A 56,781-nucleotide genomic window follows, 5' to 3' on the forward strand; every position below is an offset into this window, starting at 1 on the left:
TCAATCTGGCGGTTGTGCTATCCACTGTCAGGATTGCAGCATCAGCCAGCTTTGCATCCCGTTCACTCTTAATGAACATGAGCTTGATCAGCTGGATAACATTATCGAGCGTAAAAAGCCCATCCAGAAGGGTCAGACCCTGTTCAAAGCGGGTGACGAGCTGAAGTCTCTGTACGCGATCCGTTCAGGCACGATCAAGAGCTACACCATCACCGAACAAGGTGATGAGCAGATTACTGGTTTCCATCTTGCGGGAGATCTGGTTGGTTTCGACGCCATTGGTACCGGGCATCACCCAAGTTTTGCGCAGGCGCTGGAAACGTCAATGGTCTGCGAGATTCCGTTTGAGACGCTTGACGATCTTTCCGGGAAAATGCCGAACCTGCGTCAACAGATGATGCGTTTGATGAGCGGCGAGATCAAAGGCGATCAGGACATGATCCTGCTGTTGTCCAAAAAGAATGCGGAAGAGCGCCTGGCGGCGTTTATCTATAACCTTTCTCGTCGTTTTGCACAGCGTGGTTTTTCTCCGCGAGAATTCCGTCTGACCATGACGCGTGGTGATATCGGTAACTATCTTGGTCTGACCGTTGAAACTATCAGCCGTCTGCTGGGTCGTTTCCAGAAAAGCGGTATGCTGGCGGTAAAAGGGAAATACATCACCATTGAGAACAGCGATGCGCTGGCGGTTCTCGCGGGGCACACACGTAACGTCGCCTGATGCCTTTCTGTTTTATGCATTAAAAAAGGGAAGCATTTCGCTTCCCTTTTTTTATTCAGCTGATCAGGCAATTAGCCGCGAATAAACTTCAGGATATCCGCATTAATCACATCCGCATGCGTGGTGTGCATACCGTGCGGGTAACCTGGATAAATGCGTAGCGTGCTGTTGCTCAGCAGTTGGTCCTGCAAAATAGCCGCGTTTTTGTACGGCACAACCTGGTCGTCATCGCCCTGAAGCACCAGCACCGGTACGGTGATCGCTTTCAGATCTTCCGTTTGATCGGTTTCTGAAAACGCTTTGATACCTTCATAATGCGCCTTGGCGCTACCGATCATCCCCTGACGCCACCAGTTCTGGATGGTCCCCTGAGACACTTGCGCGCCCTCACGGTTAAAACCGTAGAACGGGCCAGAAGCGACGTCGAGATAAAACTGCGCGCGGTTCGCTGCCAGTGCTTTACGGAAGCCATCAAAAACTTCAACAGGCGTACCGCCCGGATTCGTCGCGGTTTTCACCATTAACGGCGGAACCGCGCTGACCAGAACGGCTTTCGCTACACGTCCCTGAGGCTGACCAAACTTCGCCACATAACGCGCCACCTGACCACCACCGGTTGAGTGCCCAACATGCACAGCATTATGCAGATCAAGATGTTCAACGACAGCTGAAGCGTCAGCAGCGTAGTGGTCCATGTCGTGCCCTTCACTCACCTGGTCAGAACGGCCATGCCCACGACGGTCGATAGCGATAACCCGGAACCCTTCGGCGAGGAAAAACAGCATCTGGTTGTCCCAGTCATCAGCGCTTAACGGCCAACCATGATGGAAAACGATCGGTTGTGCCTCTTTCGGGCCCCAATCTTTGAAGAAAATATTGACGCCATCTTTAGTCGTTACAAATGCCATAAAATTAACCCCTTGTGTCGATTCATTGCAGTTAACGAAACGGGCTGCTCAGGAAATGAAGACGTTTCTGACCCAAGAATTGTGGTCAGAAGGAGTATAGATGATGGGAGAAATTTCTTGCGCCGCATCACACAATACAGCGCAGAAGAGGCTCACCAGACTTGTTGAGCGATATCAGTAATAAGTTTAACTTTGTTCCACTGTTGGGCTTCCGTCAGGCTATTACCTTCTTCCGTTGAAGCAAAACCACACTGCGGGCTGAGGCAAATTTGATTTTTCGCCACATACTGAGATGCTTCCTCCAGACGAGCTTTGATTCCTTCCGGGTTTTCCAACTCACCATTTTTGGTCGTCACCAGCCCCAGCACGACCTGCTGGTGTCCAGGACGAACAAAACGCAGCGGTGCGAAATCCCCGGAGCGGTCATTGTCATATTCCAGGTAAAAAGCATCAACATTAACGCTGCCAAAGAGGATTTCCGCAACGGGTTCATAGCCGCCTTCTGAAATCCAGGTCGAGCGGAAATTACCGCGACAAACATGCAGGCCAATTATCAGGTCAGACGGTTTATTCTCCAGCGCTTTATTAATCACGCGAGCATAAATACGCGCGAGTTCGTCCGGGTCTTCCCCTCGTTCGCGAATTTGCTGGCGTTGCGCGTCTGAACATAAATAGGCCCATACCGTATCATCAAGTTGTAAATAACGACAACCGGCAGCATAGAATGCCTCAATCGCATCACGCCAGGTGGTCGCCAAATCGTCGAAATAAGCCTCGAGGTCAGGATAGACAGTGGCATCAATATCCTTACGGCCACCACGGAAATGAAGCACGCTGGGGCTTGGAATCGTCATTTTTGGCGTTGCGCGGCCGCTGACGCTTTTCAGATAACGGAAATCATTGAGCATCGGATGCTCACCAAAACCCAATTTACCAATCACGCGAACCCCGTGCGCTTTGGTTTGCACGCCATTAAACTGAATGCCCTGCTGAGAGTCATAACGTTCGACGCCCTGAAGGCCATCGAAGAAGTCAAAGTGCCACCATGCGCGACGGAATTCCCCGTCGGTAACAATGTGCAGACCGCATGAGCATTGCTGTTCGACTACATGACGAATCGCCTCATCTTCCACCTGCCGTAACTGCTGTGCACTGATTTCACCCTGCGCAAATTGCTGGCGAGCGAGCTTAATGGTATCCGGACGTAAAAAACTACCCACGACATCGGCGCGGAAGGGAGCGTGTTGTTTGTGCATGTGATCTCCATGACGTCCAGTTAACCGTTGCTGAACGTGATTATTGATATTATAAATAAAGACTTCTGGATGGCTATACGTCCACCTTCACACAGACGGAGATGACTGACAAACGAGAAAAATTCAGCATACATGAGGAAAATTCATGTTTATGTTTCCGAAAACATGCCAAAAAAGTGGATCTTGATCACAGTCAGCAGTACCTTAACCCGCTGTATCTGCGCGTTACACGCAGAAATAGGTATTGGGCCGCCGGGCCGGAAAATAAAAAGTTGGTTGTGAATATGAGTTTTGTTGTGCAATGGACCCTCGGTTGCATCGCGGTCGCATGGGTAATGAGAGCGTTTCTGCACGCGTAAATGCGGAAATATCAGGGTCGCAGCGATGCGGCCTTTTTGTTTCTCCAGGATGAGCGCGTTTTTTCTCACTGCATTATTTCCCTTCGGATTTATCCTCCCGTCTTTATTAAATTTTCCTGATTTATTGATCTTGCGAAGGTTCTCCCCTGTTTCATTCACTCCATATGAGTTATCTTTTAAAGACGAACTGAGGTTACAGTTGTAAGGAGACCCTGTATGGCCAAGTATCAAAACATGCTGGTAGCCATCGATCCTAACCAGGACGATCAGCCCGCATTGCGGCGTGCCGTTTATCTACATCAACGGATTGGTGGCACCATTAAGGCATTTTTGCCTATCTATGATTTTTCGTATGAGATGACGACGCTGCTGTCCCCCGATGAGAGAACAGCGATGCGCCAGGGGGTCATTAGCCAACGTGCCGCATGGATCCGCGAGCAGGCGAAATACTATATTGAAGCAGGCGTGCCAATTGAAATCAAAGTCGTTTGGCACAACCGTCCCTTTGAAGCCATCATCCAGGAAGTCATTAGCGGCAATCACGATTTACTGCTGAAGATGGCGCACCAGCACGACAAACTCGAATCCGTTATTTTTACCCCAACCGACTGGCACCTGCTACGTAAATGCCCATGCCCCGTGTGGATGGTAAAAGACCAACCGTGGCCTGAAGGCGGTAAAGCGCTGGTGGCGGTCAATCTGGCCAGCGAAGAGCCCTACCACAACGCGCTCAACGACAGACTGGTTAAAGAGACGCTGGAGCTGGCGGAACTGGTTAACCATACCGAAGTACATTTGATTGGCGCCTACCCTGTTACGCCTATCAACATTGCCATTGAACTGCCCGATTTTGATCCGAGCGTATATAACGATGCGATTCGCGGTCAGCATCTGCTGGCAATGAAAGCGTTGCGTCAGAAATATGGTATCGATGAGAAGTTTACCCACGTCGAAAAAGGGCTGCCGGAGGAAGTCATCCCTGATCTTGCGGAGCATCTTGAAGCCGGTGTGGTCGTATTGGGTACGGTTGGTCGTACAGGACTTTCTGCGGCATTCCTTGGCAATACAGCGGAACAGGTTATCGATCACCTGCGCTGTGATTTGCTGGCGATAAAACCGAACGACTATGAAACACCTGTCGAACTGGATGACGACGAAGACGATTAATGGATAACGTTGTGGTCTGAAACAATAAACCCGCCATCTCGGCGGGTTTATTTTTTGCAGTTACGCTGCATTAATGAATACCGTAACGCCAGGCAAGGTCGATCTCTTCTTTCAGCTCGAGGGAAGAAAGCGCCATCAGGTCGGCAAATTCTAATTCCAGCTGTTTCAGTTTTTTGAGGTATTGCGCGGGCGTGAGCACAGCGGTATCACGACGAAGATATTCAATAGCCAACTGTGCGGGGGTCAATTCGGTATCCATAGAAGCCTCTGTTTTTGAAGGAACCTGTGAAGTATATCACATTGCAGTGTCTGTTTTTTGACCAAAAGCAATCCTGAGCAAAAAAAAACCGTCCCCCGTAAGGGATAATGCTGGTCAGTTAAGCGCAAAGTTCCGTTCACTTTACGTTTTGCGCTACATGTAACATCAGCATCAGTGAACGGGCAAAGGGGGTCAACCGCGACCCCCTTCGCAATCCCCGCGGCCCCGCGGGGAAATCGGTGCTTCGCACTACGCTTTCCTCCGAACTCCAGCCTGCGGCACGGCGAAACTCGACGTCCTGTCTCGGTTCGCCTCAGTCCGCCATCCATGGCGGACTGACCTTGTCTTCCATTCTCCGGCTCGCCGATTTCCAGCGGGGACTCGTCGGTTTCAGATACATTGGTTTTTGCTGTTAACTTAAAGGCCGCACCGCCGTTGGTGGCGTCAAAATCGCCGAAGCGTTCCCTTAAGGCCGGGGCAGCCCACATGAATGTGGGCTGAGGGCGCGGCTTTACAGGGATGTTACCTCGCGCCCGACCCGAAAGCCGTAAGGGATAAGCTGAGGGAACCGCGAAGCGGCGATTTTTCCGCCAAAGCCCGGGGGTGCAGGGGGCGGCGGCGATTGGCCGCCCCCTGCGTGCTCCCTGCGCCTGCACGATTTATATGGCATGGAGCCAGACAGGAGCGCAACGGGAAGATGCTCTGAAAAGTGAATCGACCCTTAACTGACCAGCATTACCCCCGTAAGGGACGGCTTACCAGAGATGATATTTACAGAGATTTCAGAATCGCATCGACGCTGGCTTTCGCATCACCAAACAGCATGTGCGTGTTCTCTTTAAAGAACAGCGGGTTCTGTACGCCTGCATAACCGGTGTTCATAGAGCGTTTGAAGACGATAACATTCTGCGCCTTCCAGACTTCCAGAACTGGCATGCCCGCGATTGGGCTCTTCGGATCGTCCTGCGCCGCCGGGTTAACGGTGTCGTTAGCGCCGATGACCAGCACGGTGTCAGTGTCACTGAAGTCGTCGTTGATTTCGTCCATTTCCAGCACGATGTCATACGGCACTTTGGCCTCCGCCAGCAGGACGTTCATGTGACCAGGTAAACGGCCGGCAACCGGGTGAATACCAAAACGAACCTTGATCCCGCGCGCACGCAGTTTTTCGGTAATTTCCGCCACCGGATATTGCGCCTGCGCCACCGCCATACCATAGCCAGGGGTGATGATAACTGAATGCGAATTCTTCAGCATGTCAGCCGTCTCTTCCGCGTTAATTTCACGGTATTCACCCATCTCTTCGTCGCCACTGGTAGAAGACCCGTCGGAGCCGAAACCGCCTGCAATCACGCTAAAGAACGATCGGTTCATCGCTTTACACATGATGTACGACAGAATCGCACCGGAAGAACCGACCAGCGCGCCGGTAACGATAAGCAGGTCGTTGCTGAGCATGAAGCCCGCCGCCGCTGCCGCCCAACCGGAATAGGAGTTCAGCATCGACACCACAACCGGCATATCCGCCCCGCCGATGGACGCCACCAGATGCCAGCCAAAAGCCAGCGCGATAGCGGTCATGATAACCAGCACCAGCCCCTGCAGGCCGACGCTATCCGTGCGAACGAAGACCACCAGCAGCAGGAAGGAAACCACCAGCGCCGCCAGATTCAGCTTATGGCGATTCGGTAACATCAACGGTTTAGACGAGATTTTGCCGCACAGTTTACCGTAAGCGACCACCGAACCGGTGAACGTTACCGCACCGATAAAGATCCCGAGGAACACCTCCGTCAGGTGAATGTTCACCAGAATCTGTTCCTGACCGGCATCGTGATGAAGGTAGCTGTTAAAGCCCACCAGTACCGCTGCCAGACCTACGAAGCTGTGCAGAATCGCCACCAGCTCTGGCATTTCGGTCATTTCGACTTTCTTCGCCAGACGGATACCAATCGCCCCGCCGATCGCCATCGCGATAATAATCCACACCACATTGTGTGTGTCCGGCCCGAAGATAGTGGCGATTAACGCAATCGCCATCCCCGTAATACCAAACGTGTTTCCCTGTTTGGATGTCTCGTGCTTTGAAAGCCCGGCAAGACTGCAAATAAACAGGATTGCGGCAACAATGTATGCAGCAGTAACTAATCCTCCAGACATGTGTTACCCCTTAGTTCTTCCGGAACATTTTCAGCATGCGCTGAGTGACGGTGAATCCACCAAAAATATTAATGCTGGCGATCAGCACCGCGATAAAGCTCAGGAAGCTTACCCAACCACCGTCGCCAATTTGCAGCAACGCGCCGACAACGATAATCCCCGAGATGGCGTTCGTCACCGACATCAGTGGCGTATGCAGCGCATGCGAGACGTTCCACACCACGTAGTAACCCACCACGCAGGAGAGCGCAAAGACGGTAAAGTGGCCGAGGAACTCTTTTGGCGCGACGTTGGCCAGCCAGCCAAACAGAATAATCGCAAGGGCAATCAGGGCGTATTTTCGCCACGGGGAGACAGGTTTTTCCGGCTCTTTTGGCGCTTCCACGGTTTTCGTGGCGGCCTGAGGCTGAGCAGACACCGTAATCGGCGGCGCAGGCCAGGTAACTTCACCTTCGCGTACCACCGTCACGCCACGCACGACAACGTCTTCGAAATCGATGGTAATGGAACCATCTTTCTCTTTGCACAGCAGTTTCAACAAGTTTAGCAGGTTAGTTCCGTAAAGCTGAGACGATTGCGTCGGCAGACGGCCTGGCAGATCGGTATAGCCAATGACTTTTACGCCGCCTGCAGTGGTCACCACTTGATTCGCGATCGTATATTCGCAGTTACCGCCATTTTGCGCCGCAAGGTCAACAATCACGCTACCCGGCGTCATGGAGTCAACCATTTCACGAGTGATGAGCTTGGGTGCCGGTTTGCCTGGAATCAATGCGGTGGTGACAATAATATCGACTTCTTTCGCCTGTGCGGCAAAGAGCGCCATTTCCGCTTTGATAAACGCTTCAGACATCACTTTGGCGTAGCCATCCCCGCTGCCCGCTTCTTCTTTGAAGTCGAGCTCAAGGAACTCTGCGCCCATACTCTGCACCTGTTCTTTCACTTCAGGACGAGTATCGAAGGCGCGCACAATCGCGCCAAGGCTGTTGGCTGCGCCAATTGCCGCCAGACCCGCGACGCCTGCACCAATCACCATCACTTTTGCCGGTGGTACTTTACCTGCAGCGGTGATTTGCCCGGTGAAGAAACGACCGAATTCGTGCGCAGCTTCGACAATCGCGCGATACCCGGCGATATTCGCCATCGAGCTCAGGGCATCCAGCGACTGCGCGCGCGAAATACGCGGCACGGAGTCCATCGCCATCACGTTAATACTGCGCGCGGCCAGTTTTTCCATTAATTCCGGATTCTGTGCCGGCCAGATAAAGCTAATCAGCGTCGTGCCAGGATTAAGCAGCGCAATTTCTTCTTCCAGCGGCGCGTTGACTTTCAGAATAACGTCGGCATGCCAGACGTTATCACCGTCGACAATTTCCGCGCCCGCCTGAGTAAACGCATCGTCCTCAAAACTCGCCAGTTTACCCGCGCCGCTTTCCACCGCCACGCTGAAGCCAAGTTTTAGCAGTTGTTCCACCGTTTTCGGTGTTGCCGCCACTCGCGTCTCCTGGGGCCACCTCTCTTTTGGTACACCAATACGCATAGTTTTCCCTTCCATCGGTTTTTAATGATGGTTTGCCGTCATACCAGGCCAGAACCACTGGCGCAATAAACATACAGTGGTTCACCAACCCAAAAATAAAACAGTAACAAACTTTCTATAACCTACTGAAAATACCCGTTGTGATCTACAACCTGAAAACACTATTTTTGATTTTATGCAGGAAAAATTACTTTGCATACGCAGGTCAGGGATATTTACCTGAAATTGATAGCCAGGCCTGATAATTCGCTTAAGCGAAGCGGCAAAACATGATTTTTCGCCATAATGATGAAGCGATTTAACAATATATTAACTTGAAAAAGTGATATCGATGACCCAATTTTCCGGTCAACAGCTTGTTTTTTCAACATATCGCAAAAAGTTATGCAAATCCGTTATCCGCTTTACGACTGATGTGAAAAATCACGCAGACAGTGAGTCGAATTAAATGCAATAATCATCGGGTTTTCAGTCAACAACAACACCAGTACCTGGTTTGCGCAAGGCGAAGGATTATTTTTATGAAGCTTAAGAACACTCTCCTCGTGTCCGCTCTGTTGTCTGCCGCGGCTGTGTCCGCTCACGCAGCGACAGAATTGACGCCGGAGCAAGCAGCCGCACTGAAACCTTACGACCGTGTCGTGGTTACCGGCCGCTTTAATGCCATTGGCGATGCCGTTCAGGCTGTTTCCCGTAAAGCAGATAAAGAAGGCGCAGCCTCTTTTTATGTGGTCGATACCTCAGACTACGGTAATGGGGGGAATTTGCGTGTGACGGCAGATCTCTATAAAGACGATGCCGCCAAAGCCGATGCCCCGAAAAATCGCATCATTAACGGTGTGATGGAACTACCAAAAGATCAGGCCGTCACCCTCGAACCGTACGATACCGTCACTATTCAGGGCTTCTATCGCAGCCAGCCGGAAGTGAACGACGCCATCACCAAAGCGGCGAAAGCCAAAGGGGCGTATTCCTTCTATATCGTGCGTCAGGTTGATGCCAACCAGGGCGGCAACCAGCGCATCACCGCATTCATCTATAAAGAAGATGCGAAGAAACGCGTTTTGCAAAGCCCGGATGCCATCCCGGCTGATTCTGAAGCCGGGCGTGAAAAACTGGCTAAAGGCGGTGAAGAAGCCAAAACGGTGGAAATTCCAGGCGTGGCAACCTCTGCTTCCGTGGGCGCAGGTACCGGCGTAGGCCGCTTCTTCGAAACCCAGTCATCAAAAGGTGGACGTTACACTGTCACGCTGCCGGATGGCACTAAAATTGAAGAGCTGAATAAAATCACGGCCGCGCAGATGATTCCGTTCGATAGCGTGAAGTTTACCGGCAACTACGGCAACATGTCTGAAGTCTCCTATCAGGTTGCCAAACGCGCAGCCAAAAAAGGCGCGAAGTACTACCATATTACGCGTCAGTGGCAGGAACGTGGTGGTAACGTCACCATCAGCGCCGACCTCTACAAATAAACCTGGTTGTGCAGAAAGGCGGCGCTTGCCGCCTTTTTTACGCTTTTACGTCTGAACTCATTGCATGCATTCCCCACACTCCGTAAAATCCCGCGCCTGGCGCAATCTTCCATGTTTATGCGATTTCGCCAAATAAATATTCTGCTTTGATGTCGTTTACAACAGGATCCTCATGGAAAAGAAACTCGGCCTTAGCGCCCTGACCGCCCTCGTTTTAAGCTCCATGCTCGGCGCGGGTGTTTTCAGCCTTCCACAGAATATGGCGGGCGTCGCCAGTCCGGTTGCGCTGCTTATTGGCTGGGCTATTACCGGCGTTGGGATCCTGTTTCTGGCGATTGCGATGTTAATCCTGACCCGTATTCGCCCTGACCTGGATGGCGGCATTTTTACCTACGCCCGCGAAGGCTTCGGTGAACTGATTGGTTTTTGCTCTGCATGGGGTTACTGGCTGTGTGCGGTCATCGCTAACGTCTCCTATCTGGTTATCGTCTTCTCTGCGCTGAGTTTCTTTACCGATACCCCTGAACTTCGCCTCTTTGGTGACGGCAATACCTGGCAATCGATCGTCGGTGCCTCGGTTCTGCTGTGGATCGTTCACTTTCTGGTATTGCGCGGCGTACAAACGGCGGCGGGCATTAATCTTGTCGCGATGCTGGCAAAACTGGTACCGCTCGGGCTATTTATCGTTCTCGCCGCTATAGCCTTCAAAATGGACACGTTCACCCTTGATTTTACCGGCGTGGAGCTGGGCGTACCGGTGTGGGAGCAGGTGAAAAATACCATGCTCATCACCCTGTGGGTGTTCATCGGTGTGGAAGGCGCAGTGGTGGTTTCTGCGCGCGCGCGTAACAAAAAGGATGTGGGTCGCGCCACGCTGCTGGCGGTCCTTTCCGCTCTCGGGGTTTATCTGCTGGTGACGCTGCTGTCGCTGGGCGTGGTTGCGCGCCCGGAACTGGCCGAGATGCGTAACCCATCGATGGCGGGGTTGATGGTAAAAATGATGGGCTCATGGGGCGAAATCGTCATTGCTGCCGGGCTGATTGTTTCCGTTTGCGGCGCTTATCTGAGCTGGACGATTATGGCGGCGGAGGTGCCGCTGCTGGCCGCGACGCACAAAGCTTTCCCGCGCGTGTTTGCCCGTCAGAACGCCAACAATGCGCCGTCGGCATCACTTTGGCTGACCAACATCAGCGTGCAGGTCAGCCTGGTGCTGATCTGGCTGACAGGCTCTGATTACAATACACTGCTGACCATCGCCTCCGAGATGATTCTGGTACCCTATTTCCTCGTTGGCGCGTTCCTGCTGAAAATTGCCACCCGACCGCTGCATAAAGCCGTGGGTATCGGCGCGTGCATTTATGGCTTATGGTTACTGTATGCTTCAGGGCCGATGCATCTGCTGTTATCCGTTGTGCTCTACGCGCCGGGGTTGCTGGTATTTATCTACGCACGCCGCACCCATGTCGATAATGTGCTGTTGAAACGTCGCGAACTGGCATTGATTGGCTTATTACTGATTGCCGCTATTCCGGCGACATGGTTATTGGTGGGGTAAACGACGTACCCCATCGTTAAACGATAAGGAGACGACGATGGGAGAGACGCTTTCGCGCCCCATTCTCATTACCGGCGCAGGCCGTCGCATCGGCCTGGCGCTGGCCCACCACTTGCTCAATCAGCAGCAACCGGTGATTGTCAGCTACCGAACCCACCTTCCTGCCATTGATGTGCTGGAGAAAGCCGGCGCGCAGTGTATCCAGGCTGATTTTTCGACCGATGGCGGTATTATCGCTTTTGCCGAAGAGGTCAAAAAAAGCTGTCGCGGCCTGCGCGCGGTGATTCACAACGCCAGCGCATGGGTACCCGAAAGCCCTCGCCAGCCACTAAGCGACGTGATGCACGCCATGATGCAGGTACACGTTAATGCCCCTTATCTGCTGAACCATGCGCTGGAAAGCCTGCTGCGTGGTCATGGACACGCTGCCAGCGATATTATTCACTTTACCGATTACGTGGTGGAACGCGGCAGCGATAAGCATATCGCTTACGCTGCCAGCAAAGCGGCGCTCGACAATATGACCCGTTCGTTTGCCAAAAAACTGGCGCCGGAAGTCAAAGTGAATGCCATCGCGCCGTCGCTGATCCTGTTTAATGACACCGACGACGCAGCGTATCGCCAGCAGGCACTGAATAAATCTCTGATGAAAATCGCCCCTGGCGAGAAAGAGATTATCGATCTGGTCGATTACCTGCTCACCAGTTGCTACGTGACCGGGCGCACCTTTGCCGTCGACGGCGGTCGACCGCTTGCTTAATGGAAGCGGCTCCAGACCAAAATTAACAGCCAGGCGCTCAGGCTCCAGCACACCACCGCCCCGGCCAGCGCCAGGGGCAGTCGCATAAAACCGGTGAAATACCACAGCGACAGCAAATAGATAAAGTAAGGAATGATTGACCACATGCCGAAAACAATGGTGGCGCGCAGCGCTTCTGTGCCACGCTCGGTGGCGACAATGTAGTGCGCGATCATCGCAAAGGTAGGAAACAGCGGGATTAACCCGGCAATGTAGTAATTTTTTGTTTTTGCCAAAATCCCTATCAGCAAGACCACCAGCGCCCCCAACAGCGCCTTAATCAGCAGTGCCATTTTTCTTCAGCCAACCAACAAGATGTGTTCGCAGCATAGCTGAATTTATGTTGTTTATGAATGATTAATGGAAGGCTACGCACTGCGGGTGTATGTTAATTCTTTTAAGCACATCTGAGCACATGAACAAGATCGTTTTCGTAGAGGATGATCCAGACGTTGGCGCCCTGATCGCCGCGTATCTGGCAAAGCACGATATGGATGTTGTGGTCGAACCGCGCGGCGATACTGCCGAAGCAGCCATTGCCCGAGAGCAACCCGATCTCGTTCTGTTGGATATTATGCTACCCGGTAAAGATGGCATGACGCTTTGCCGTGACCTGCGCGGTCAGTATCTGGGCCCGATCGTTTTGCTCACCTCGCTCGACAGCGATATGAACCACATTCTGGCGCTTGAAATGGGTGCCAGCGATTACATCCTGAAAACGACACCGCCCGCCGTGTTGCTCGCTCGCGTACGTCTGCATCTGCGCCAGCATGCGCCTTCCGCTGCCGGAATTGCCCCACAACCCGCTATGACGGCGCATAAAGCGATCAGCTTTGGCACGTTGTCCATCGACCCGGTTAACCGTCAGGTCGAACTGAGCGGTGAATCCATTGCGCTTTCTACTGCCGATTTTGACCTGCTGTGGGAGCTTGCGACACATGCGGGGCAAATTATGGACCGCGACGCGCTGTTGAAAAACCTGCGTGGGGTCAGCTACGATGGCATGGACCGCAGCGTTGACGTGGCGATTTCACGGCTGCGTAAAAAGTTGCTGGATAGCGCGACAGAACCTTATCGGATTAAAACGGTCCGCAATAAAGGCTATTTGTTTGCCCCACACGCCTGGGATAACCGATCGTGAAAAAACTGTTCGTGCAGTTTTACCTTCTACTGTTTGTCTGCTTTCTGGTGATGACCATGCTGGTTGGGCTGGTGTATAAATTCACTGCGGAACGTGCAGGCCGACAATCGCTGGACGATTTGATGAAAAGCTCGCTTTATCTGATGCGTAGCGAACTGCGCGAAATCCCGCCGCGTGACTGGAGTAAAACGTTAAAAGAGCTGGATCTTAACCTCTCCTTTGATTTGCGCATTGAGCCACTTAATAAATTCCACCTCGCTGAAGTGTCGATGAAACACCTGCGCGAAGGCGATATCGTCGCGCTCGACGATCAGTACACCTTCATTCAGCGTATTCCTCGCAGCCATTATGTGTTGGCGGTCGGCCCGGTGCCCTATCTCTATTTTCTGCATGAGATGCGTCTGTTCGATGTGGCGCTAATGGCGTTTATTGCCATCTCACTGGCCTTCCCGGTATTTATCTGGATGCGCCCGCACTGGCAGGATATGTTGCGCCTCGAGAGCGCCGCGCAGCGTTTTGGCGAGGGCCATCTTGGCGAACGCATCCATTTTGACAGTACGTCGAGCTTTGAGCGCTTAGGCGTGGCCTTTAACCAGATGGCCGATAATATCAACGCGCTGATTGCCAGTAAGAAACAGCTTATCGACGGGATCGCCCACGAACTGCGTACGCCGCTGGTACGGTTGCGTTATCGTCTGGAGATGAGTGAAAACCTGAGCGCAAGTGAATCTCAGGCGCTGAATCGCGATATTAGCCAACTGGAAGCGCTGATTGAAGAACTGCTGACCTACGCCCGCCTGGACCGCCCACAAACCGAGCTGTCTCTTACCACGCCAAATCTGCCCGTCTGGATTGCATCGCATGTAGAAGATGTTCAGGCTGTCACGCCCGAGCGTACACTTTCGGTGAAGCAACTGATGCCCGGTGACTATGGCGCACTGGATATGCGCCTGGTGGAGCGCGTGCTGGATAATCTGATCAACAATGCCCTGCGTTACAGCAAGAAGCAGATTCACATCAGCCTGATGCTTGAGGGCAGCCGTGCCTGTTTACGCGTAGAAGATGATGGCCCTGGTATCGCCCCCTCAGAACGGGAACGTGTTTTTGAGCCGTTTGTTCGCCTTGACCCCAGCCGCGATCGTGCCACCGGCGGCTGCGGTTTAGGTCTAGCAATTGTGCACTCCATTGCGGTGGCAATGGGCGGTGAGGTTCGCTGCGACGCGAGCGAACTGGGCGGCGCGAACTTCAGCTTTCATTGGCCCGTTTATCATCACATCACCTTTCCCCCCGCTACCTGACGCTGATTTGCACGGAGCCTGATACCCGGCTATAGTGCTAAAATCAAAAAGTATGTTGTAACTAAGGTAGTAAAATGGCTGACTATGATCTTGTTGAACGGCTGACCAGCACATTTCGTCAGCTTGAGCGTGAATTGCTCGCAGTGCGCGAACAACTCGCCGAATGCCGTTTGCTGGCCGCCCGCATTTTTGAACTGCCGGAGGTCCGTAAACAGGACGAGCACGCCCCGCTTTCGGAAATTCAGGTCGTGCAGCATATTGGTAAAACGGCGCTGGCCATGGCGCTGTCGCACTTTGGGCACATGTTTATCCAGCAGCAGTCGGAAACCCGCAGCAGTAAGGCCGCCGTGCGGCTTCCGGGTGCCATTTGCCTTCAAGTGACAACGTCACAACATGAAGCACTGCGCGAGCGAATTTTGCGCGTGAATGCCCTTAAAGCCGCGTTTGAGAAGATCATAACCGTGGATTCCGGACTCCCTTCTGTCGCCCGCTTTGACTGGGTACATCGTCATCTACCGGGGCTTATCACCCTCAATGCCTACCGCACGCTGACTTTGCTTGATGACCCCAGCACCATACGATTCGGCTGGGCAAATAAACATATCATCAAGAATTTAACCCGCGATGAGGTGCTGGCTCAGCTGGAAAAAAGCCTGCAATCGCCGCGCGCCGTCCCGCCGTGGACGCGCGAACAGTGGCAGGCGAAGCTGGAGCGGGAGTATCAGGACGTGGCGGCGCTGCCACAACAGGCACGGCTCAAAATTAAACGGCCAGTGAAGGTACAACCGATTGCCCGCGTGTGGTATGCGGGAGAACAAAAACAGGTGCAGTATGCCTGCCCTGCACCGCTAATTGCGTTAGTTTCCGGGCAAGGTGCCGTCAGCGTGCCCGATTTAGGCGAGTTGCTAAACTATGATGCAGATAACGTACAGTATCGCCATAAACCGCAGGCGCAGCCGCTACAGTTGATTATACCGCGGCTGCACCTGTGGCTGGCGACCGATTAAGCTTTCGCAGACATGCTGCCAACCATGGCTTCCGGGCGAACCCAGTTGTCAAACTCGGCTTCCGTTAGGTAACCCAATGACAGCGCGGAGGCTTTGAGCGTGAGCCCCTCCTTATGCGCTTTCTTGGCGATCTCAGCGGCTTTATCATAGCCAATATGCGTATTGAGCGCGGTAACCAGCATCAGCGATTCATTGAGCAACTGATTAATACGCTCGCGATTTGGTTCAATGCCCACCGCACAGTGCTCGTTAAAGCTTTCCATGCCGTCTGCCAGCAAGCGAATTGATTGCAGGAAATTATGAATGATCATTGGACGATAGACGTTCAGTTCAAAGTTGCCCGATGCCCCGCCCATGTTGATGGCGACATCGTTGCCCATCACCTGACAGCACAGCATAGTCATCGCTTCACACTGAGTCGGGTTGACTTTACCCGGCATGATGGAAGAACCAGGCTCATTCTCTGGAATAGCAATTTCACCGATACCGCAGCGTGGGCCAGACGCCAGCCAGCGCACATCGTTGGCGATTTTCATCAACGACGCCGCTAAGCCTTTCAACGCGCCATGGGCGTGAACCAGTGCATCACAGGTGGCGAGCGCTTCGAATTTATTGGGCGCAGTGATAAACGGCTGATGGGTAAACTCCGCCAGTTCTTTCGCCACGCGTACCGCATATTCAGGATGCGTATTCAGCCCGGTACCGACCGCCGTACCCCCCAGCGCCAGCTCGCTGACGTGCGCCAGGCTGAGCTCAATATGCTTCAGGTTGTGTTCCAGCATTGCCACCCAGCCTGAGAATTCTTGTCCCAGCGTTAACGGCGTGGCGTCCTGTAGATGGGTACGGCCAATTTTGACGATATCCTGGAAGGCATCTGATTTCTGCTTCAGCGTTTCTTTTAGCGCATTGAGTTGTGGGATCAGATGTTCACGCAAGCCAATCAGCGCCGCGACATGCATTGCCGTCGGGAATACATCGTTTGAGCTCTGGCTTTTGTTTACATCGTCGTTAGGATGAACTTTACGCTCCATACCACGCACGCCGCCCAGCAGTTCGCTCGCGCGGTTAGCCAGTACCTCATTCATGTTCATGTTGGTCTGCGTACCAGAACCGGTTTGCCAGATAGCCAGCGGAAACTCATCAACATGCTTGCCTGCCAGCACCTCATCCGCCGCGCGGATAATGGCCTCTGCTTTATCCGCCGACAGCAGGCCTAAATCCTGGTTTACCTTCGCCGCTGCACGCTTGGTGAGCGCCAGAGCGGAGATCAGCGAGACCGGCATTTTCTCCGTAGAGATGCGAAAATGCTCCAGCGAACGTTGGGTTTGTGCGCCCCACAGTTTATCAGCAGGCACATCAATGGGGCCCATTGAATCATTCTCGCGGCGTGTCGTTGTCATTACTTTCTCCTTGATTACAAAGTGATTGTGAAGTGACATTGCTCATGCAAACCAGGTTTTAATTATGGAAGGTTTTACGTCTTTGATGGTAAAGAACCGCCTCGTGGGGCGATCAGATTGCTGACAACGTGCGCGTTGTTTTGCCGGATGCGGCGCAAACGCCTTATCCGGCCTACAAAATTATGCAAATTTAACAGATTGCAGAAAACCTGTAGGCCTGATAAGCGTAGCGCATCAGGCAATATTGCGTTTGCCATCAGCTTCACCGCCCCGTAGGGCGGCTAACTCATTTCACGCAGCGGGTGCATTGTGAGGCCTGAATCTGCTGGAAGAAATCATTTCCCTTATCATCGACAAGGATGAATGCCGGGAAGTCTTCAACTTCAATTTTCCAGATGGCTTCCATCCCCAGTTCAGGATATTCCACACATTCCAGGCTCTTAATACTGCTTTGCGCCAGCACCGCCGCCGGGCCGCCGATGCTGCCCAGGTAGAAACCGCCGTGCTTGTGGCATGCGTCCGTGACCTGCTGGCTACGGTTGCCTTTTGCCAGCATGATCATGCTGCCGCCGTGCGACTGGAGTTGGTCAACGTAGGAATCCATACGCCCTGCGGTGGTCGGGCCAAGTGAACCCGAGGCATAACCCTCCGGCGTTTTTGCCGGGCCAGCGTAGTAAATCGGATGATCTTTAATGTACTGCGGCAGGCCTTCACCGCTGTCCATGCGCTCTTTCAGTTTCGCGTGCGCGATATCGCGCCCTACGATAATGGTGCCGGAAAGCGACAAACGCGTGGAAACCGGATATTGCGACAGTTGCTTGAGGATTTCGCTCATCGGGCGATTCAGGTCAACTTTTACCGCTTCGCCCTCGCCCGCTTTACGCAGCGATTCCGGAATGTACTTCCCTGGGTTGCTCTCCAGTTTTTCAATCCAGATCCCGTCACGGTTAATTTTGGCCTTGATGTTACGATCAGCCGAACAGGAGACGCCCATACCCACCGGGCAGGATGCGCCGTGACGTGGCAGACGGATCACGCGGATATCGTGAGCAAAGTATTTGCCACCGAACTGCGCGCCCAGGCCAAGGTTTTGCGCTTCAATCAGCAACTCTTTTTCGAGTTCGATATCGCGGAACGCCTGGCCGTGCTCGTTCCCTTCCGTCGGCAGGCCATCGTAATATTTGGTCGAGGCCATTTTCACGGTTTTCAGCGTCGTTTCGGCAGAAGTACCGCCAATGACGAACGCTATGTGATACGGCGGACAGGCCGCTGTACCCAGGGTACGCATCTTCTCAACCAGATAATTTTTCAGTTTCGCCGGGGTGATTAGCGCTTTGGTTTCCTGGTAAAGATAGGTTTTGTTAGCGGAGCCGCCACCCTTCGCCACGCACAGGAACTTGTATTCATCGCCATCGACGCTGTAGAGGTCGATCTGCGCCGGCAGGTTGGTCCCCGTGTTCACTTCTTTGTACATGTCCAGCGGGGCGTTTTGCGAGTAGCGCAGGTTATCTTCAATAAAGGTGTCATACACCCCGCGCGACAGCGCCGCTTCATCACCGCCGCCGGTCCACACGCGTTGGCCTTTTTTCCCGACAATAATCGCCGTGCCGGTGTCCTGACAGGTTGGCAGAATGCCTTTAGCGGCGATATCAGAGTTACGCAGGAACTGAAGTGCAACGTACTTATCGTTTTCGCTGGCTTCCGGGTCGCTGAGGATATCGGCAACCTGCTGTTGGTGCGCAGGACGGAGCATGAAAGAGGCATCGTGGAAAGCGTGTTTGGCGAGGAGCGTCAGGGCTTGCGGGTCAACTTTCAGCACTTCCTGACCGGCAAATTCTTCAACGCTGACGTAATCGGAACTGAGGAGGTAATACTCGGTTTCATCCTTTTTCAGTGGAAAAGGATCCTGATAGTAAAAAGGTTTGTTCGACATTGTATTCTCACTTACTGCTTCAGGTGATGTTTTCGTAGGGCAAACATGCAGAGCACATATCCATTTGCCCGGCTCAAAAGCGAGTCACCTTATCGTACACAATTTTTTAACAAAAACTGAGACTAGTACGACTTTTTATTTTTCCGGTGACGCCATAGCGCATTTATTGCTTTAATACCGCCAAAGAATCCACATTGATACAGGGCTTGATAATGCAAAAACTCATCAACTCAGTGCAAAACTATGCCTGGGGCAGTAAAAGTGCGTTAACGGAACTCTACGGCATCGCCAACCCGGACAATCTGCCCATGGCAGAACTCTGGATGGGCGCACATCCTAAGAGCAGCTCAAAAATCACCGATAATCAGGGAACCGTACGTTCACTGCGCGACGTGATTGACGCCGACAAAGCCACGCTTTTAGGCCAGAAGGTCGCCGATCGTTTTGGCGAGCTGCCGTTCTTGTTTAAGGTGCTGTGCGCCGCGCAGCCGCTTTCGATTCAGGTACATCCGAATAAACGCGCCTCGGAAATTGGCTTTGCCAAAGAGAATGCAGCGGGTATCGCCATGGATGCGCCTGAACGTAACTACAAAGATCCGAACCATAAGCCGGAGCTGGTCTTTGCTCTGACGCCTTTCCTGGCGATGAACGCGTTTCGCGAATTCAGCGAGATTGTTTCACTGTTGCAACCCGTTGCAGGGGCGCATAACGCCATAGCCCATTTCCTCGAACAGCCAAGCGGCGAGCGTCTGAGCGCCCTTTTCGCCAGCCTGCTGAATATGCAGGGCGAAGAGAAAGCACGCGCACTGGCAATCCTGCGCTCCGCGCTGGAGAGCCAGCAAGGCGAGCCGTGGCAGACCATCCGCGTCATTTCAGAATTTTACCCGGACGACAGTGGCTTGTTCTCACCCCTGCTGCTAAATGTGGTGAAACTCAAGCCGGGCGAAGCGATGTTCCTGTTTGCCGAAACGCCGCACGCCTACCTTCAGGGTACCGCGCTGGAAGTGATGGCCAACTCCGATAACGTGCTGCGCGCCGGGCTGACGCCGAAATACATTGATATTCCGGAACTGGTGGCAAACGTGAAGTTTGAGGCCAAACCGGCGGCGGAGTTGCTCACCCAACCGGTGAAAAACGGTTCCGAACTGGACTTCCCAATTCCGGTCGATGACTTCGCGTTTTCGTTGCACGATCTCAACGCACAGCCAACAGCCATCGCTCAACAGAGTGCGGCAATTTTGTTCTGTCTGGAAGGCGAAGTCATTTTAAGTAAGGGTGAAGAATCCCTCACGCTAAAACCGGGTGAATCCGCGTTTATCAGTGCGGCAGAATCACCGGTTCAGGTGAGCGGCAACGGCAAACTGGCGCGGGTCTATAATAAGCTGAAGTAAATACTGAAGTTTTAGCGTGGGCTTGCTAATCTTAAACACAGCCTTATGACATAACCGGGCGATATGATTTCGCCCGGTTTCATTTTATGGATAAATACTATGAAAAAATCGCTGGTCGCTGTTGGGGTTGTGGTTGCGTTAGGGGTTATCTGGACAGGTGGGGCCTGGTACACCGGGAAACAGCTGGAAAGTCGTTTTGCGGACATGGTGGCGCAGGCTAATGCCCAACTGAAACGTACCGCACCGGAAGCAGGCCTGGAGCTGAGCTATCAGGATTACCAGCGCGGCATCTTTAGCAGCCAACTGAAAATGGTGGTTAAGCCGATTGCCGGCGCAGATAAAGCCCTGCTCAAACCGGGCCAAAGTGTCGTGTTTAACGAAGATGTTGACCACGGCCCGTTCCCGCTGGCAGCGTTAAAACGATTTAATCTCGTTCCGTCTATGGCCTCGGTGAATACCACTCTGGTGAACAATGACGTGACCAAACCGTTGTTTGATATCGCCAAAGGTGAAACGCCGTTTGTGGTAGATACCCGTATCAGTTACGGCGGAGATACCCACTCAGCTATCAATCTCAAACCGCTGAACTATGAAAAAGACGCTGAAAAAGTGGCGTTCAGCGGCGGTGATTTTGAACTCTCGGCAGACCGTGATGGTAACGTCGTGTCGCTTACCGGCGAAGCAGAAAGCGGCCTCGTCAATGCGGTCAACGAATACAATCAGAAGGTGCAGCTCACCTTTAATAATCTCAAAACCGAAGGCAGCAGCAAACTGGCGAGCTTCGACGAGCGCATTGGCAACCAAAAAATCAGCCTCGATAAAGTGGCGGTTTCTGTAGAAGGTAAAGAGCTGACCGTTCTGGAAGGTATGACGCTGGATGGCAAATCCGACCTTTCTGCTGATGGCAAGAAAGTGAACAGCCAGCTCGATTACGCCGTTAACAGCCTGAAGCTGCAAAGTCAGGATATGGGGAGCGGCAAACTGACGCTGAAAGTCGGCAATATCGATGGTCAGGCGTGGCACCAGTTCAGCCAACAGTATAATGCGCAGGCGCAGGCACTGCTGGCTCAGCCAGAACTGCAAAGTAACCCGGAACTGTACCAGGAAAAAATTACCGAAGCGTTCTTCAGTGCCCTTCCGTTGCTGCTGAAAGGCGATCCGTCCATTACCGTTGCGCCGCTGAGCTGGAAAAACGCCAAAGGTGAAACCAGCCTGAATCTGTCATTGCTGCTCAAAGACCCCGCGCAGGCTACACAACCGGTGCAAACGCTGGCGCAGCAAGTGGACACACTGGTGAAATCGCTGGATGGTAAACTGGTTATCCCGATGGATATGGCGACCGAATTTATGACCCAGATTGCGAAGCTGGAAGGTTATCAGCAGGAAGAAGCTGAGAAACTGGCCAGCCAGCAGGTGAAAGGTTTTGCCGCGATGGGGCAGATGTTCCGTCTGACCACCACGAATGACAACCAGGTGACCTCAAGCCTGCAGTACGCTAACGGCCAGGTGACGCTGAACGGCAATAAAATGCCGCTGGACGACTTTGCGGGAATGTTTGGTTTGCAGGCGCCAGCCATTCAGGAGAGCGAACCGCAGCCGCCAGTCACGCCGAGCGAACCGGCTCCGGCTCCGGCTCCGGCTCCGGCACAGTAAACCACGTAGCCCCTCATTCGAGGGGCTATTTTCTTGCCACCAGCCTTGGCGGCATAATCACATTGCGGGTTGACGTCTGCCCGGTCTCAATACGCTGTAAAATTCGCTCCGCCACGCTTTCACCCATCTCACGCGCCGGGGTAGTCACCCAGGTTAGCGGCACGTCATCTAACGCACTTTCCGGCACTTCGGCAAACGCCGCAAGTGTAACGCGTTGGTCAAAATAGCTCTCGACGCTGCCTTCACCACTTTGTCGCCCGCCGCGCATCAGGCCGAACCAGGCCCCCGTGGCGATCACATTGTTGTAGCACAGCACCGCAGTGATGGTTGGGTTATGGCGCAATAACGACGTGATGGCTTCAGCCGCCTGCTTCTGGCTGGATTCGCACTCAACAACCCATTCACTGTGAAACGGCAGGCCGTACTTAATCAGCGTTGAGCAATAGCCGCCAACCCGTTCAGCACGCGTTAACGACGCGCTCTGCCCACCCAGCCAGGCAATACGCTGGTGCCCACGGCGAATGAGATCTTCAGTCACAACCTGCGCCGCCTGCATGTTATCGGGGCGAATTAAATCCACCTCATCGAGATAACTCGCACGAGAAGCGAACACCAGTGGAATATTCGACGCGTCCGCTTTCTCGCGCAGCTCGCTGGCTTGATCCACCGCCCCGGCAATTACCACGCCATCCACGCCCTGCGCCACCAGCGCATCAAAACGCGCCAGCATGTTCTCGCCTTTGCGTCCGCTTTGGGTCAGAAAAACCATTTTGCCTTGTGATTCCAGCGACGCCGTCAGCCCGGCGGTCAGCTCCGCATAAAACGGTGACGACAGTGAGCCGACAATCAGCCCAATGACGCCGGTTTGCCCGCCGCGCAGAGACACCGCCTGACGATTACGCACAAAGCCCAACTGGTCGATGGCCTGATATACCCGCTCACCGGTCGCGCTGGAGATCCGCCCTTTCCCGCTGAGTACCAGCGAGACCGTACTCACCGATACGCCAGCGGCCAGAGCGACATCATTGATCGTGACTTTTTTTGCAATTGCCATAAGGACTGGCGATTCCTTTTAAGTGATCGATAAAACGTTTTACCTAATAAGATACTTTATAAACGTTATCATCATTTCATTATGTGATTTCTCTCGCACTAAAATTGGGTAAAACGTTTTATCTTGCGCTCCACAACATCTTCAACCCATTTTTTGTACAAGGAGTCGTTCGATGACGACCAGAGCAGCACAAAAAGTCACATTGTGGGAGTTCTTTCAACAGCTTGGCAAGACATTCATGCTTCCTGTCGCCCTGCTGTCTTTCTGCGGGATCATGCTGGGGATCGGCAGCTCCCTTAGCAGCCATGACGTCCTCACGCTTCTGCCATGGCTCGACACCCCGTTCCTGCAGGCGCTCTTTATCTGGATGAGCAAAGTCGGTTCTTTCGCGTTTAGCTTCCTGCCGGTGATGTTCTGTATCGCCATTCCGCTGGGGCTGGCGCGTGAAAACAAAGGCGTTGCCGCCTTCGCCGGTTTTGTCGGTTACGCGGTCATGAACCTGGCGGTCAACTTCTGGCTGACGGCTAAAGGTATCCTGCCGACCACCGATGCCGCGGTTCTGAAAGCCAACAACATCCAGAATATCCTGGGTATTCAGTCTATCGACACCGGTATTCTTGGCGCAGTGATCGCCGGGATCATCGTCTGGCTGCTGCATGAACGTTTCCACACCATCCGCTTGCCGGATGCGCTGGCGTTCTTTGGCGGTACCCGATTTGTGCCAATTATCACCACCGTCGTCCTGGGGCTGGTTGGCCTGGTGATCCCGCTGATTTGGCCAGTGTTCGCGATGGGTATCAACGCGCTGGGTCACGTTATTAACAGTGCGGGTGACTTTGGCCCGATGATCTTTGGTACCGGTGAACGTCTGCTGCTGCCGTTTGGTCTGCACCACATTCTGGTGGCGCTGATTCGCTTTACCGAAGCGGGCGGCACAATGGATGTCTGCGGTCACTCTGTCAGCGGTGCATTGACCATCTTCCAGGCGCAGTTAAGCTGCCCGGACACCCACGGATTCTCCGAAAGCGCCACGCGTTTCCTGTCGCAGGGTAAAATGCCTGCCTTCCTCGGCGGCCTGCCGGGTGCGGCACTGGCGATGTACCACTGTGCTCGCCCGGAAAACCGTCACAAAATTAAAGGCCTGTTGATTTCCGGCGTCATTGCCTGCGTCGTGGGCGGCACCACTGAACCACTGGAATTCCTGTTCCTGTTCGTCGCACCGGTGCTGTACGTTATCCACGCGCTGCTGACTGGCCTGGGCTTCACCATGATGGCGATTCTTGGCGTCACCATTGGCAACACTGACGGCAACGTTATCGACTTCGTGGTCTTCGGTATTCTGCACGGCCTCTCCACCAAATGGTATATGGTACCGGTGGTGGCTGCGGTGTGGTTCGTCGCCTACTACGCGATTTTCCGCTTCGCCATTACCCGCTTTAACATCAAAACGCCGGGGCGTGATATTGAAAGCAGCAGCGCCGTCGAAAAAGCAGTCACCGGGACTATCGGTAAATCAGGTTACAACACCCCAGCTATCCTGGCGGCACTCGGTGGGTCTGAAAACATTGTCTCTCTTGATAACTGCATCACCCGCCTGCGTTTGTCCGTCGAGGATATGTCAAAAGTCGACGTTGAAGCGCTGAAAGCGAACCGCGCGATTGGTGTCGTACAGCTTAACCAGCATAACCTGCAAGTGGTGATTGGGCCGCAGGTGCAATCCGTGAAAGATGAGATTGCGGTGCTGATGAATACCGTTCAGGCATAAAACGCCCTTTGCCCCTGCCGCTCGCAGGGGCAAAATAGCGTCCTCGCTAACAGTTAAGGATTTCACATGTTTGACTTCTCAACGGTGATAGACCGGCATGGCACATGGTGTACCCAGTGGGATTATGTTGCCGACCGTTTTGGTGACGCCGACCTCCTTCCGTTCACCATCTCCGATATGGATTTCGCCACCGCCCCCTGTATTCTTGATGCGCTGACTCAACGCCTGGCACACGGCGTATTTGGTTACAGTCGCTGGAAAAACGATGAGTTTCCCCCCGCCATCGTGCACTGGTTCGCCCGCCGTTTTCATAGCGTGATCGACCGGGAGAGTATTGTTTATGGGCCATCCGTCATCTATATGGTGGCAGAGATGATTCGCCAGTGGTCCGCGCCCGGTGACGGGATTGTGGTGCATACGCCTGCGTATGACGCCTTCTTCAAAACCATTTCCGGTAATCAACGAACAATTGTTAGCGTACCGTTGGAGAAAGTCGATAACCAGTGGTTCTGCGATATGGCAAAGCTGGAAGCGGCCCTGGCGCAGTCACAAAACAAAATTCTGCTGCTGTGCAGCCCGCATAACCCTACAGGGAAAGTGTGGACGCGCGATGAGCTGAACACGATGGCTGAACTGTGTGAGAAACATGGTGTGCGGGTCATCAGCGATGAAATTCACATGGATATGGTGTGGGGCAACCACCAGCATACTCCGTGGTGCGACGTGGCGCGAAGCCCATGGGCGCTGTTCACATCGGGTTCAAAAAGCTTCAATATTCCGGCCTTTACCGGGGCCTATGGTTTGATAGCCGACGAAGCCGCGCGCAACGATTATCTGTTTGCGCTGAAAAGCCGCGACGGCCTCTCTTCCCCATCGGTACCGGCACTGGTGGCGCACATTGCGGCCTACCGCGAAGGCGAGCCGTGGCTGGATGCTCTGCGCAGCTATTTACAGGATAATATGCGTTACATCGCGCAGACACTGAATACCGCATTCCCGGAGCTGAACTGGGCGATGCCGGAGTCCACGTATCTGGCATGGGTCGATTTACGTCCATTAAACCTTGACGACCAGGCGCTACAGGATGTGTTGATCAAACAACAAAAAGTGGCGATCATGCCCGGTTATACCTATGGACAGGAAGGTAACGGTTTTATTCGCCTGAACGCCGGCTGCCCTCGTTCCAAATTAGAGCAAGGCGTCGAGCGTTTGATCGCAGCGATCAAAACGCTACGTTAACGAATTTGCGCAACGATAATTTTTCGTTGCGCAAATAGCTTTTTGCAGTGAAATGTTTTTATAATAGCGCGCACTTAATCTAATAAAGAGTGCGACCATGATTGATACTACGCTCCCCCTCACTGACATTCATCGCCACCTTGATGGCAATATTCGCGCCCAAACTATTCTCGATCTTGGCCGTCAGCACAACTTAACCCTTCCTGCGTCCAGCCTTGAAGCATTAATTCCGCATGTGCAGGTCACCAGTAATGAGCCTGACCTGGTGAGCTTTCTAAGCAAACTCGACTGGGGCGTCAAAGTCCTTGCCGACCTCGATGCCTGTCGCCGGGTGGCTTACGAGAACATCGAAGATGCCGCCAACAACGGGCTGCACTATGTCGAACTGCGTTTCTCGCCGGGCTATATGGCGATGACGCATCAACTTCCAGTTGAGGGCGTAGTGGAAGCCGTGATCGCTGGTGTGCGTGAAGGCTGTCGCGATTTCAACGTTGAGGCGCGATTAATTGGCATCATGAGCCGTACCTTTGGCGAAACCGCCTGCCTGCGCGAACTGGATGCCCTGCTGGCGCATCGCGACGGCATTACCGCGCTGGATCTGGCGGGTGACGAGCTTGGTTTTCCGGGGAGCCTGTTCCTTAGCCATTTCAACCGCGCGCGCGATGCGGGGCTGCGCATTACCGTACACGCAGGCGAAGCCGCTGGCCCGGAAAGCATCTGGCAGGCCATTCGGGAGCTGGGCGCAGAACGTATCGGTCACGGCGTCAAAGCCGTCGAAGACCCCGCGCTGATGGAATTTTTAGCGAAACAGCGCATCGGCGTGGAATCCTGCCTGACATCGAACATCCAGACCAGCACCGTACCATCGCTGGCCCAGCATCCGCTGAAAACCTTCCTGGAACATGGCGTGCTGGCGAGCATCAACACCGATGACCCGGCGGTTCAGGGAATTGATATTCAACATGAATATCGCGTTGCAGCACCGGCAGCCGGGCTGACGCCAGCGCAAATTCGTCAGGCGCAAATCAACGGGCTTGAAATTGCTTTCCTGTCGGAAACCGAAAAAGCCGCACTGCGCGCACGCGTACAAGGCGCATAAAAAAACGGGCGCACAGCGTGTGCTGCGCGCCCGTTCTTCATTACCTTAATCAGGTCAGAGAAAGCACCGCGCGATGTTTCGCGGATTCAATCCCCAGTTCAATCAATTCCATAATCTGAATGGCCTGGCTTGCCGGAACCGGATTCTCACCCGCGCCGTTCAACGCATCACGAATCGCCGCGTAATAAGCCGGGTAGTTGCCCGGTGTGGTGAGCAGCGTCTCTTCAACACGATCTTCACCGTCAACGCGCGTCAACACACCATCGCGCATGTCGTAGCCCCAGTCTTCCTGCGGCAGGCGTTCACCGTTCTTCAGGCGTTCTTCCTGCGGGTCGAGGCCATACTTCACGTAGCTGGCACGCGAACCGTGCACGATATAACGCGCAGTTTCAGCAGCAGCCAACAACGTGCCATGCAACACCACACGGCGTTGCGGATACACCAGCACCGCATGGAAATAGTCCGTCGCCTGCGCACCAGGCCGCAGTTGCGCCAGATCGACTGACAAACTGACCGGCAAACCAAAAAGATTCACCGCCTGGTCCAACAGATGCGGGCCTAAATCGTACCAGATGCCGCTGCCGGGGCCTGCCAGCTCGCGCCAGCGATTACGCACCTGCGGGCGATAACGGTCAAAGTGGGATTCAAAATAAGCCACCTCGCCCAGTCGCCCTTCATTAATCAGCGACTTCACGGTTAAGAAATCGCTGTCCCAGCGGCGGTTATGAAACACTGACAACAATTTACCCTGGCTTTTTGCCAGCGCATCCAGCTCACGCGCTTGTGACAGTGTCACGGTGAAGGGTTTATCCACCACCACATGTTTACCCGCCTCCAGCGCAGCTTTCGCCAGCGGAAAGTGGGTATCGTTCGGCGTAGGAATCACCACCAGGTCAATAGTGGGATCGGCGAAAATATGTTTAGGTTCAGAGACCACGCTGACGTTGGGCCAGTCGGCTTTCACTTTTTCAGCGTCGCTACTGGACACCACGGCCAAATCCATTCCTGGCGTTCCGCTGATAAGCGGCGCATGAAAGGTTTTACTGGCATAACCATACCCAATTAATCCGACACGAATACTGTCACTCATAATAGCCTCTTAACTGTGCTGTTTTTGTCCGACCCGGTGAAGCACCCGTCGCCGTGTAATCGATTTCTTATTTCACAACATATTGCGGTGATGAACAACAGATTAATAACATTATGGTGTACAGAGAGGGGTAATTATCGGAAAAAAAGCTGAAGACATGAATCGTTTCGGCTGAAGACTTGCGTTGTGCGCCAGGCGAGGTAAGATCTTAGTCCGTATCATTAATTTTGTCGAAACTGTCTTAATTACTATGTCTATTGTCTTTACACGGATCGTTGAACTGATCGGTTGGGGCGTACTTAGCGTCTCAGTTCTTCTTCTTGTTATCGCGCATCACATTGATAACTACCAACCGCCAGAGCCGATTGCGGCGGTACAAAAGAAATAAGTCTGCGCGCTGAACAGTGATGGCGATCGCAACTGTGTAACCGGTTTCTGAAACCGGTTGCAACCCCCTCTTTCTCCTCTTTACACTCAACTTATTACACAAATAAGGAGAGTTTCATGGCTGCTTTTCCAAAAGATTTCCTCTGGGGTGCTGCAACCGCAGCCTATCAGGTCGAAGGCGCGCACGATGAAGATGGCAAAGGGCTGTCTATCTGGGACGTGTTTTCTCATCTGCCCGGAACGACTTATCAAGGAACCAACGGCGATGTCGCCGTAGACCACTACCACCGTATGCAGGAAGATGTCGCGCTCATGGCGGAGATGGGCCTGCAAAGCTACCGTTTTTCCCTCTCCTGGCCGCGTTTATTACCCAATGGTCGTGGCGAGGTTAATGAAGCCGGGGTTAAATTTTACAGCGATTTGATTGATGCCCTGCTGGCGCACAATATTGTGCCGATGATTACGCTTTATCACTGGGATTTACCCCAGGCGTTGCAGGATGAAGGCGGCTGGGAAGTCCGTTCAACGGCGGAAGCCTTCGAAGAGTACGCTCGTCTGTGCTACACCCGCTTCGGTTCGCGCGTCAAACTCTGGGCGACGTTTAACGAAACTATCGTTTTTATCGGTCACGGCTATATTACCGGTAGCCATCCGCCGTCGGTGAAAGACCCGGCCCGGGCGATTCAGGCTTGCCACCAGGTCTTTATCGCTCATGCCATGGCGGTAAAAGCCTTCCGTGAAATGAACATTGACGGTCAAATTGGCTTTGTTAACGTACTGCAACCGCATACGCCGCTCACTGATTCGCCAGAAGATACCGCCGCAAGCGAATTGGCTGACGCCATTCACACCCACTGGCTTTACGATCCGGTGCTGAAAGGCACCTACCCGGCGGAACTTCTTGCCCAAACGCAGGCGCTGTGGGGCGTGCCGCGCTTTGTGCCTGGCGATGATGAGTTATTGCGTAACTATCGCTGCGATTTTATCGGCCTGAATTACTACCGTCGCGAGACCGTGACCGCTAATTCGGGCGAGACGCTTACCCAGTCCAATCATAGTGGCGAAAAAAATAGCGGCGGCGAATTTGGCTTTAAAGGCTTGTTCAAATTTGTCCGTAATCCCAACGGCGTTTATACGGATTGGGACTGGGAGATTTGGCCGCAAGGGTTGACCGACGGCATAATGATGATTAAAGAACGCTACGGCGACATCCCCATCTACATTACGGAAAACGGACTTGGCGCCAAAGATCCGATTGTTGACGGCAACATCGTTGACCAACCGCGCATCGATTATTTAAGGATGCATATTGATGCACTGGAAAAAGCGATTGCGTTGGGTGCAGATGTACGCGGTTATTATCCGTGGTCGTTCATAGACCTGCTAAGCTGGCTGAACGGTTACAAAAAACAGTATGGTTTTGTTTATGTCGATCATCAGCAAAACCTTGCCCGTAAGCGCAAGAAAAGCTTTTACTGGTATAAAGAAGTGATTAACAGCCACGGCAACGTGCGCTAATCCGCTCCGGGCGCCCTGGGGCGCCCAAACACTTTTCGTGATAACGTCATTTCCTGCGATATATCAATAACGCCATTTTCTGTTCTTGAATTTGTCATTTATAACCCAAATAATTACAGCGTCCTGAAGAGAGTATGCCCGTTGCGGGCTGAACTCTTAACGAAAACGGGTGTCGATAAACTGGTTTTCAGACTTAGCGATGCGCCCTTGCGGTGTTGTGCTTTTGCGCCCCTTCAGGCCCTGCGTGATTTAACATTATAAATGGATACCTACAAATGACCGTCCTGGATTATTTATTGAAATTCCGTAAAGTCAGCTCGTTGGACAATCTCGAAAAACTTTATGACCATCTTAACTATTCACTTTCCGACACCCATGAATTAATCAATATGTATCGTGCTGCGGATCACCGTCGGGCAGAACTGGTTTCTGGCGGTCGTTTGTTCGATATCGGCCACGTACCAAAATCCGTTTGGCATTACGTGCAGTAACTATTGTTATCATCAGCGTCAGTTGCTTATACTCCACCGCCATATTTATAACTGACGCTGATAATCAGGAGACGAAATGTCGTCAAATTCTGCAGAACGAATTGGTGGATGGTTGCTCGGCCCGCTGGCGTGGTTGTTAGTTGCGCTGCTCAGCATCAGTCTGCAATTGCTGATGTTCGTTAACGCCCTGCTTAATCCGCAGATCCTGAGCCTGTTAAAAGCACAAAGCAGCACGCATCTGGCCCTTTGGATTCTTTCCTTAGCGTTCGTTATTGCCATGTGGTATTACACGCTGTGGCTGACCATTGCTTTCTTTAAGCGCCGTAAAAATGTGCCTAAGCACTATATTATCTGGTTACTGGTCTCATTATTGCTGGCGCTAAAGGCCTTTGCATTTGCACCTGTATCCGACATCATCGCGCTGCGCCAGCTTTTACTGCCACTCGCCGCTGCAGCGCTGATTGTGCCATACCTCAAACGCTCATCCCGCGTAAAGCGTACGTTTGTGAACCCTTAATAACCACACTCTTGCCCTGTTGTCGATGAACGCGCTTTCCGCGATAATAGGCGGCTTTTTTTGTTACAGGTCGAATAATGACTGACTATTTATTGCTTTTTATCGGTACCGTACTGGTAAATAACTTCGTCCTGGTGAAGTTCCTCGGGCTGTGTCCGTTTATGGGCGTGTCCAAAAAGCTGGAAACAGCAATGGGCATGGGGCTCGCGACCACCTTCGTGATGACGCTGGCGTCCATTTGCGCATGGTTGATTGATACCTGGATCCTGATTCCGCTTAATCTGATTTATCTGCGCACGCTGGCCTTTATTCTGGTGATTGCCGTTGTGGTGCAGTTCACCGAAATGGTAGTGCGCAAAACCAGCCCGGCGCTCTATCGTCTGCTGGGCATCTTTTTACCGCTGATCACCACCAACTGCGCGGTGCTCGGCGTGGCGCTGCTCAACATTAACCTCGGCCATAACTTTTTGCAGTCGGCGCTGTATGGTTTCTCCGCCGCCGTCGGTTTCTCACTGGTGATGGTACTGTTTGCCTCTATTCGCGAACGCCTGGTGGTGTCGAACGTGCCTGCGCCGTTTCGCGGTAACGCCATTGCGCTGATTACCGCAGGGTTAATGTCTTTGGCGTTTATGGGCTTTAGCGGGTTGGTGAAGTTGTAATGATGACCTTCTGGATTGCCGTCGCCGCTATCAGCGTTTTAGGGCTGATTTTCGGCGTCATACTGGGATACGCCTCACGCCGTTTCGCGGTGGAAGATGACCCGGTAGTTGAAAAAATTGATGAACTCTTACCGCAAAGCCAGTGCGGGCAGTGCGGCTATCCGGGCTGTCGCCCCTATGCCGAAGCGGTAAGCAACGGTGAAAAAATTAACTGCTGCGCCCCCGGCGGCGAAGCGGTAATGCTGAAAATTGCCGAATTACTTAACGTCGATCCGCAACCTGTCGACGGCGATACCGCCGTTCAGGAACCGGCGCGGATGCTGGCCGTGATCGACGAAAACAACTGTATCGGTTGTACCAAGTGCATTCAGGCATGCCCGGTGGACGCCATTGTCGGCGCAACCCGCGCGATGCACACGGTGATGAGCGACCTCTGCACTGGCTGCAACCTCTGCGTTGCGCCCTGCCCGACTCAGTGTATTGAACTGCGCCCGGTCGCCACCACAACCGACAGCTGGAAGTGGGATCTGCAAAGTATCCCGGTACGTAATATTCCTGTGGAACACCATGCTTAAGTTATTTTCCGCGTTCAGAAAAGAAAAAATCTGGGATTTCGATGGGGGGATTCACCCACCGGAAATGAAAACTCAGTCTAATGGCACGCCGCTGCGCCAGGTTCCCCTTGCGCAGCGTTTCGTCATTCCTCTGAAGCAACATATTGGTGCTGAAGGCGAGTTGTGCGTGAAGCCCGGCGATCGCGTGCTGCGCGGTCAACCGTTGACGCGCGGCTGGGGGCGAATGCTGCCTGTACATGCGCCAACCTCCGGAACCGTTGTCGCCATTGAGCCGCATGCCACGGCACACCCTTCCGCTTTGCCGGAGATGAGCGTCATTATTGATGCCGATGGCGAAGATCAGTGGATCTCGCGCGACGGCTGGCACGATTACCAGAACCGTTCGCGTGAAGAATTGATTGAGCGAATTCATCAGTTTGGCGTCGCAGGCCTTGGCGGTGCGGGTTTCCCGACCGGCACAAAACTGCGCGGCGGCGGCGATAAAATCACCACGCTGATTATCAATGCGGCGGAGTGTGAGCCTTATATCACGGCGGATGACCGGCTGATGCAGGATTGCGCGGCGCAGGTTATCGAAGGTATTCGTATCCTGGGTCATATTCTGCAACCACAGCAGATTCTGATTGGTATTGAAGATAACAAACCGCAGGCCATATCAATGCTGCGTGCGGTGCTGGCGGGCGCGCATGATATCAGCCTGCGGGTCATTCCCACCAAATATCCGTCGGGTGGCGCGAAGCAATTAACGCAAATCCTCACTGGCAAGCAGGTTCCACACGGCGGTCGTTCATCCGATATTGGCGTACTGATGCAAAACGTCGGTACCGCGTTTGCAGTGAAACGCGCGGTGATAGACGGTGAACCCTTAACCGAGCGCGTGGTGACATTAACCGGTGAATCCGTGAGTCGGCCGGGTAACGTTTGGGCGCGTCTGGGCACGCCGGTCTGCCATCTGCTCGAAGACGCGGGTTTCTGTCCTTCTGCCGAACAGCTTGTGATTATGGGCGGCCCGTTAATGGGCTTTACCCTGCCCTGGCTGGACGTCCCGGTAGTTAAAATCACCAACTGTCTGCTGGCGCCATCGCCATCGGAAATGGGCGTGCCTGAAGAAGAAAAAAGCTGCATTCGCTGCAGCGCCTGTGCAGATGCCTGCCCGGCCGATCTTCTGCCGCAGCAGCTTTACTGGTTCAGTAAGGGCCAGCAGCACGATAAAGCGACTGCGCATAATATCTCTGATTGCATCGAGTGCGGCGCCTGCGCGTGGGTCTGCCCCAGCAGCATTCCCCTGGTGCAGTACTTCCGTCAGGAAAAAGCAGAAATATCAGCAATTCGTCTCGAAGAGCAGCGTGCCGCAGAAGCGAAAGCCCGCTTTGAAGCACGTCAGAACCGTCTTGAGCGTGAAAAACTGGCGCGTGCGGAGCGCCATAAAAAAGCAGCCGTACAGCCCGCAGCGAAAGATCAGGATGCGATCAATGCCGCACTGGCACGCGTGAAAGAGAAGCAGCAACAGGCCACGCAGCCGGTCATCATTAAAGCAGGCGCACTGCCTGATAACAGCGCCGTAATTGCAGCCCGCGAAGCACGCAAGGCGAAAGCCCGTGCTGCACAGGCAGAAAAACAATCATCTGAAAGCGGTGATGCCGTTGATCCGCGTAAGGCCGCCGTTGAAGCCGCTATCGCGCGGGCCAAAGCCCGTAAAGCGGAGCAGCAACCGGCCAGCGAGCCTGTTGCTGTAACGGAAACGGTTGATCCACGCAAAGCTGCTGTCGAAGCCGCCATCGCACGCGCTAAAGCGCGTAAAGCGGAGCAGCACGCGGCCAGTGAGCCTGTCGCGGTCACGGAAACGGTTGATCCGCGTAAAGCCGCCGTTGAAGCCGCTATTGCACGCGCTAAAGCGCGTAAAGCGGAGCAGCACGCGGCCAGTGAGCCCGTCGCGGTCACGGAAACGGTTGATCCGCGAAAAGCCGCGGTTGAAGCCGCTATTGCACGTGCCAAAGCGCGTAAAGCAGAGCAGCAAGCGGCCAGTGAACCTGCGGCAACAGCGGAAGCCGTTGATCCGCGTAAGGCCGCCGTTGAAGCCGCCATCGCGCGCGCCAAAGCGCGTAAAGCCGAACAACAGGCCGCAAATGAGTCGGCTGCCAATGATGATCCACGCAAAGCGGCCGTTGCGGCAGCGATTGCCCGCGTTCAGGCGAAAAAAGCCGCGCAAGCTGTAAACGAGGAATAAATGGTTTTCAAGATAGCGAGTTCCCCTTATACCCATAACCAACGCCAGACATCGCGTATCATGATGCTGGTGATTTTGGCCGCCCTACCCGGCATCGCGGTGCAAAGCTGGTTTTTCGGCTGGGGAACCCTGATTCAGCTTCTTCTGGCCTCGCTGACGGCCTGGGCGACGGAATCGTTCATATTGCGTCTGCGTAAGCAGGCTATTGCTGCAACACTTGCCGATAACTCGGCCTGGCTAACCGGCATTCTGCTGGCCATCAGTATCCCACCTTTCGCCCCGTGGTGGATGGTGGTATTGGGCACCGCCTTTGCGGTGATCATCGCCAAACAGTTGTATGGTGGCTTAGGGCAGAACCCGTTTAACCCGGCGATGATTGGCTATGTTGTTCTGCTGATCTCCTTCCCGGTGCAGATGACCTCCTGGCTACCGCCGCATGAAATTGCCGCCAACACACCCGGTTTTATCGACGCATTACAGGTTATTTTCACCGGCCACACCACTGCGGGCCAGGACATGAATGCGCTGAAAATGGGCATTGATGGCATCAGCCAGGCCACACCGCTGGATACTTTTAAAACGTCGCTCCATGCAGGTCATTCAGTAGAGAGCATCATGCAATCGTCGATTTATCACGGTGCGCTGGCAGGCATTGGCTGGCAGTGGGTCAACCTGGCATATCTGGCAGGCGGGCTGTTTTTACTGTGGAAAGGCGCCATACGCTGGCACATTCCGGTGAGCTTCCTGTTGAGTCTGACCGTCTGTGCAACACTTGGCTGGCTGTTTAACCCGGAAAATGTCGCCTCGCCGCAAATGCATTTGTTGTCCGGCGCGACCATGCTGGGTGCATTCTTTATTCTGACCGATCCGGTGACCGCCTCAACCACCAACCGTGGACGCCTGATTTTCGGTGCGCTGGCGGGCCTGCTGGTGTGGTTGATTCGCAGCTTCGGGGGTTACCCGGATGGCGTTGCTTTTGCCGTATTGCTGGCGAACATTACCGTACCGTTGATTGACTACTATACGCGCCCGCGCGTTTACGGCCATCGCTGAGGATTGATGATGTTAAAAACGATGCGTAAGCACGGGGTAACCCTGGCACTGTTTGCCGCAGGCTCAACCGGTCTGACGGCGGCTATCGACCAGTTGACTAAAAACACCATCGCCGATCAGGCAGCTAAACAGCAGAACGCACTGTTTGAACAGGTGATTCCGGCGGACCGCTATAATAACGATTTGCTGCAAAGCTGCTATCTGGTTACCGCACCGGCACTTGGGAAAGGTACGCATAAGGTCTATATTGCGCGTCAGGGCGAACAGGCCGTTGCCGCCGTAATGGAAGCGACCGCACCGGATGGCTACTCTGGCGCCATTCAGCTTTTGGTCGGTGCTGATTTCAGCGGTACCGTGCTGGGCAGCCGTGTGACTGAGCATCACGAGACACCGGGACTGGGCGATAAAATTGAGCTGCGAATTTCCGACTGGATCACTCATTTTGCCGGGAAAACCATTGCGGGCGAGAGCGATGCAACGTGGGCGGTGAAAAAAGATGGCGGCCAGTTCGATCAGTTTACCGGCGCGACCATTACGCCTCGCGCTGTTGTAAATGCGGTAAAACGTGCCGGGCTTTACGCTCAAACGTTACCGAATCAACTTTCTAACCTGCAGGCCTGTGGAGAGTAAACCATGAGCGAAGTCAAAGAGGTTATTGTCCAGGGGCTGTGGAAAAACAACTCCGCACTGGTTCAGTTGCTGGGAATGTGTCCGCTTCTGGCAGTGACGTCAACGGCCACCAATGCGTTGGGGCTCGGTCTGGCCACCACCCTGGTTCTGACGTTAACCAACTTTGCCATCTCCTGCCTGCGTCGCTGGACGCCTGCGGAGATTCGTATTCCTATCTACGTGATGATTATCGCCTCGGTCGTGAGCGCCGTGCAAATGCTGATCAACGCTTACGCCTTCGGCCTCTATCAGTCGTTGGGGATTTTTATCCCGCTGATCGTGACCAACTGTATTGTCGTGGGGCGTGCTGAAGCCTTTGCTGCCAAAAAAGGGCCGGCGTTATCGGCTCTGGATGGTTTTGCTATCGGCATGGGCGCGACCTGCACCATGTTTGTGCTGGGCTCCCTCCGCGAGTTGTTAGGTAATGGTACGTTGTTCGACGGCGCGGACGGTCTGCTGGGCAACTGGGCGAAAGTACTGCGTATCGAAGTGTTTCATACCGATACCCCTTTCCTGTTAGCGATGCTCCCGCCAGGTGCTTTTATTGGCCTGGGCATGCTGCTGGCGATTAAATATCTGATTGATGAACGGACGAAACAACGCAAGGCGAAAGCCGTGCCTGCCACGGACGTCGGCGTTGAAACTGCTGAGAAGGCCTGATGAATAAAGCAAAACGGCTGGAGATTTTAAGCCGCCTGCGGGACAACAACCCGCATCCGACCACTGAACTCAATTTTAGCTCCCCTTTCGAGCTGCTGATCGCGGTGCTACTTTCCGCACAGGCGACGGATGTGAGCGTCAATAAAGCCACGGCAAAACTCTATCCGGTCGCTAATACGCCACAGGCGATGCTGGAGCTGGGCGTGGACGGCGTGAAGTCTTATATCAAGACCATCGGCCTGTTTAACAGCAAAGCCGAGAACGTGATAAAAACCTGCCGGATGCTGATAGAGTTGCATAATGGTGAAGTCCCGGAAGATCGCGCGGCGCTTGAAGCGCTGCCAGGCGTGGGGCGCAAAACGGCCAACGTGGTGCTTAATACCGCGTTTGGCTGGCCGACCATCGCGGTTGATACCCATATCTTCCGCGTCTGTAATCGCACGCAATTTGCTCCCGGCAAGAACGTCGAGCAGGTTGAAGAAAAGCTTCTGAAAGTTGTACCGGCAGAGTTTAAGGTCGATTGCCACCATTGGTTGATTCTCCATGGCCGCTACACCTGCATTGCCCGCAAACCGCGTTGTGGTTCCTGCATCATCGAAGATCTCTGTGAATTCAAAGAGAAGGTCGATATCTAGCCTTTCAAGGCGGCCATTTCTCCTACTTGTGCCGCCACTATTCTCTGCCGTTACGCTGTTAATCATTAGAATATGGGAAATTAGTGGTGTGAATGCCATGCATTAAACACTTATTCTGGTTAATTCTTTTTTTATCACCTGAATTTTCTATATTCATTTGATTTTGAACAGCATGGTAACATTATGTTATCTCGATGTTATCTTCTGCTCATATAACGCCCATCAATTCAATGTGTCATCGTGATGACACGAGACGATCAACCAGTTATTTTTCAGAATCCAGGCTATATCACTACTTCAAAAGCGAATCAGCAGAAGATATGGTCACTACGCCATTTTTCGCCCCGGTCAGCAGAGTAAAACGCTACCTAATGGCGATGCGTAAAATTTAAATCTAAATAACATTTATATATCTGGTCATTTGTAGTAACTTACGTATTTGTAACAGAGTATGACAAAAGCCTTGTGCGAAAGCACGGGATAGTGAACATTACTCCCCGTTTCCCCTCCAGAATAACTATAAAGGCGGATGTCGATACGAATTTCCGCCCAGTAACGCCCCGTTAAAATGGGATGTAAAAAAAGAGGTATATGTGTCTACTGCAAACAATAAACCAACTGAAAGCGTAAGTTTGAACGCTTTTAAACAACCAAAAGCGTTCTATTTGATCTTCTCGATCGAACTTTGGGAACGTTTTGGTTACTACGGCTTGCAAGGTATTATGGCTGTCTACCTGGTTAAACAACTGGGTATGTCCGAAGCCGATTCGATTACGTTGTTCTCCTCCTTCAGTGCCCTGGTCTACGGTTTAGTCGCTATTGGCGGCTGGCTGGGCGACAAAATTCTGGGGACTAAACGCGTTATTATGCTGGGCGCAATTGTGCTGGCGATTGGTTATGCGCTCGTTGCATGGTCTGGTCATGACGCCGCTATTGTGTACATGGGTATGGCGACCATTGCGGTCGGTAACGGCCTGTTCAAAGCGAACCCGTCTTCCCTGCTGTCTACCTGTTATGAGAAAGATGACCCACGTCTGGACGGTGCATTTACCATGTACTACATGTCCGTCAACATCGGTTCCTTCTTCTCTATGCTGGCAACGCCGTGGCTGGCTGCGAAATTTGGCTGGAGCGTCGCGTTCGCACTGAGCGTTGTGGGTATGCTGATTACCGTTGTGAACTTCGCGTTCTGCCAGCGTTGGGTGAAACAGTACGGTTCTAAACCTGACTTTGAGCCAATTAACTACCGTAACCTGCTGCTGACTATCGTGGGTGTTGTTGTTCTGGTCACTATCGCGACCTGGCTGCTGCACAACCAGGATATCGCACGCATGGTACTGGGTGTGGTTGCGCTGGGTATTGTGATTATCTTTGGTAAAGAAGCGTTCGCAATGCAGGGTGCTGCACGCCGTAAAATGATTGTGGCGTTCATCCTGATGCTGGAAGCGATTGTGTTCTTCGTTCTCTACAGCCAGATGCCGACCTCGCTGAACTTCTTCGCCATCCGTAACGTTGAGCATTCCATTCTGGGTATCGCGTTTGAGCCGGAACAGTATCAGGCGCTGAACCCGTTCTGGATCATCATCGGTAGCCCGATTCTGGCCGCTATCTACAACAAGATGGGCGACCGTCTGCCGATGCCGCACAAGTTTGCTATCGGTATGGTGCTTTGCTCTGGTGCCTTCCTGGTGCTGCCGCTGGGTGCGAAATTCGCCACCGACGCAGGTATCGTTTCCGTAAACTGGCTGATCCTGAGCTACTGCCTGCAGAGTATCGGTGAACTGATGATCTCCGGACTTGGTCTGGCAATGGTTGCACAACTGGTTCCGCAGCGTCTGATGGGCTTCATCATGGGTAGCTGGTTCCTGACCACTGCAGGTGCGGCACTGATTGCTGGTCGTGTGGCGAACCTGATGGCAGTACCTGAAAACGTTACAGACCCGCTGATGTCACTGGACGTCTACGGTAAAGTCTTCCTGCAGATTGGCGTTGCTACCGGTGTTATCGCTGTGCTGATGCTGCTGACCGCGTCGAAACTGAATCGCATGACTCAGGACGACGACAAAACCGTAACTGCGCAGAAAACCGCTTCCGCGTAATGTCATCGGGAAACATTTGAATTTGAGCCGTTAACGCGAGTTAACGGCTTTTTTTTTATCATCGCTGGCACTAACATAGCGAGATGCCCTTCGTCACCTCTGCGTGGCACAAGATAAAAAACCGATGACATCTGCCAGAAGGAGTTCGCCATGAAGCTGTTTTATAAACCCGGTGCCTGTTCCCTCGCGTCGCATATTTCGCTACGTGAAAGTGGGCTGGATTTCACACTCGTGGGCGTAGACCTGCAAAAGAAAGTGACTGAAACCGGGGAAAATTTCCTGCAAACCAACCCGAAAGGACAGGTTCCCACGCTCCAGCTGGACGACAACACCGTTCTGACCGAAGGCGTTGCCATCATGCAGTACATTGCCGACAGCGTCGCCGACCGTCAGCTTCTCGCACCGGTCAGCAGCATCAGCCGCTATAAAACGCTGGAATGGCTTAACTTCATCGCTACCGAACTGCACAAGGGCTTTACTCCCCTGTTCCGCCCGGATACGCCTGAAGATTACAAACCGACTGCTCGCGCGCTGCTGGACAAAAAAATGGCCTATATCGATAGCGAGCTTGCCGATTGTGAATGGATTAGCGGCTCGCGCTTTACGATTGCCGATGCGTATCTGTTTACCGTCCTGCGCTGGGCATTTGCGGTAAAACTGGAGATGAGCGGTTATAAAAATATTGCGGCCTATATGACACGGGTCGCGGCGCGTCCTGCCGTTGCGGCAGCGATGGCGGCGGAAGGTCTTAAATAACACTAAACAATGCCGGATAAGCGCAAGCGCCATCCGGCAAGATGCCGCTTCAGACGTAAAAAAGGGCGTGATTTCTCACGCCCTTTTTTCATTTCTGTTGCGCTGAATTACTTCCAGCACACCAGGCAGTAGTTTTTCTTACCACGACGCAGCAGCGTGTAGCGGCCATACAGACGATCGCTTTCGCTAAAAGTATATTCCGGATCGGCCTGTTTCTCACCATTGATGGTGACCGCGTTCGAAGCGATAGTTTTACGCGCCTGGCCACGAGACGGTTGAAGCTCAGAGTCCACCAGCGCCTGCATCAAATCAGCGCCTTTCTCCATCTCAACCATCGGTACGCCATCCTGTGCCAGCTGTTCGAAGTCTGCTTCGCTCAGCGCGCTCAGGGTGCCGTTAAACAGACTTTCAGTAATACGTTTTGCTGCCACCAGACCTTCTTCGCCATGGACCAGACGAGTAACCTGTTCGGCCAGAACGTACTGGGCACGCGGGGCTTTACCGCTGTTTTTGTCTTCTTCTTCCAGCGCATTGATCTCTTCAATGTCCATGAACGTGAAGAATTTCAGGAAGCGATAAACGTCAGCATCAGCGGTGTTAATCCAGAACTGGTAGAACTTATACGGGCTGGTTTTCTTCGGATCGAGCCATACCGCGCCGCCTTCGGTTTTACCGAACTTGGTACCGTCTGCTTTGGTGATCAGCGGAACCGTCAGGCCGAATACCTGATTCTGGTGCAGACGACGGGTCAAATCGATACCGGAGGTGATGTTGCCCCACTGGTCAGATCCGCCAATCTGCAGCGCAACGCCGTGCAGTTTGTTCAGGCAGGCAAAGTCATAGCCCTGCAACAGGTTATAGGAGAACTCGGTGAAGGAGATGCCCTGATCGTCACGGTTCAGACGCTGCTTAACCGCTTCTTTGTTGATCATCTGATTAACGGAGAAGTGCTTGCCGATATCACGCAGGAAGGTCAGCACATTCATGCCACCAAACCAGTCGTAGTTATTCGCAGCAATGGCTGAGTTGTCGCCACAATTGAAATCGAGGAACGGCGCAACCTGTTTGCGGATTTTATCCACCCACTCCTGAACCGTATCTTCAGTGTTCAGTTTACGCTCGGCAGCTTTGAAGCTCGGGTCGCCAATCAGACCGGTTGCGCCACCTACCAGTGCTACAGGCTTGTGGCCCGCTTGCTGGAAGCGTTTCAGGCATAACAATGGAACAAGATGCCCCAAATGCAAGCTGTCAGCGGTGGGATCGAAGCCGCAATAGAGCGCGATCGGGCCTTGCGCCAGTCGCTCTGCTAACGCTTCCTCGTCCGTCACCTGGGCCACGAGGCCCCGCTCTTGCAATTGTTTAATCAAGTTACTGCTTGCCATCAAATTCTCCATGTATAAACGACTGCACCTCTGTCGGTACACGACTTTTTCGCCTGACGCGAAAGGGATATAGAATAAAGCGCCAGCCCTTTTAGCACCAGCGCTTAACGCAACAATTTTGCCCTTAAGGCGCGAGTCGGTCGATTTTCCAGTCGTTCACGTCGCGTTGATATAAAAAACGGTCGTGCAGACGGTGTTCACCGCCCTGCCAGAACTCCATCTGTTCGATAGAGACGCGATATCCGCCCCAGAAACTCGGCAGCGGGACGTCGCCCTGCTGGAACTTCTGTTTCAGTTCAAGAAATTTGCTTTCGAGGATGCCGCGCGCAGAAATACGGCTCGATTGTTTTGATACCCAGGCACCAATTTGGCTGTCGCGCGGGCGGCTGTGGAAGTATTTAACCACTTCAAGTGTAGAGAGACGCTCCGCTTTGCCGGTGACCATCACCTGACGTTCCAGCGTATGCCAGGGGAACAACAGGCTGATACGCGGATTCTGTTCCAGATGGTGCGCTTTGCGGCTGCCCAGGTTGGTGTAGAACACCATGCCTTTTTCATCATAGTGCTTGAGCAAAACAATACGCTGGTAGGGTTGCCCGTTTTCGTCAACGGTCGCCACCACCATCGCGGTAGGATCGGCAAGCTTCGCCTCACAAGCCTGAGACAACCAGCGCTCGAACAGCGTCAGCGGGTCAGCGGGAAGATCGCGGCGGCGGAGACCGCCACGGGTATACTCTCGGCGCAGATGCGCAATTTGCTGCAATTCGTCGTTATTGGACATAGCGATTGTGATTGTCAGAAATGGGTAGCGTTATTGTGCGCCGCCCGGGTGAAAATCTCAACGCTTGGGGTTTTGTAACTGACAGTTATTCAGCACGATACGGTCACGTTTGTAGACGGTAGCGTCGTTGCCTTTCGACCAAAAAACATAAATGCCGTCAGTATAACGCGCCCCGGATGCCGATAGCCCCTGCGGCAGATGCAACTGCTGGTTGTCATAAACGAAGCTGACTTCCTGGCGCGGATTATTCAGTTTGACGGTAAGTGGTTTCTCATCACACTGGTACTCCAGCGTGTCGGTTTGCATCCGTTCCATAAACTGGTTGTAGGTGCTGCAACCAGCCAGCATTAAAGGAATAACAGCGATAAGTAGTTTTTTCATTGGCGTGCCTTACGACTTTCCTGGTCCACAGGAGGTACGAATCCTCCCTTTTCCCTGAGTTTATCGTGCAGCACGCCAGGAAGATTTCAGCAAACTCCTATTTGCGCGGATTAGCTGGAAAAATAGCGCCCAGAACACTCTCCTGCGAAGCGCCCGTCACCGAAGGTAAATTTCCCGGTAGACCGGCAAGAGTACGCCAGGCAAGCCATGCAAAGGCCAGCGCTTCCATGTCGTCCCCGCTGATACCGTATTCATCCGTCGCGGCAACTTCCGTTCCCGGCAGCATGCCGGCAAGGCGCGTCATCACCATCGGGTTACGGCTACCGCCGCCGCACACCAGCAGACGATCGCAACCACCACTGAGCAACACCTGCTCGCTGATGGTGGTGGCCGTTAACTCAGCAAGTGTTGCCTGCACATCCTGCGGACGTAGCGCCGGGAACTGCCCCAGGACGCGTTCGATCCAGCCGTAGTTGAAATATTCGCGCCCGGTGCTCTTCGGTGCAGGTGCGGCAAAATACGGGTCGCAAAGCATCTCCTGCAACAGCGGCAACAGCACTTTGCCTTCGCTGGCCCATGCCGCATCTTTGTCGTACGGTTTTTTCAGATTGCGCCAGATCCAGGCGTCCATCAACATATTGCCTGGGCCGGTATCAAAACCGCGAACCGACTGACCCGGTATCAGCAAAGAGAGGTTGGCAATCCCGCCAATATTGAGAATCATTCGTCGCTCATCAGGGTGTGACAGCAATGCATGATGGAATGCAGGCACCAGCGGCGCGCCCTGGCCACCTAACGCCATATCGCGACGGCGAAAATCGCCTACCACGGTGACCCCCGTTCGCGCCGCAATAATATTGTTATCGCCAATTTGCAGCGTATGGGGCGCATCACCTGTGGGTTCATGCCAGACGGTTTGCCCGTGACACCCTATCGCCACGATATCTTCAGGCCGCAGATTTTCCTGTTTCATCAGCGCCAGCACCGCATCGGCGAACAACCTTCCCAGACGTGTATCTAACTGACCAAACTGTAAAAGCGTCAGCTGTTGCCCCTGGCATACGGCCAACACCGCCTCTTTCAGGTCAATGGGAATAGGAAACGCGAGGCTGGCCAGTTGTGCCACGCTGTTTTCATCAATTGCCGCCAGCACAACATCAACCCCGTCGAGACTGGTTCCCGACATCACGCCAATATAACGGCCTGATTTCATACGCCTTCCTTAGTTGCATAAGCAGTGGAATTACACTCCACCATAAAGCAATGACCAATGCTATGATGCAATAATAATTTTTAGTGATATTTTATACAGCAAGCCCACATCTGGATAAAAAATGTGCGGTCTTCAGAAGGAGTGTTTAACGTTGGTTAAGTTAATCCACGTTATTATTTGCTCATAGTCGTGCAGAATATATAACCTGCCATGTGCAAATACCATATAATTACCTGATACGGATGCTCGTAAGGGCGTTTCTTGGTGAACAGGAGATTCATAAATGATGTTACGTGTTTTGACCGCTTCTATGATCGGTTTATCGTTAGCAGGGTGCGTTAGCAGCAGCGGTCTGTCCGGCGATGTCTATTCAGCTTCCGAAGCCAAGCAGGTTCAGAATGTCACCTACGGTACCATCGTTAACACGCGTCCGGTACAGATTCAGGGCGGCGACGATAGCAACGTCATTGGCGCTATCGGCGGTGCGGTACTGGGTGGTTTCCTCGGGAATACCATTGGCGGCGGTACAGGCCGTTCACTGGCAACCGCAGCAGGTGCCGTCGCGGGTGGCGTAGCCGGCCAGGGTGTCCAGGGCGCGATGAACAAAACTCAGGGCGTTGAGCTGGAAATTCGTAAAGATGACGGTAATACCATCATGGTAGTACAGAAACAGGGTGATACACGCTTCTCTGCAGGCCAGCGCGTCGTGATGGCGAGCAATGGCAGCCAGGTGACTGTCTCCCCGCGTTAATGACCTATCAGCGTGGCCCAATCGGGTCACGCCATTTATTTAATCTGCTGACAATTCCTTACATTCCCCACCATTCCATTAGAATTATTGACGACGTGAATATAAATATGCCATATAACGCATATATTACTTGCGCCAAAACAATATTCTCTGTGTTAAATTCATCTAAGATTAATCCCACCGGGATGGATGCCCTGTGAAGCCGTGAGTATTTTCACTCCGAATAATATTGGAATGCCCTCTATGTTGATGAAATTGAAGTTACCGTTACAACGTTTTTTGGTTTACTTCACCATTTGTATTTTGGGGATTGTTATCCTTAACCACTTCTCGGCGGCAATAATTCATCGTACCCCTACGATAGCACCGCTACTTTTTCCTATCCTGACTATTTTTCTAATGGTTTTCCATGGCATGATTGCCGCCTTCATGATAATGAAATACTCCTGCGATAAACATCGTCTTTATCTCACGCCGATAGCCCTTGCCTTCGCAGGCTCTGCCATTCTGATGCTGGGCACGCTGGACAGTTTCCCTGACTGGTTTATGTGTACCGGCTTAACAAAAGTTAACTATAACGACACGCTGATTTTTTATTTCTTTCGCAATATCATGATGGCGCTTCTTTTTATTTTCGCCGTCATTTTGTACGCATTGAAAAAACGCGAGATGCATACCGTAAAAATTCATACGATTATTCTCGTAGTTATCCTCCTGTTTACGTCGGGCATGCTATTATTGTCCTGGCTTTACTCTAGTCATTACGAGTTACTTAGTGTCAATTTTGTCGATAATAACACTTATCAGTTTACGCAATTATGGGGAAACCAACTGGGATGGGGGTTAATTGCACTGTGGGTTGTCGCTTTGCTGACAATTCTTATTGTGACGAAGCTGAATAATATATTCTGGTATAGCGGAGCGTTTTTCTGCGCATGCTACATCTTTACGCTGATTGTTCTGATGTCATCGGGGCATAGCGCGGGGTACACCTGGTATGAGGCCCGGTTGTTCGAGACCATCTCTACCCTGTTCCTGATTCTGGTGCTACTCTGCGATGTCTTCACGCTTTACCGTCAGTCCAATACCCGTTACATGCATTCATATCAAAACTCTATCCGCGATCCGCTGACGCAACTTTTTAACCGTAGCTATTTCTATGACACCTTTACCGCATTGATGCCAAAAGTCGCTAGCGGGCAACCTGTCTCGGTGATTGTCAGTGACCTGGACCATTTTAAACGTATCAACGACAAATACGGCCATTTGCAGGGTGATAAGGTGATTCAGTTTGTTTCGAAGGTTCTGCAGGATTCTGTTCGACAAAATGATATTGCTGCACGCATTGGTGGAGAAGAGTTCGCCCTGCTGCTGGTCGGCGCGTCCTCGAACGTTGCTGAAGGGATTGCCGAACGTATTCGTGTCGCCATTGCCAGCCAGGACGCGGAAAGTAGTCAATCGCAATTGCCGGAGCCTATCACTATCAGTATGGGCGTTTTCACCGCCACTGACCTGACGGTTAACGTAGAAGAGTGCGTGCGTCGGGCGGATGAAGCGATGTACCGGGCAAAAGCAGCCGGACGTAACCGCGTGGTCGTGTGGGAATAAGACGTAAAAAGCCCTGCCTTCTGGCAGGGCTTCTGACGAACACAATCAATCTCTGGATTGCAGATCGATAATGTTTTGTTCCAGCTTATGGATGAGCGCAACCAGTTGGTCAGTCTCTTCCGGCGTGATCCCAGAAAGAATCTCGCCGCGTGTTTTACTGATCACCGCTTCCATCTCTTCAATCAATGGTTCGGCTTTTTCAGTCAGTTTTATACGCTTAGCACGACGATCGTTTGCGCACGTTTGGCGAGAGATAAGACCTTTCTCTTCCAGTTGATCCAGCGTGCGAACCAATGACGGCTGCTCGATGCCGATCGCTTTAGCCAACTGGATCTGTGACTGCTCTGGGGGCAACTGATGAATATTATGCAGTGTTACCCAGTGCGTCTGCGTGAGTTCCAGAGGTTTGAGGCGATGGTCGATCAGAGCACGCCAAATGCGCACCAACCGTGCCAGATCAGAACCTAATGGCGATTCCAATTTCATCTCCTTATAATTAGCTTGCTAAGTTATTATACTGATTTTAGAATAGTGTGCAGTATTTAAATACTCAAAACAAATGCATTGCTGCCTACGCGCAAAGCAGAGCAATGATTTACACTGTGTTAAAATTGCCTGCATTTCGTTAGCGTTACGCTCACTATCGAGTCTTAACTCTTCAATTGCAAAGGATTTCTGCTTGTGAAGTCGATTCTTCAACTCCCGGGACTACCGCTGCAAGACCTCATGGTGGGTGCCTCAATCTATTTCCCACCGCTATTTAAAGCCGTCCTGCTCGGCTTTCTTATCTGGCTGGTTGCGCACCAGCAACTCCGTGACTGGATGTACGCGGGCGATATCTGGCATCCCCTGCTGATGGATCTCTCGCTGTTTGCCCTGTCTGTATGTGGCGCGTTGCTGATTTTGGTTCTGTGGTGAAGCTATCTAAATGAAAAAATTAAAATATTTCTCTACGCTTCTGGTTGCTGCTCTGGCGGCAATCGCGGTCTGGCTGTGCTGGAACTACTATATGCAGTCACCCTGGACGCGCGACGGGAAAATCCGCTCAGAGCAGGTCAATATTACCCCGCAGGTTTCCGGCAGCATTCTGAAGCTGAATGTGAAGGACAACCAGTTTGTTAAAGCAGGCGACGTCCTGTTTGAGATTGATCCAACGCCATGGCGCATTGCCGTGATGAACGCCGAAGCGCAGCTGGCAAAAGCGCAGTCCGACCTGGTGAAAGCTAACCATGAAGCCACCCGCCGTCAGAACCTGCCGCATAATTATATTTCAGCAGAAGATCTTGATAGCGCAAATATGTCGGTCAAAGCCGCTAAAGCCACCGAGGATGCCGCCGCCGCAGAGCTTGAACATGCCCGCTGGCAGCTGACGCAAACCCTCGTCAAAGCGCCGGTCGACGGCTGGGTTACTAACCTGTCTACACGCGTCGGCAACTACGCCACTCAGGGCCAACCGGTGTTTGCGCTGATCGACAGTCACTCATTCTATGTCGTCGGCTATTTTGAAGAGACCAAGCTGCGCCATATCGCACCAGGCGACAGTGCCGCTATCCAGCTCTACAGCAACGGCAAAACGTTACAGGGTCACGTTAACAGTATTGGTCGCGCGATTTACGACCAAAGTCTGGAGAGCGACAGCAGCCTGGTGGCCGACATCAAACCCAATATCCCGTGGGTTCGCCTGGCACAGCGTGTGCCGGTGCGTATCGAATTTGATAGCCTGCCGGATGACGTTGTGCTGGTCGCCGGGACCACCTGCTCCGTGTCGATTGGCAGCCAAAAATGACCCTACCGAGTCTGAGCCTGGCGTCACTGCCCTGGTTTAAGGCAACCCCGGCGCAGTGGCGATACGCATTACGTAACGGTATCGCCATGTGTCTGGCGCTGACCATCGCCTACTACCTGCAACTCGATGAACCCTACTGGGCGATGACCTCTGCGGCGGTGGTGAGTTTCCCTACCGTCGGCGGCGTAATCAGTAAGAGTTTTGGTCGTATCGCCGGAAGCCTGTTTGGTGCCTGGGCGGCGGTGATTATTGCCGGTCACACCTTAACCGATCCGTGGCTCTTTTTAGTCTGTATGGCTGGCTGGATAAGCTTTTGCACCTGGGCGTGCGCGATGTTCACCAACAACGTGGCCTACGCCTTTCAGCTTGCGGGCTATACCTGCGCCATTATCGCGTTCCCGGTGATCAACGTCGCCGACGCTACCGAATTGTGGACTATCGCTCAGGCGCGTGTTTGCGAAGTGATTGTCGGCATTTTATGCGGTGGGTTAATGATGATGATCCTGCCCAGTACGTCTGATGGCACCGCACTGCTGACCGCGCTGAAAAATATGCATGCCCGCCTGCTGGAACACGCCAGCCTGCTCTGGCAACCGGTGACGACCGATGCGATTCGCACCGCGCATGAAAGCGTCATCGGCCAAATTCTTACCATGAACCTGCTGCGTATTCAGGCATTCTGGAGCCATTATCGTTTCCGTCAGCAAAACTCGCTATTGAATGCGCTTCTCCACCAGCAACTGCGGCTTACCAGTGTGATCTCGAGCCTGCGACGCATGCTGCTCAACTGGCCCAATCCACCGGAGAACATTCGCCCGGTGATTGAACAACTTTTGCAGGCGCTGGCGCGGCCCGGTTGCGATATCTACACCGTCGCGCGGATTATTGCGCCGCTGGCTCCAACCGACCAGCAGGATTACCGCCATCGCGCATTCTGGGATCGCCTGCGGTATTTTTGCCGGGTATATCTCAGCAGCAGTCGATGGCTTTCGCGGCTGGAAAATGCGACCGCCGTTTCTGAATTTTCCGTACCTGCCGCCCCCGCCCTGATGCGCCATACGGACCATGCGGAAGCCGCCTGGAACGGCGTGCGCACTTTCTGCGCCCTGCTGGCTGTCGGCGCGTGGGCTATCAGCACGCAATGGGAGTCGGGCGCAGCCGCGCTGACCTTATCCGCTATTTGCTGCGTACTCTATTCTGTTTCACCTTCGCCGTTTAACTCACTGACGCTATTGATGCGCACCCTGGTGCTGCTCTCTCTGTTCAGCTTTGTGGTTAAATTTGGCCTGATGGTGCAAGTAACCGATTTATGGCAATTTCTGCTTTTTCTGTTTCCGCTGCTGACCACGATGCAGTTACTCAAATTACAAATGCCGAAGCGCGCCGGGCTGTGGGGGCAACTGATTGTCTTTATGGGCTCGTTTATCGCCGTGACCAATCCACCGGTTTATGACTTTGCGGATTTTCTGAATGATAATCTGGCTAAGATCCTCGGCGTTGGGCTGGCATGGATGGCGTTTGCGGTACTAAAACCCGGCTCCGATGCGCGAAAAAGCCGTCGCCATATTCGTGCGTTACGGCGTCACTTCGTTGATCAACTCAGCCGCCATCCCAACAACAGCGAGCACGATTTTGAGTCGCTGGTTTACCATCATATCAGTCAGTTAAGTAACAGTAAGGATGAACTGGCTCGGCGCTGGCTGCTCCGCTGGGGGGTGGTGCTGTTGAACTGCAGTCATGTGGTATGGCAATTACGCAGTTGGGAAGCACGTTCGGACCCGCTTTCACAGGTACGCGATCTCTGTATCAGCCTGCTGCGCGATGTGATGAGCGAGCGCGGCGTCCAGCAACGTCCGCTCACCACGTCATTACAGGAATTACAACGTATTTCCGAGGCACTGTCCCATCATCACCAGCCGGCCGCCCGTGAACTGGCGTCGATTGTCTGGCGACTACACTGCTCATTATCGCAGCTGGAACAAGCGCCGGTAGTCGGAACGATTACCGAACGCACTACTTAATCACCCCACAGGCATAGCGCGCCCCGCCGCCGCCCAGCGGCTTGGGATGATCGGACATGTTATCGCCACCGACGTGGATCATCAGCGCTTTGCCTTCAATGTCCGCTAATTTTTTCAGGCGTGGCGCATACACCGGCGTGGTCGCTTTTCCGTCTTTATCCACGATTAACGCAGGTAAATCCCCGAGATGGCCTTTACCATCCGGCCCTTCATGCTTACCGGTTTTTTCAGGATCGAAATGCCCTCCTGCGGCCTCCGCTGCGCTGGCTTTCCCCTCTTTGATGGCGGGCTGACAACTGCCGTTGGCATGGATATGGAAACCGTGTTCTCCAGGTGGCAATGCTTTGAGATCGGGCGCAAATTCCAGCCCTTTATCCGTTTCGCTAATTTTGATGCTGCCAATTGACTGGCCGACGCTCTGGGATGTGACAAGATTCATTTCAACATTGTCACCCGCAGCCTGTGCGCCAGCAGAAAAAGCCAGCGCAAGGATCGTCAGAGTAAATCGTTTCATGAGACCTCCGTTACTGTCGTGTCCCCGTTAAGTGTAAACCAGGGACACGTTTTTCACCGGAGGTCGGGGAAATGGCTCAGGGAACGTCAAAGCCCAACGCAGCCTTACGGATGCGGAACCACTGCTGACGCGTCATTTCCAGCGACTGGGATTCAATCGCCGAACGTACACGTTCGATTTTACCGGAACCGATGATTGGCAACGGTTTCGACGGCAGACGCATCACCCAGGCGTAAACCACCTGCTCGATGCTGGCAGCGTTTAGCTCTGTAGCCACTTGCGCCAGTTCAGCGCGCAACGGCTGAAACTCATCATCGTTAAATAAGCGACCGCCGCCAAGGCAGGACCACGCCATCGGGCGAATACGCATTTGCTGGAGTTGATCCAGCGTGCCGTCCAGAATCGTTGGTTGATGAATTGGGGAGATTTCTACCTGGTTGGTTGCCAGAGTAAACGGCAGGCGCGACTGCAACAGCGTGAACTGTGCGGGCGTAAAGTTAGACACGCCGAAGTGGCGCACTTTTCCGCTCTGGTGCAAGTTCAGAAATGCTTCTGCCACTTCGTCGGCATCCATTAACGGGTCCGGGCGATGAATCAACAGCAGATCCAGATGGTCGGTCGCCAGGTTAATCAGCGACTGCTCTGCACTGCTGATAATGTGCTTGCTGTCGGTAATATAGTGGCCCAGCACGTTTTCGGTTTTCGCGGTGGTGGCGATACCGCATTTGGTGACGATTTCCATACGTTCGCGCAGATGCGGCGCAAGCTTCATCGCTTCGCCGAAGGCTGCTTCACACTGATACCCGCCGTAAATATCGGCGTGATCGACCGTCGTCACGCCCAGATCGAGGTGCTCTTCAATAAAACTCACTAACTGACGGGCGGACATGTTCCAGTCCATCAAACGCCAGTATCCCATGACGAAACGTGAAAATTCCGGCCCTTGCGGCGCCAGGGTAATACGCTGAACCATAACAGCTTCCTCAACGAAAATTTGCTACGAGTATACGCAATTCTGCCGTTAAAACAGTGAAGGCTGCTGAGGTTCTTCGGCATCGTTGGGTTTGTTTGCGCGTAATTTGCGCAGCAGACGCTGTCGGCAGAGGCGTATAACCTCCTGCTTTTGCGTATCACTCATCTTTTGCCAGTTAAAGCGCTCATCGCGACTGCGCATACAGCCCCGGCAATATCCGCGCTCGTCACTCTGACATATACCCCGGCACGGACTCTGCACCGGGAAAAACTCCAGTTGCTCCGCCACGTTGCCCTCCTGTGATAGATATATCTTCATTGAAGACGTTTACGTCCGGCTCTGCAACTTTATCGTCTACGGAAAGGATGAAAAAAAACTTGCACTAGACCGATTGGTCTATTAGATTATTTCCCCATGAGCAAACATAGTGAACACGATACCCGCGAACACATTCTGGCCACCGGCGAGCAGCTTTGCATGCAGCGCGGTTTTGTTGGAATGGGCTTAAGCGAACTGTTGAAAACGGCGGAAGTTCCGAAAGGATCGTTCTACCACTATTTCCGTTCGAAAGAAGCCTTTGGCGTCGCGATGCTTGAACGCTATTTTGCCGATTATCACCAGCGCCTTGCGCAACACTTTGCCGCAGGTGAAGGTACCTATCGCGATCGCCTGCTGGCTTACTATCAGCAGGCCGTTAACCAGTTTTGCCAGCAGGGAAAAATTAGCGGTTGTTTAACCGTGAAGCTCTCTGCGGAAGTGTGCGACCTGTCGGAAGACATGCGCACAGAAATGAATAAGGGCGCCAGCCAGATCATCAACCTGCTGGCGCAGGCGCTGGAACAAGGCCGTCGTCACGGATGTTTACGCTTTGACGGTGAAGCGCATACCCAGGCAGAAGTGCTCTATTCACTTTGGCTGGGTGCAAACCTTCAGGCCAAGATTTCAAAGAGCTCAACGCCGCTTGAAAGCGCGCTGGCTCACGCCAAAACGATGATTGCAGCGCCCACACAATAAGGGCGTTTTATTTTACCGAATCACTAGACGACCGGTCTACTCAGGAGTCACCATGTCGCAAGAAAAACTGTTTACCCCACTGAAAGTGGGTGCTGTAACCGCCCCTAACCGTGTCTTTATGGCCCCGCTCACCCGCTTACGCAGCATTGAGCCAGGCGATATCCCAACACCGCTGATGGCTGAGTATTACCGTCAACGCGCCAGTTCAGGGCTGATTATTTCTGAAGCGACGCAAATCTCCGCCCAGGCAAAAGGCTATGCTGGCGCGCCGGGTCTCTACAGCAAAGAGCAAATTGCTGCGTGGCAAAAAATCACCGCAGGGGTTCACGCTGAAGGCGGTCGCATTGCCGTACAATTCTGGCACACTGGGCGTATTTCCCACTCCAGCCTGCAACCTGGCGGCCAGGCTCCGGTTGCGCCGTCTGCGTTGAGCGCCGGTACACGTACTTCCCTGCGTGACGAAAAGGGTCATGCTATTCGCGTTGATACTTCTATGCCGCGTGCGCTGGAAACCGAAGAGATCCCGGGGATTGTGAATGATTTCCGTCAGGCGGTCGCCAATGCCCGTGAAGCCGGTTTCGACCTGGTTGAACTGCACTCTGCACACGGATATCTGCTGCATCAGTTCCTTTCGCCTTCTTCTAACCACCGTACCGATCAATACGGCGGCAGCGTCGAAAACCGTGCGCGTTTGGTGCTGGAAGTGGTTGACGCCGCAATCGAAGAATGGGGTGCCGATCGCATTGGTATCCGCGTATCGCCGATTGGTTCCTTCCAGAACGTGGATAATGGCCCGAACGAAGAAGCCGACGCACTGTACCTGATTGAAGAACTGGGCAAACGCGGAATTGCGTACCTGCACATGTCTGAACCAGACTGGGCCGGCGGCGAACCGTACAGCGAAACGTTCCGTGAAAAAGTACGCGCCCGTTTCCAGGGTGTGATTATCGGTGCCGGGGCCTACACGCCGGAAAAAGCCGAAGATCTGATTCAAAAAGGATTAATTGACGCGGTGGCCTTTGGTCGCGCATATATCGCCAACCCGGACCTGGTGGCTCGCCTGCAACGCAAAGCGGAACTCAACCCGCAGCGTCCCGAAAGTTTCTACGGCGGCGACGCCGAAGGTTACACCGATTACCCTACACTGTAATCGCACATTGATAGCGGCAGGGATCCGCCGCTATACTAAAATAATGTTTTATTTTAAATAACGATTATCCAGTGAGAGGAAATTATGCGCTTATTGCACACCATGCTTCGTGTTGGCGACCTGCAACGTTCCATCGAGTTTTACACCAAAGTACTGGGTATGAAACTGCTGCGTACCAGTGAAAACACCGAATACAAATACTCACTCGCCTTCGTCGGCTACGGTGACGAAAAAGACGAAGCCGTGATTGAGTTGACCTATAACTGGGGCGTCGATAAATACGACCTCGGCAATGCTTATGGTCATATCGCCCTGAGCGTCGACAACGCCGCGGAAGCCTGTGAGCGTATTCGCCACAACGGCGGCAACGTTACCCGTGAAGCCGGCCCGGTAAAAGGCGGCACCACGGTTATCGCCTTCGTTGAAGATCCGGACGGTTATAAAATCGAACTGATTGAAGAAAAAGACGCCGGCAAAGGCCTTGGCAACTGATTCCCCACGGGCGCTACGGCGCCCGTTCTTTTATCCGCTTTTACTGCATCCCCTGGCAAAATTTGCCATAATGCGCGCTACTTTTTTCAGGTTAAGAGATTCTAATGTCCGACAATGCGCAACTGAATGGTCTGTGCGACCGTTTTCGTGGTTTTTATCCCGTGGTGATTGATGTTGAAACCGCCGGATTCAACGCCAAAACTGATGCTCTGCTCGAAATCGCAGCGATCACGTTGAAAATGGATGAAGATGGCTGGTTGATGCCGGACACCACTGCACATTTCCATGTTGAGCCGTTTGAGGGTGCGAATCTGCAACCGGAAGCACTGGCGTTTAACGGTATTGATCCGACTGACCCTGAACGTGGCGCCGTAAGCGAACATGACGCGCTGCATGCCATATTCAAAATGGTGCGCAAAGGGCTGAAAGACGCGGGCTGCAACCGTGCCATTATGGTCGCGCATAACGCCACCTTCGATCACAGCTTCATGATGGCCGCCGCCGAGCGCGCGAATCTGAAACGCAATCCGTTCCACCCTTTCGTGACTTTCGATACCGCTGCGCTGAGCGGGCTGGCGCTGGGGCAAACCGTTCTGTCGAAAGCCTGTATTGCGGCTGGAATGGTCTTTGATGGCGAGCAGGCGCACTCCGCGCTGTACGATACGGAACAGACGGCGCAGCTCTTTTGCGAAATCGTCAACCGCTGGAAACGTCTGGGCGGCTGGCCGCTACCCCTTACTTCGGAATAAATCACATAAAAAAAGCGACCGTTTCAGGTCGCTTTTTTTTGCCGGAAGGCGGTTAACACGGTAACCGCCTGCGAATCACTCCGCTTTCGGCTCTTCTTCTTTATATTTTGCCGCCGTTTCTTTAATCAACTGCTGCAATTCACCGCGCTGGTACATCTCGATGATGATGTCGCAGCCGCCAACCAGCTCGCCATCAACCCACAGCTGCGGGAAGGTCGGCCAGTTCGCGTATTTCGGCAGTTCAGCGCGAATTTCCGGGTTTTGCAGAATATCTACGTATGCAAAACGTTCGCCACAGGCAGAGAGCGCCTGGACAGCTTGTGCGGAAAAACCGCAGCTTGGCAGTTTCGGGGAACCCTTCATGTACAGCAGGATGGGGTTCTCAGCGATCTGACGTTGGATTGTTTCAACAGTTGTGCTCATTGTCTTACTTCCTTAACTTCGAATACCACATGTAGTCTGACATTGTAGCGTTTCAGACCTCAGACGGAAAATAACATTTTATTCACTCTTTACTCTTTTACCCGCTGAGTGCAGAACATGCTTTCAAAATGTCACTTTAACAGCACACTGACAAAAAATCTGTGCATTTTTTAGCTGATTGTATTTCAATTGCCGTTTTTTTTTGCACTTGCTAACGAAACACTCTTTTAGATACAAAATCGCTATTAACATTATTGGTTTATATGGATTAGAATTGATGAGTTTTGTAAATCATACCCAGGCATGAATTTAATGCCTTCATTCTCAGAGGATTGCTCAGTGGCGCGAATAAAAAAAATGTCGATCACGCTCTGTGCTTTGCTGTTTTCATCATTGACATTCTCGCCGCTCTCGCACGCTTCCGGTCACACGAAAGCCACGGCGGCGCAAAAATCGCATTCCGCCAAGGGAAGCGAACGGAAGAAGAAAAATACCGTCAGCAAAAGCAGCAGCAAGAAGAAGTCCACCGCCTCAACCAGCAAAAAAACCACCACTAAGGCGACGGCAAGTAAAAAAACCGCCTCTACCGCCAGCAAATCATCCCGCACTGCGCGCACAGCCAGCACCACGAAGACGGCTTCTACCCGCCGTAGCAAAAGCAGCGCGATGAAAACCGCAGCGACAAACGTCACCACCAAATGCGTGGTCCGTAAAGGGCATAAGAAAACCTGTACCACCAGCACGGTAGAGAACAAACCGTTAACTATCGCCGAAGCGCATAAGGCGCGCGTGCAGAAAGCACAAAAAACGGCGATGAATAAATTGATGGACCAGATTGGCAAACCCTATCGCTGGGGCGGAACATCTCCGCGCACCGGTTTTGATTGCAGTGGTCTGGTTTATTACGCGTATAAAGATCTGGTGAAATTTCGTATTCCACGTACCGCTAACGAAATGTACCACCTGCGCGATGCCCGTGCGATTGACCGTGGCGAGCTGGAGAGCGGCGATTTAGTGTTCTTCCGCACGCG

At 53.0% G+C, this 56,781-nt stretch carries 56 protein-coding genes (2 of these 56 running past the window's edge); 36 read left to right on the forward strand and 20 right to left on the reverse strand.

From position 1 onward, the window contains the following. Positions 1-721, forward strand: partial view of a fumarate/nitrate reduction transcriptional regulator Fnr gene (fnr, locus tag F0Q32_RS07780; protein ID WP_015964308.1) — the 3' portion only. It extends 32 nt beyond the left edge of the window; only the last 721 of its 753 coding nucleotides appear in the window; its start codon lies beyond the left edge, outside the window; the stop codon is at positions 719-721. Positions 722-792: 71 nt separating this feature from the next. Here the strand turns inward: fnr and F0Q32_RS07785 are convergent, their stop codons facing one another. The 3 genes from F0Q32_RS07785 to F0Q32_RS07795 form a co-directional block, all read right to left on the reverse strand. After that, positions 793-1,629, reverse strand: coding sequence for an alpha/beta fold hydrolase (locus F0Q32_RS07785; protein ID WP_149462587.1), 837 nt, complete (start codon positions 1,627-1,629; stop codon positions 793-795). A 152-nt stretch (positions 1,630-1,781) separates the two neighbouring features. Then, positions 1,782-2,885 carry a cobalamin-independent methionine synthase II family protein gene (locus F0Q32_RS07790; protein WP_149462588.1) on the reverse strand — a complete coding sequence of 368 codons (1,104 nt, stop codon included), beginning with the start codon at positions 2,883-2,885 and terminating at the stop codon, positions 1,782-1,784. Between the two features lie 149 nt (positions 2,886-3,034). Then, entirely contained in the window at positions 3,035-3,403 is a 369-nt protein-coding gene (locus F0Q32_RS07795; protein WP_149462589.1) for a hypothetical protein, read from the reverse strand. Between the two features lie 57 nt (positions 3,404-3,460). Between F0Q32_RS07795 and uspE the strand changes: the two genes are divergently transcribed. Continuing rightward, positions 3,461-4,411, forward strand: coding sequence for a universal stress protein UspE (uspE, locus tag F0Q32_RS07800; RefSeq protein WP_149462590.1), 951 nt, complete (start codon positions 3,461-3,463; stop codon positions 4,409-4,411). Positions 4,412-4,481: 70 nt separating this feature from the next. Here uspE and F0Q32_RS07805 read toward each other — a convergent pair whose 3' ends face one another. The 3 genes from F0Q32_RS07805 to pntA all read right to left on the reverse strand — a co-directional run bounded on the left by F0Q32_RS07805 (position 4,482) and on the right by pntA (position 8,370). Further along, positions 4,482-4,670 (reverse strand): YdiH family protein, encoded by a 189-nt coding sequence (locus F0Q32_RS07805; RefSeq protein WP_149462591.1) that lies wholly within the window; start codon positions 4,668-4,670, stop codon positions 4,482-4,484. A 771-nt stretch (positions 4,671-5,441) separates the two neighbouring features. Then, a complete protein-coding gene (gene pntB / locus F0Q32_RS07810) occupies positions 5,442-6,830 on the reverse strand; it encodes a Re/Si-specific NAD(P)(+) transhydrogenase subunit beta (RefSeq protein ID WP_149462592.1) in 1,389 nt (462 codons plus the stop codon). Between the two features lie 10 nt (positions 6,831-6,840). After that, entirely contained in the window at positions 6,841-8,370 is a 1,530-nt protein-coding gene (gene pntA, locus F0Q32_RS07815; protein ID WP_149462593.1) for a Re/Si-specific NAD(P)(+) transhydrogenase subunit alpha, read from the reverse strand. A 521-nt stretch (positions 8,371-8,891) separates the two neighbouring features. Here pntA and ydgH point away from each other — a divergent pair. The 3 genes from ydgH (at position 8,892) to folM (ending at position 12,157) form a co-directional block, all read left to right on the forward strand. After that, entirely contained in the window at positions 8,892-9,842 is a 951-nt protein-coding gene (gene ydgH / locus F0Q32_RS07820; RefSeq protein WP_149462594.1) for a DUF1471 family protein YdgH, read from the forward strand. Between the two features lie 172 nt (positions 9,843-10,014). Beyond that, positions 10,015-11,397 carry an amino acid permease gene (locus tag F0Q32_RS07825; RefSeq protein ID WP_149462595.1) on the forward strand — a complete coding sequence of 461 codons (1,383 nt, stop codon included), beginning with the start codon at positions 10,015-10,017 and terminating at the stop codon, positions 11,395-11,397. 37 nt (positions 11,398-11,434) lie between these two features. Next, complete coding sequence (gene folM / locus F0Q32_RS07830) at positions 11,435-12,157, forward strand: dihydromonapterin reductase (protein WP_149462596.1); 723 nt, start codon at positions 11,435-11,437, stop codon at positions 12,155-12,157. Here the strand turns inward: folM and F0Q32_RS07835 are convergent. Continuing rightward, positions 12,154-12,489, reverse strand: coding sequence for a GlpM family protein (locus F0Q32_RS07835; protein ID WP_149462597.1), 336 nt, complete (start codon positions 12,487-12,489; stop codon positions 12,154-12,156). The genes folM and F0Q32_RS07835 overlap by 4 nt on opposite strands. Positions 12,490-12,611: 122 nt before the next feature. Between F0Q32_RS07835 and rstA the strand changes: the two genes are divergently transcribed. The 3 genes from rstA (at position 12,612) to tus (ending at position 15,642) form a co-directional block, all read left to right on the forward strand. Further along, a complete protein-coding gene (gene rstA / locus F0Q32_RS07840) occupies positions 12,612-13,337 on the forward strand; it encodes a two-component system response regulator RstA (protein ID WP_149462598.1) in 726 nt (241 codons plus the stop codon). Then, on the forward strand, positions 13,334-14,635 hold the full coding sequence (gene rstB / locus F0Q32_RS07845) for a two-component system sensor histidine kinase RstB (protein WP_149462599.1): 1,302 nt from the start codon (positions 13,334-13,336) through the stop codon (positions 14,633-14,635). The genes rstA and rstB overlap by 4 nt, the downstream gene beginning before the upstream one ends. A 74-nt stretch (positions 14,636-14,709) precedes the next feature. Continuing rightward, positions 14,710-15,642 carry a DNA replication terminus site-binding protein gene (tus, locus tag F0Q32_RS07850; RefSeq protein ID WP_149462600.1) on the forward strand — a complete coding sequence of 311 codons (933 nt, stop codon included), beginning with the start codon at positions 14,710-14,712 and terminating at the stop codon, positions 15,640-15,642. On the opposite strand, the gene fumC is transcribed toward tus, so the two are convergent. Further along, positions 15,639-17,042: a class II fumarate hydratase gene (gene fumC / locus F0Q32_RS07855; protein WP_149462601.1), complete on the reverse strand. Its 1,404-nt coding sequence runs from the start codon at positions 17,040-17,042 to the stop codon at positions 15,639-15,641. The two genes, tus and fumC, sit on opposite strands and share 4 nt — an antisense overlap. Before the next feature lie 286 nt (positions 17,043-17,328). Next, positions 17,329-18,975 carry a class I fumarate hydratase FumA gene (fumA, locus tag F0Q32_RS07860; protein WP_149462602.1) on the reverse strand — a complete coding sequence of 549 codons (1,647 nt, stop codon included), beginning with the start codon at positions 18,973-18,975 and terminating at the stop codon, positions 17,329-17,331. Between the two features lie 212 nt (positions 18,976-19,187). On the opposite strand from fumA, the gene manA reads away from it, so the two are divergent. Both manA and F0Q32_RS07870 read left to right on the forward strand, forming a co-directional pair. Continuing rightward, entirely contained in the window at positions 19,188-20,366 is a 1,179-nt protein-coding gene (gene manA / locus F0Q32_RS07865; protein WP_149462603.1) for a mannose-6-phosphate isomerase, read from the forward strand. Between the two features lie 99 nt (positions 20,367-20,465). Next, complete coding sequence (locus tag F0Q32_RS07870) at positions 20,466-22,019, forward strand: YdgA family protein (protein ID WP_149462604.1); 1,554 nt, start codon at positions 20,466-20,468, stop codon at positions 22,017-22,019. A 25-nt stretch (positions 22,020-22,044) separates the two neighbouring features. Here F0Q32_RS07870 and F0Q32_RS07875 read toward each other — a convergent pair whose 3' ends face one another. Continuing rightward, positions 22,045-23,073, reverse strand: a complete 1,029-nt coding sequence (locus F0Q32_RS07875; protein ID WP_149462605.1) for a Mal regulon transcriptional regulator MalI — start codon at positions 23,071-23,073, stop codon at positions 22,045-22,047. Between the two features lie 172 nt (positions 23,074-23,245). Between F0Q32_RS07875 and malX the strand changes: the two genes are divergently transcribed. The 3 genes from malX (at position 23,246) to add (ending at position 27,176) form a co-directional block, all read left to right on the forward strand. Next, positions 23,246-24,838: a maltose/glucose-specific PTS transporter subunit IIBC gene (malX, locus tag F0Q32_RS07880; RefSeq protein ID WP_149462606.1), complete on the forward strand. Its 1,593-nt coding sequence runs from the start codon at positions 23,246-23,248 to the stop codon at positions 24,836-24,838. 66 nt (positions 24,839-24,904) lie between these two features. Beyond that, positions 24,905-26,077, forward strand: coding sequence for a MalY/PatB family protein (locus tag F0Q32_RS07885; protein WP_149462607.1), 1,173 nt, complete (start codon positions 24,905-24,907; stop codon positions 26,075-26,077). Between the two features lie 97 nt (positions 26,078-26,174). Beyond that, positions 26,175-27,176, forward strand: coding sequence for an adenosine deaminase (add, locus tag F0Q32_RS07890; protein WP_149462608.1), 1,002 nt, complete (start codon positions 26,175-26,177; stop codon positions 27,174-27,176). A gap of 49 nt (positions 27,177-27,225) precedes the next feature. Here the strand turns inward: add and F0Q32_RS07895 are convergent, their stop codons facing one another. After that, positions 27,226-28,266 (reverse strand): oxidoreductase, encoded by a 1,041-nt coding sequence (locus F0Q32_RS07895; protein ID WP_149462609.1) that lies wholly within the window; start codon positions 28,264-28,266, stop codon positions 27,226-27,228. 250 nt (positions 28,267-28,516) lie between these two features. Between F0Q32_RS07895 and blr the strand changes: the two genes are divergently transcribed. The 13 genes from blr to gstA all read left to right on the forward strand — a co-directional run bounded on the left by blr (position 28,517) and on the right by gstA (position 40,512). Further along, entirely contained in the window at positions 28,517-28,654 is a 138-nt protein-coding gene (gene blr / locus F0Q32_RS07900) for a division septum protein Blr (RefSeq protein ID WP_015964285.1), read from the forward strand. A gap of 116 nt (positions 28,655-28,770) precedes the next feature. Further along, positions 28,771-30,171, forward strand: coding sequence for a GH1 family beta-glucosidase (locus tag F0Q32_RS07905; protein ID WP_149462610.1), 1,401 nt, complete (start codon positions 28,771-28,773; stop codon positions 30,169-30,171). A 275-nt stretch (positions 30,172-30,446) separates the two neighbouring features. Beyond that, positions 30,447-30,662, forward strand: a complete 216-nt coding sequence (gene ydgT / locus F0Q32_RS07910) for a transcription modulator YdgT (protein ID WP_149462611.1) — start codon at positions 30,447-30,449, stop codon at positions 30,660-30,662. A gap of 76 nt (positions 30,663-30,738) precedes the next feature. Continuing rightward, positions 30,739-31,179, forward strand: a complete 441-nt coding sequence (locus F0Q32_RS07915; RefSeq protein WP_149462612.1) for a DUF2569 domain-containing protein — start codon at positions 30,739-30,741, stop codon at positions 31,177-31,179. Between the two features lie 77 nt (positions 31,180-31,256). Beyond that, entirely contained in the window at positions 31,257-31,838 is a 582-nt protein-coding gene (gene rsxA, locus F0Q32_RS07920; protein ID WP_015964281.1) for an electron transport complex subunit RsxA, read from the forward strand. Then, on the forward strand, positions 31,838-32,413 hold the full coding sequence (gene rsxB / locus F0Q32_RS07925; protein WP_149462613.1) for an electron transport complex subunit RsxB: 576 nt from the start codon (positions 31,838-31,840) through the stop codon (positions 32,411-32,413). The genes rsxA and rsxB overlap by 1 nt, the downstream gene beginning before the upstream one ends. After that, entirely contained in the window at positions 32,406-34,640 is a 2,235-nt protein-coding gene (gene rsxC, locus F0Q32_RS07930; protein ID WP_149462614.1) for an electron transport complex subunit RsxC, read from the forward strand. The genes rsxB and rsxC overlap by 8 nt, the downstream gene beginning before the upstream one ends. Next, a complete protein-coding gene (rsxD, locus tag F0Q32_RS07935; protein ID WP_149462615.1) occupies positions 34,641-35,693 on the forward strand; it encodes an electron transport complex subunit RsxD in 1,053 nt (350 codons plus the stop codon). It abuts the gene before it with no gap. A 9-nt stretch (positions 35,694-35,702) separates the two neighbouring features. Further along, positions 35,703-36,323, forward strand: coding sequence for an electron transport complex subunit RsxG (gene rsxG / locus F0Q32_RS07940; protein WP_149462616.1), 621 nt, complete (start codon positions 35,703-35,705; stop codon positions 36,321-36,323). A 3-nt stretch (positions 36,324-36,326) separates the two neighbouring features. After that, entirely contained in the window at positions 36,327-37,022 is a 696-nt protein-coding gene (locus tag F0Q32_RS07945) for an electron transport complex subunit E (RefSeq protein WP_149462617.1), read from the forward strand. Further along, positions 37,022-37,657 (forward strand): endonuclease III, encoded by a 636-nt coding sequence (nth, locus tag F0Q32_RS07950; RefSeq protein WP_149462618.1) that lies wholly within the window; start codon positions 37,022-37,024, stop codon positions 37,655-37,657. The genes F0Q32_RS07945 and nth overlap by 1 nt, the downstream gene beginning before the upstream one ends. A 593-nt stretch (positions 37,658-38,250) precedes the next feature. Next, complete coding sequence (gene dtpA / locus F0Q32_RS07955) at positions 38,251-39,756, forward strand: dipeptide/tripeptide permease DtpA (RefSeq protein ID WP_149462619.1); 1,506 nt, start codon at positions 38,251-38,253, stop codon at positions 39,754-39,756. A gap of 150 nt (positions 39,757-39,906) precedes the next feature. Beyond that, on the forward strand, positions 39,907-40,512 hold the full coding sequence (gene gstA, locus F0Q32_RS07960) for a glutathione transferase GstA (RefSeq protein WP_149462620.1): 606 nt from the start codon (positions 39,907-39,909) through the stop codon (positions 40,510-40,512). Between the two features lie 107 nt (positions 40,513-40,619). Here the strand turns inward: gstA and tyrS are convergent, their stop codons facing one another. The 4 genes from tyrS to anmK form a co-directional block, all read right to left on the reverse strand. After that, on the reverse strand, positions 40,620-41,894 hold the full coding sequence (gene tyrS, locus F0Q32_RS07965; protein ID WP_149462621.1) for a tyrosine--tRNA ligase: 1,275 nt from the start codon (positions 41,892-41,894) through the stop codon (positions 40,620-40,622). Between the two features lie 124 nt (positions 41,895-42,018). Then, a complete protein-coding gene (gene pdxH / locus F0Q32_RS07970; protein ID WP_149462622.1) occupies positions 42,019-42,675 on the reverse strand; it encodes a pyridoxamine 5'-phosphate oxidase in 657 nt (218 codons plus the stop codon). Positions 42,676-42,732: 57 nt separating this feature from the next. Beyond that, positions 42,733-43,056 (reverse strand): C-type lysozyme inhibitor, encoded by a 324-nt coding sequence (gene mliC / locus F0Q32_RS07975; protein WP_015964270.1) that lies wholly within the window; start codon positions 43,054-43,056, stop codon positions 42,733-42,735. Positions 43,057-43,153: 97 nt separating this feature from the next. Next, complete coding sequence (anmK, locus tag F0Q32_RS07980) at positions 43,154-44,269, reverse strand: anhydro-N-acetylmuramic acid kinase (protein ID WP_149462623.1); 1,116 nt, start codon at positions 44,267-44,269, stop codon at positions 43,154-43,156. Between the two features lie 283 nt (positions 44,270-44,552). Here anmK and slyB point away from each other — a divergent pair, with 283 nt between their 5' ends. Continuing rightward, the gene (gene slyB / locus F0Q32_RS07985) at positions 44,553-45,020 is read left to right on the forward strand and encodes an outer membrane lipoprotein SlyB (RefSeq protein WP_149462624.1); all 468 of its coding nucleotides are present in this window, start codon (positions 44,553-44,555) and stop codon (positions 45,018-45,020) included. A gap of 243 nt (positions 45,021-45,263) precedes the next feature. After that, entirely contained in the window at positions 45,264-46,628 is a 1,365-nt protein-coding gene (locus F0Q32_RS07990; RefSeq protein WP_149462625.1) for a GGDEF domain-containing protein, read from the forward strand. Between the two features lie 45 nt (positions 46,629-46,673). On the opposite strand, the gene slyA is transcribed toward F0Q32_RS07990, so the two are convergent. Then, on the reverse strand, positions 46,674-47,114 hold the full coding sequence (slyA, locus tag F0Q32_RS07995; RefSeq protein ID WP_149462626.1) for a transcriptional regulator SlyA: 441 nt from the start codon (positions 47,112-47,114) through the stop codon (positions 46,674-46,676). A gap of 240 nt (positions 47,115-47,354) precedes the next feature. Here slyA and F0Q32_RS08000 point away from each other — a divergent pair, with 240 nt between their 5' ends. From F0Q32_RS08000 to F0Q32_RS08010, 3 genes are read left to right on the forward strand one after another with little or no spacing between them, the layout of a single operon-like run. After that, complete coding sequence (locus tag F0Q32_RS08000) at positions 47,355-47,546, forward strand: DUF1656 domain-containing protein (RefSeq protein ID WP_051051017.1); 192 nt, start codon at positions 47,355-47,357, stop codon at positions 47,544-47,546. 10 nt (positions 47,547-47,556) lie between these two features. Beyond that, positions 47,557-48,414 carry an HlyD family secretion protein gene (locus F0Q32_RS08005; protein WP_149462627.1) on the forward strand — a complete coding sequence of 286 codons (858 nt, stop codon included), beginning with the start codon at positions 47,557-47,559 and terminating at the stop codon, positions 48,412-48,414. After that, a complete protein-coding gene (locus F0Q32_RS08010; protein ID WP_149462628.1) occupies positions 48,411-50,435 on the forward strand; it encodes an FUSC family protein in 2,025 nt (674 codons plus the stop codon). Before F0Q32_RS08005 ends, F0Q32_RS08010 begins: the two co-directional genes overlap by 4 nt. Here F0Q32_RS08010 and sodC read toward each other — a convergent pair. From sodC to F0Q32_RS08025, 3 genes are all read right to left on the reverse strand, one after another. Next, positions 50,428-50,949, reverse strand: coding sequence for a superoxide dismutase [Cu-Zn] SodC (sodC, locus tag F0Q32_RS08015; RefSeq protein ID WP_149462629.1), 522 nt, complete (start codon positions 50,947-50,949; stop codon positions 50,428-50,430). The genes F0Q32_RS08010 and sodC overlap by 8 nt on opposite strands. A gap of 76 nt (positions 50,950-51,025) precedes the next feature. Continuing rightward, positions 51,026-51,922: an aldo/keto reductase family oxidoreductase gene (locus tag F0Q32_RS08020; RefSeq protein ID WP_149462630.1), complete on the reverse strand. Its 897-nt coding sequence runs from the start codon at positions 51,920-51,922 to the stop codon at positions 51,026-51,028. Positions 51,923-51,970: 48 nt separating this feature from the next. Further along, positions 51,971-52,240 carry a DUF1289 domain-containing protein gene (locus tag F0Q32_RS08025; RefSeq protein WP_149462631.1) on the reverse strand — a complete coding sequence of 90 codons (270 nt, stop codon included), beginning with the start codon at positions 52,238-52,240 and terminating at the stop codon, positions 51,971-51,973. Between the two features lie 96 nt (positions 52,241-52,336). On the opposite strand from F0Q32_RS08025, the gene F0Q32_RS08030 reads away from it, so the two are divergent. From F0Q32_RS08030 to rnt, 4 genes are all read left to right on the forward strand, one after another. Further along, entirely contained in the window at positions 52,337-52,936 is a 600-nt protein-coding gene (locus F0Q32_RS08030) for a TetR/AcrR family transcriptional regulator (protein WP_149462632.1), read from the forward strand. Positions 52,937-52,988: 52 nt separating this feature from the next. Beyond that, positions 52,989-54,086, forward strand: a complete 1,098-nt coding sequence (locus tag F0Q32_RS08035; protein WP_149462633.1) for an alkene reductase — start codon at positions 52,989-52,991, stop codon at positions 54,084-54,086. Between the two features lie 84 nt (positions 54,087-54,170). Further along, positions 54,171-54,578 carry a lactoylglutathione lyase gene (gloA, locus tag F0Q32_RS08040; RefSeq protein WP_149462634.1) on the forward strand — a complete coding sequence of 136 codons (408 nt, stop codon included), beginning with the start codon at positions 54,171-54,173 and terminating at the stop codon, positions 54,576-54,578. A gap of 104 nt (positions 54,579-54,682) precedes the next feature. Continuing rightward, the gene (gene rnt / locus F0Q32_RS08045) at positions 54,683-55,327 is read left to right on the forward strand and encodes a ribonuclease T (protein WP_149462635.1); all 645 of its coding nucleotides are present in this window, start codon (positions 54,683-54,685) and stop codon (positions 55,325-55,327) included. A 75-nt stretch (positions 55,328-55,402) separates the two neighbouring features. Here the strand turns inward: rnt and F0Q32_RS08050 are convergent, their stop codons facing one another. Continuing rightward, positions 55,403-55,750 (reverse strand): Grx4 family monothiol glutaredoxin, encoded by a 348-nt coding sequence (locus tag F0Q32_RS08050; protein WP_015964255.1) that lies wholly within the window; start codon positions 55,748-55,750, stop codon positions 55,403-55,405. Between the two features lie 339 nt (positions 55,751-56,089). Here F0Q32_RS08050 and F0Q32_RS08055 point away from each other — a divergent pair, with 339 nt between their 5' ends. After that, a protein-coding gene (locus tag F0Q32_RS08055; protein ID WP_149462636.1) for a C40 family peptidase crosses the window boundary here: on the forward strand, positions 56,090-56,781 show its 5' portion. The gene runs 166 nt beyond the window's last position; the window shows 692 of its 858 coding nt (coding positions 1-692); its start codon is at positions 56,090-56,092; the stop codon falls past the right edge of the window.

The sequence above is a fragment of the Pseudocitrobacter sp. 73 genome (assembly GCF_008369545.1).
Taxonomy (GTDB): domain Bacteria; phylum Pseudomonadota; class Gammaproteobacteria; order Enterobacterales; family Enterobacteriaceae; genus Pseudocitrobacter; species Pseudocitrobacter vendiensis.

Bases quoted from the DNA above. Each gene is read 5' to 3' on its own strand.
- F0Q32_RS07785 (WP_149462587.1), bottom strand. From the start codon at position 1,629: ATGGCATTTGTAACGACTAAAGATGGCGTCAATATTTTCTTCAAAGAT.
- F0Q32_RS07790 (WP_149462588.1), bottom strand. From the start codon at position 2,885: ATGCACAAACAACACGCTCCCTTCCGCGCCGATGTCGTGGGTAGTTTT.
- uspE (WP_149462590.1), top strand. From the start codon at position 3,461: ATGGCCAAGTATCAAAACATGCTGGTAGCCATCGATCCTAACCAGGAC.
- F0Q32_RS07805 (WP_149462591.1), bottom strand. From the start codon at position 4,670: ATGGATACCGAATTGACCCCCGCACAGTTGGCTATTGAATATCTTCGT.
- pntB (WP_149462592.1), bottom strand. From the start codon at position 6,830: ATGTCTGGAGGATTAGTTACTGCTGCATACATTGTTGCCGCAATCCTG.
- pntA (WP_149462593.1), bottom strand. From the start codon at position 8,370: ATGCGTATTGGTGTACCAAAAGAGAGGTGGCCCCAGGAGACGCGAGTG.
- ydgH (WP_149462594.1), top strand. From the start codon at position 8,892: ATGAAGCTTAAGAACACTCTCCTCGTGTCCGCTCTGTTGTCTGCCGCG.
- F0Q32_RS07825 (WP_149462595.1), top strand. From the start codon at position 10,015: ATGGAAAAGAAACTCGGCCTTAGCGCCCTGACCGCCCTCGTTTTAAGC.
- folM (WP_149462596.1), top strand. From the start codon at position 11,435: ATGGGAGAGACGCTTTCGCGCCCCATTCTCATTACCGGCGCAGGCCGT.
- F0Q32_RS07835 (WP_149462597.1), bottom strand. From the start codon at position 12,489: ATGGCACTGCTGATTAAGGCGCTGTTGGGGGCGCTGGTGGTCTTGCTG.
- rstA (WP_149462598.1), top strand. From the start codon at position 12,612: ATGAACAAGATCGTTTTCGTAGAGGATGATCCAGACGTTGGCGCCCTG.
- tus (WP_149462600.1), top strand. From the start codon at position 14,710: ATGGCTGACTATGATCTTGTTGAACGGCTGACCAGCACATTTCGTCAG.
- fumC (WP_149462601.1), bottom strand. From the start codon at position 17,042: ATGACAACGACACGCCGCGAGAATGATTCAATGGGCCCCATTGATGTG.
- fumA (WP_149462602.1), bottom strand. From the start codon at position 18,975: ATGTCGAACAAACCTTTTTACTATCAGGATCCTTTTCCACTGAAAAAG.
- manA (WP_149462603.1), top strand. From the start codon at position 19,188: ATGCAAAAACTCATCAACTCAGTGCAAAACTATGCCTGGGGCAGTAAA.
- F0Q32_RS07870 (WP_149462604.1), top strand. From the start codon at position 20,466: ATGAAAAAATCGCTGGTCGCTGTTGGGGTTGTGGTTGCGTTAGGGGTT.
- F0Q32_RS07875 (WP_149462605.1), bottom strand. From the start codon at position 23,073: ATGGCAATTGCAAAAAAAGTCACGATCAATGATGTCGCTCTGGCCGCT.
- malX (WP_149462606.1), top strand. From the start codon at position 23,246: ATGACGACCAGAGCAGCACAAAAAGTCACATTGTGGGAGTTCTTTCAA.
- F0Q32_RS07885 (WP_149462607.1), top strand. From the start codon at position 24,905: ATGTTTGACTTCTCAACGGTGATAGACCGGCATGGCACATGGTGTACC.
- add (WP_149462608.1), top strand. From the start codon at position 26,175: ATGATTGATACTACGCTCCCCCTCACTGACATTCATCGCCACCTTGAT.
- F0Q32_RS07895 (WP_149462609.1), bottom strand. From the start codon at position 28,266: ATGAGTGACAGTATTCGTGTCGGATTAATTGGGTATGGTTATGCCAGT.
- blr (WP_015964285.1), top strand. From the start codon at position 28,517: ATGTCTATTGTCTTTACACGGATCGTTGAACTGATCGGTTGGGGCGTA.
- F0Q32_RS07905 (WP_149462610.1), top strand. From the start codon at position 28,771: ATGGCTGCTTTTCCAAAAGATTTCCTCTGGGGTGCTGCAACCGCAGCC.
- ydgT (WP_149462611.1), top strand. From the start codon at position 30,447: ATGACCGTCCTGGATTATTTATTGAAATTCCGTAAAGTCAGCTCGTTG.
- F0Q32_RS07915 (WP_149462612.1), top strand. From the start codon at position 30,739: ATGTCGTCAAATTCTGCAGAACGAATTGGTGGATGGTTGCTCGGCCCG.
- rsxA (WP_015964281.1), top strand. From the start codon at position 31,257: ATGACTGACTATTTATTGCTTTTTATCGGTACCGTACTGGTAAATAAC.
- rsxB (WP_149462613.1), top strand. From the start codon at position 31,838: ATGATGACCTTCTGGATTGCCGTCGCCGCTATCAGCGTTTTAGGGCTG.
- rsxC (WP_149462614.1), top strand. From the start codon at position 32,406: ATGCTTAAGTTATTTTCCGCGTTCAGAAAAGAAAAAATCTGGGATTTC.
- rsxD (WP_149462615.1), top strand. From the start codon at position 34,641: ATGGTTTTCAAGATAGCGAGTTCCCCTTATACCCATAACCAACGCCAG.
- rsxG (WP_149462616.1), top strand. From the start codon at position 35,703: ATGTTAAAAACGATGCGTAAGCACGGGGTAACCCTGGCACTGTTTGCC.
- F0Q32_RS07945 (WP_149462617.1), top strand. From the start codon at position 36,327: ATGAGCGAAGTCAAAGAGGTTATTGTCCAGGGGCTGTGGAAAAACAAC.
- nth (WP_149462618.1), top strand. From the start codon at position 37,022: ATGAATAAAGCAAAACGGCTGGAGATTTTAAGCCGCCTGCGGGACAAC.
- gstA (WP_149462620.1), top strand. From the start codon at position 39,907: ATGAAGCTGTTTTATAAACCCGGTGCCTGTTCCCTCGCGTCGCATATT.
- tyrS (WP_149462621.1), bottom strand. From the start codon at position 41,894: ATGGCAAGCAGTAACTTGATTAAACAATTGCAAGAGCGGGGCCTCGTG.
- pdxH (WP_149462622.1), bottom strand. From the start codon at position 42,675: ATGTCCAATAACGACGAATTGCAGCAAATTGCGCATCTGCGCCGAGAG.
- mliC (WP_015964270.1), bottom strand. From the start codon at position 43,056: ATGAAAAAACTACTTATCGCTGTTATTCCTTTAATGCTGGCTGGTTGC.
- anmK (WP_149462623.1), bottom strand. From the start codon at position 44,269: ATGAAATCAGGCCGTTATATTGGCGTGATGTCGGGAACCAGTCTCGAC.
- slyB (WP_149462624.1), top strand. From the start codon at position 44,553: ATGATGTTACGTGTTTTGACCGCTTCTATGATCGGTTTATCGTTAGCA.
- F0Q32_RS07990 (WP_149462625.1), top strand. From the start codon at position 45,264: ATGTTGATGAAATTGAAGTTACCGTTACAACGTTTTTTGGTTTACTTC.
- slyA (WP_149462626.1), bottom strand. From the start codon at position 47,114: ATGAAATTGGAATCGCCATTAGGTTCTGATCTGGCACGGTTGGTGCGC.
- F0Q32_RS08000 (WP_051051017.1), top strand. From the start codon at position 47,355: ATGGTGGGTGCCTCAATCTATTTCCCACCGCTATTTAAAGCCGTCCTG.
- F0Q32_RS08005 (WP_149462627.1), top strand. From the start codon at position 47,557: ATGAAAAAATTAAAATATTTCTCTACGCTTCTGGTTGCTGCTCTGGCG.
- F0Q32_RS08010 (WP_149462628.1), top strand. From the start codon at position 48,411: ATGACCCTACCGAGTCTGAGCCTGGCGTCACTGCCCTGGTTTAAGGCA.
- sodC (WP_149462629.1), bottom strand. From the start codon at position 50,949: ATGAAACGATTTACTCTGACGATCCTTGCGCTGGCTTTTTCTGCTGGC.
- F0Q32_RS08020 (WP_149462630.1), bottom strand. From the start codon at position 51,922: ATGGTTCAGCGTATTACCCTGGCGCCGCAAGGGCCGGAATTTTCACGT.
- F0Q32_RS08025 (WP_149462631.1), bottom strand. From the start codon at position 52,240: ATGAAGATATATCTATCACAGGAGGGCAACGTGGCGGAGCAACTGGAG.
- F0Q32_RS08030 (WP_149462632.1), top strand. From the start codon at position 52,337: ATGAGCAAACATAGTGAACACGATACCCGCGAACACATTCTGGCCACC.
- F0Q32_RS08035 (WP_149462633.1), top strand. From the start codon at position 52,989: ATGTCGCAAGAAAAACTGTTTACCCCACTGAAAGTGGGTGCTGTAACC.
- gloA (WP_149462634.1), top strand. From the start codon at position 54,171: ATGCGCTTATTGCACACCATGCTTCGTGTTGGCGACCTGCAACGTTCC.
- rnt (WP_149462635.1), top strand. From the start codon at position 54,683: ATGTCCGACAATGCGCAACTGAATGGTCTGTGCGACCGTTTTCGTGGT.
- F0Q32_RS08050 (WP_015964255.1), bottom strand. From the start codon at position 55,750: ATGAGCACAACTGTTGAAACAATCCAACGTCAGATCGCTGAGAACCCC.